Here is a 57,671-nt window from a genome sequence, read left to right on the forward strand (position 1 = left end):
GTTCAGTTGCCTAGCGACGAAGAATATTAATGAAACGCCTGATAGTGCTCAGCCAAGTTCAGACTTAGTGCTGTTTTCCCCACTCCTGTGGGGCCAAGCAGTACTATCAGGCGTTTCATTAATATTCTTCGTCGCTAGGCAACTGAACATCGTCTAATCCGTCAAAGCCTTCGGCATCCAGTTCGTCCATGTCGTATCCTTCGTCGCCATAGAAAGTCTCACCCGTATCCAACGATGTAGAACTTGCAGCAATTGTTTCGAAGTCAACAAACTGAGTAGGAGGGTTTCCTGTGGATTTAGTGCATACGGCTTGCTCGAGGTTTTTTCCAGTAATGATTTCTCGTAGTTCCATAAAGAATGCACGTTCTGTCATATAATCAAATACGTACATCAATTTTTGTCTTTCATCTTCCAAAAAATCGTTCAGGATAGATTCTTCCATTGTATACGAATCTTCGTCCGAACTTGTATCCATTTCCACAAGGGTGATTTCTTGTTCTTTTTCCCAGTCGTCAGAGCAGATAAAGAATGAAGTCATCTCACCGTCTTTATAATCTACCGACTTAATAATTGCCTGATGCAGATCAAGAAAAGTATTATCTGCATCTATTTGAATCTCACGCTTGAAGTCTTCAACTTCATCTGATAAAAGTAAAAAACGGAATATCATTTTAATTTATGCTTATTTATTTCTGCTTCAAAAATAATAATTTTTTACAACATTTCTGCAAAATAAATGCAGGGATAGGAAAGTAGAATTACTTTATAACTTTCATTCATTTTTTATCAAAACTTTCCGCTTGTCCACTATGCTCGGGATTTCGTTTTCATAATGAGTGACATAGATTAGCGACTTGTTTGAATCACAATACCTTTCAAGAATTTCTTTTACTCTTCTTTTGTTAATAATATCCAATCCATGCAGCGGTTCGTCGAGTATAAGGAGATCGGGATTTTTTACGAACACCCGGGCTAACAATATCAGGCGTTGCTCGCCAGAAGACACGTTCAGAAAAGATACATCTTTGAGATGTTCCACTCTGAAAAGCTTCATCCATTCTAGAGCCACAACCTCTTGTCCTGTGTCGCATTTTCTGTATAAACCGATAGTGTCGAAAAAGCCTGACCCGACAACATCGAGACATCTCACATTCTTTAGATAATAAAGATGCATCTCGGGAGATATGTATCCAATCCGCTTTTTTATATCCCAGATGCTTTCTCCTGTACCCCTTTTACGGTCAAATAACGTTATGTTATTCGCATAGGCTTGAGGATTATCACCGCATATCAAGCTCAATAAGGTTGATTTGCCCGCCCCATTGGCTCCAAGCAGAGCCCACTTTTCTCCTCGTTTGATTTCCCAATTCAGATCTTTTAATATTGTTCGTTGTCCGTATCGGATATGAATGTTTTTTAGAATAGCGGCATTCTCATAAGCCTTGATCTCTCCGTCATTAGATGTTTGCTTGAGTGTCTCCAGTCCTTCGATACCGACAGAGGGGAATAATGAAGTTACAAACTCTTTATCTTCCTTAAAAGCCATGCGAGACATCGGTTCGTATATCTGTTTGTCTTTTATCGGCAGAATATGGGTAACCATATCCGGTATATCGTTGGGGTTGGATAAGATCAATACAATCTGTAGATTATCGAGTTCGGATAAACGGGTGAGCAGATCATTCAAAACTTTTCGGGATGACGTATCGAGTCCGATAAACGGGTTGTCGAGTATCAAAATACGAGGTCTCGATAAAAGAGAGCGCACAATCAAAAATTTACGAAGCTCACCACTCGATAGAAGATTAACCTCTTTATTCATCAGATCTTCTATCCTGAACCACTCTACCAATGTATTCAACCACGTTTGATCGGCATTCTGTACCAAATCTTTTGTTAGAGGTACTTCTTGCTCATCTCCCTTATTCCACCGTTGTTGGTAATAGCTGTTCTGTGTATCAATAATGCTGTATATATCCCTAAAGGCAACACTTTTTACGACAGATGATACAGATCGATTTGTCCCGGATTCGCTAGTGCAAACAATCTCACCTTCTTTAAGTGCATATTTCCCCAACAATATATCTACCAAGAGCGTTTTTCCTCCGCCATTTGGACCAATAACCGCCCAGTGTTCGTTTTCTTTAATCGTCCAGTTTACGGGATGATTAAATCTTAAACTATCAATGCGAGGAGTCGCTCCTTTTATTTCAATTATAATCTTTTTCTCCATAAGTAAGAACTAAGTTACAAAGATAATGAAAGTCGTATGTCGGTGCTTACAGTATTCCGGAATAAAGAATTAATATCAAGCATTTTATTCAAAAAAGAGAGGGTATTTATCTCATTTTTTACATTTCATAAATCTTTTCTTAAAATATTTCCTATAGTATAAGAAATATATTAAATTTGTAAATTAATACAAACAAAATAGGTATTTACCTTAACACCAAGTATATCATTATGAAACTAAGACTTCTACTGTCATTTATGCTTTTAGGGCTATTTGTATTCCCTGTAAAAGCTCAAAATGCAACTACCACATCTACGTCGAATGATCCGGCTGTACAATTAATCAGTGATGATCGTGTAACAATATTGAGGGGAGATACTCCGGGACAAACTGTAGTATTGTCGAATGCTGCCACCAATAGGAGAAAGTATTTTGGTTGTCCTGACAGTATACCATCACTGTGCGCACCAGTAAAAGATGCTCCTCCGATAGAGGCGGAGACCAGACCTATCAAAAATCCCGACCCGGTTGTAGCACCTGTGAAAAAAGATCCTTTCTTTTTGCCTAATCCTGTCTTTTTCCGTATAAATAAATATGTGATAGATGCATCCGAATGGTCTAAGGTTGAGTTGGCTGTGGATTATCTGAACGAGCATCCCGGTTCGACTGTTGTTGTAACAGGATATGCAGATAAGAAAACAGGTACTGCTAAAATAAATATGAAGCTGTCAGAACAACGTTCTAATGAGGTGGCAAAAGCTTTGGAAACAAAATATGGTATTGCCAAGAATAGGATATCTGTGAACTGGAAAGGTGATGGATTACAGCCGTTCCAGCTCGAAAATGATAAAAACCGTGCTGTGTTATTCTTGATAAATCCGTAGATAAAATATAAAACATGAAAAATAAGCGGAAACTTAGTTTCCGCTTATTTTTTTATATATTGATCCTGAATAAACCTCAATTGTTTTTCCAGCATAGAAACCCGGGTCATCTCGTATCCTGCTTTCTGTGCCTCTATTATCGGTCGTGTATAGATATAGTCGATTTCTAAAGGACGATGAGCATCAAAATCAAGTTTCATACTTGGTGAATACGGTCTCATTTGTTGCGTCATAACCAGCATCTCATCCGCATAAGATTCTGGTATGGTAAATTTTCTCTTTCCTACGTGATTAGCACCACGTATCACGTCGAGCATCATCTCTTTCAATAGCTGTGCAGTTGACGGATGATCCACCAGAATATCTGTTTCTGTATTTAAGACAACGGTCATGCCATTATACGGGATGTTCCAAACCAGTTTCATCCACCGTGCTAACTCAAGCTCCAGAATATTTGATTCTATTCTTGCTTGTATGAAGTCGGAACATACCTGTTCCAATACTCTTGAATCTCTACAAGAGTAAGATCCCAAATTGAGTTTTCCATAGTCAAAATGGGCTATATGACCATTTCCTATCTTACTGGAGCAAATAAAAGCCAAACCTCCTGCAATTTGTAATTCAGGAAAAGTTTCTTGTAGATCAGCTTCCAGTCCCAATCCATTTTGTATCAATATTACTATTGTGTCTTGATGTAAGAGGGGAGGGAGTAGCTCTTCTAAGAGGTTATTGTTTGTTGATTTCAACGCAACCAAAACAACATCACATGCAGGCATGTCTTTCGTATTGCTATAAGCTGGAACATCCGATAAATGAAAGTTTCCGTTAATGGAATCAACCTTTAGCCCATGTTTCTTTACATAGTCATAATCTGAATGAAGCAAAAAGTGAACTTCATTTCCAGAGTGAGCTAAGCTTCAGCCATAATATCCGCCTATAGCTCCCGTTCCTATTACTGCATATTTTAGAGACATATTTTTTTATTATAAAGATATAATTTTATGCTTCTCCATTTACTGCTATGTCGTATAATTTATTCTTTGTTATATTTACTTTAATGTATAACAAGGAGCTATTATCGCATTCGCTCTTCTCCATCTTTTTTAACCACAGAGTAAAAAGAGTAACACAGAGTTTCTTGTAAGATAACAAAGCCGTCATTATTTTTATCAACTATTTAATAAATAAGTAAATATTATTTGAATCTTTTTATATTCTTATCTGAGGTGACGAAACATCCTGTCTATTTATTGTAATGAGATTCTTCCTTTGTCAGGATGACAAAAAGATGACAATAATTTTTTGTACTTATATCATACAATATTACAAAAAAAGCGACTACCATGAGGCAGTCGCTTTCCATATATTTATAAAGATTATTAGTCTTTAAATTTAGCTGATAAGAATTCGCGGTTAAGACGAGCAATATTGCTAATAGAAATGTTCTTAGGACATTCTACTTCACATGCACCTGTATTGGTACAGTTTCCGAATCCTAGTTCGTCCATTTTAGCCACCATTGCTTTAGCACGGCGAGCTCCTTCTACACGTCCTTGAGGAAGAAGTGCCAACTGGCTCACTTTCGCCGAAAGGAAAAGCATAGCCGAACCGTTCTTACAAGCAGCAACACAAGCTCCACATCCGATACAAGAAGCCGAATCCATTGCTTCATCAGCATCTACTTTAGGGATAGGAATAGCATTAGCATCAGGTATACCTCCGGTATTTACACTTACATATCCACCAGCTTGAATGATTTTATCGAAAGCATTACGATCTACCATCAAGTCGCGAATAACAGGGAATCCTGCCGAACGCCATGGCTCGATAGTGATAGTTTCGCCATCTTTAAATTTACGCATGTGCAACTGGCAAGTTGTAATGTCTTCATCCGGTCCGTGTGGATGTCCGTTTACGTAAAGACTACACATACCGCAAATACCTTCACGACAGTCGTGGTCAAATACTACCGGCTCTTTTCCTTGGTTTATAAGGGTTTCATTCAGAATATCAAGCATCTCAAGAAATGAACTGTCTACTGAAATACCATCAAGTGAATATGTCTCAAAAGCCCCTTTTACTTGTGGGCCTCTTTGACGCCAAACTTTTAATGTTATATTTATTAGTTTTTCCATTGTCGTTTATTTTATGCCTTGTAATTACGTTGTTGTCTTACTATAAACTCATAGTCTAGTGGCTCTTTTACAAGCTCAGGAGCTGAATCTTCGCCCTGATATTTCCAACATGCAACATAAGAGTAATTTTCATCGTCGCGCATCGCTTCCCCTTCAGGAGTTTGGTATTCTTCACGGAAGTGACCACCACACGATTCGTTACGATTCAATCCGTCATAAGCCATTAATAAACCGATTTCGATGAAGTCTGCCAAGCGTAGAGCTTTTTCCAACTCTGTATTCAGGTCATTGGCTTCGCCCGGTATAAGAACATTCGACCAGAATTCTTTTTTGACAGCTTTCAGTTCTTCGATTGCTTTCTCAAGAGATTCTTTTGTACGTGCCATACCTACAAAATCCCACATGATAAGACCCAATTGCTTGTGAATAGAGTCAACAGAACGTTTTCCTTTTATAGCCATAAGTTTAGCTATCTTCTCTTTGATTTCATTTTCTACTTCCGCAAATTCAGGAAGGTCTGTGCTGAAACGAGGTACAGTAATCTGATCGGCAAGATAATTCTGAATAGTATATGGTAATACGAAATAACCATCGGCTAGTCCCTGCATCAATGCTGATGCACCAAGACGGTTTGCTCCGTGATCAGAGAAGTTAGCTTCTCCCAGTGCAAACAACCCTTTGATAGAAGTCATCAATTCATAATCAACCCAGATACCACCCATTGTATAGTGGATAGCCGGATAAATCATCATCGGTGTTTCGTATGGGTTTTCGTCAACGATTTTGTCATACATCTGGAACAAGTTACCGTATTTAGCTTCAACTACGTTGCGGCCAAGACGTTTGATAGCATCGCTAAAGTCAAGATATACGGCAAGACCTGTAGATCCTACTCCATATCCTGCATCACATCTTTCTTTTGCTGCACGAGATGCAACGTCGCGTGGTACAAGGTTACCGAAAGCAGGATAACGTCTTTCCAAATAATAGTCTCTGTCTTCTTCTGCAATCTGAGTAGGTTTCAATTTGCCTGTACGGATTGCTTCGGCATCTTCTTTTTTCTTAGGCACCCATATACGTCCGTCATTACGAAGAGATTCTGACATCAATGTCAATTTCGATTGGAACTCTCCATGAACAGGAATACATGTTGGGTGAATTTGAGCATAACAAGGATTTGCGAAGTATGCTCCCTTTTTGTATGCTTGGATAGCTGCCGATCCGTTAGAACCCATTGCGTTGGTAGAAAGGAAAAATGCATTTCCGTATCCACCTGTTGCTATTACTACAGCATGTGCCGCAAAACGTTCTAGTTTACCTGTTACAAGGTTGCGTGCAATAATACCACGTGCACGGCCATCGATCATAACAACGTCGACCATTTCGTAGCGGGTATAAAGCTTCACGCTTCCCTTTTGCACCTGACGGCTTAGAGCCGAGTATGCACCTAATAACAATTGCTGTCCGGTTTGTCCTTTAGCATAAAAAGTACGAGATACCTGAGCTCCACCGAATGAACGGTTGTCAAGTAAGCCGCCGTATTCGCGAGCAAAAGGAACTCCCTGGGCTACGCATTGGTCGATGATGCTATTCGATACTTCAGCAAGACGATATACATTCGCCTCGCGAGCACGGTAGTCACCACCTTTGATTGTATCATAGAATAGACGGTATACAGAGTCGCCGTCGTTTTGATAATTTTTTGCTGCATTTATACCTCCCTGTGCTGCGATAGAGTGTGCACGGCGAGGAGAGTCTTGGATACAGAAGTTCAGTACATTGAAGCCCATCTCACCAAGTGATGCTGCTGCTGAAGCTCCTGCAAGACCTGTACCCACGATAATAACGTCAAGGCGACGTTTGTTAGCAGGGTTCACCAGTTTCTGGTGGTCTTTATAGTTGGTCCACTTGTCTGCTAATGGCCCATCAGGTATTTTTGAATCTTTTTTTGGATCTAGTATAGTACTCATATCTGTTTTTCTTTTAATCAATTAACAAAAATAATCAGTGCCTAAACAAATGGGCAAAAAGTAGCTCTTGCGTAGAAGTAAATAGTTACAAATGCAAACGCAAGACAAATAATAGTAGCAACTACTTGTCCAATTACTTTCCAGCGATTCATCCATACGCGATTGTTCCATCCGATGGTATGAACAGCACTCCAAAATCCGTGAGATAGGTGAAACCATAATGCTACATACCATACCAAATATGCTACAACAACCCATGCTTGGCTGAAATAGTATTTGATGAAAGCAGCTCCATCTTGTGGAGATACTGTAGTATCGCCTAATTCTACATGATGATGTCCCATTAGTTCGGCAAACATCATTTTATACCAGAACTGGCTGAAATGTAGTACTAGGAATCCAATTACGATTACTCCCAAAACAAACATGTTCTGAGATGCCCATTGCACGTTTTTAGGGCGTACATTTACTGCATAACGATCATTACCGCGAGCTTTGCGATTTTGTAGGGTTAAGATAAGTGCATAAATGAAGTGAACTGCAACGAGGCCTCCTAAGACGGCAGTACCTGCCACAGCATACCAGTTAGCACCAAGAAGGGCACAAATGGTGTTGTAGGCCTCTTCCGAAAACACCGCCGTTACATTCATCGCCGCGTGAAACAGCAAGAATAAGACAAGAGCGATACCTGAGATACTCATGATCAACTTCTTGCCAATAGAAGATTTAAGTAACCAACTCATAAATCAAATCTGTTTTTAGTTATTTAGAATAGTTAATTTTAGATGTATTGATCGTTGACTATGATAGAAAAAAAACATGCGTAATCGCTTTTTTCTATTACCCTGCAAAAGTAGGTTAAATAAAGGTATTTTCAAAGTAAAAGCAAGAGCTTTTTAATCAAAAAGCAAAATCTGTAATTACTATATGAACATATCCGATTTTATTTATTGACCTATATTATACGTATTTAAGGTTGATATAGCATAAAGCTATAGATACACTCTGTTCTTATAAATATAGTCTTTTTATAGAAAGAACCAAAATCTCTGAATTTTCTTTTGTCTGGCTCTTGTCGGTATGTTTTTAGTATTGATAACATTCTAAAAAAGCGGATAAAAGAATGGCATGGTAGCTTATTGTAGAATAATTTTATTTGCGAATGTCTTGAATGCCCGATCCACAGGTGAACTATTTCTTTCGTAATTTGTTTTATTTATAATAATAATGACCTGTTTGGAGACTATAGCATAATTTACGAGATGTAATTCTTGTTAAATTTGTTTAAATAATCTGTATTTTTGCATCTTTCTGGCTTTTTATGCATCTAATAAGTAAATAAGCACAAATAATACCAATAATGAAAACTTCCAGGCCTTTTACAATGTCATACGCATTGATTCCTACTGCTTTATTATTAACATCAGTAGGCATTCTAAATTTTGATTCGGATAAAGTACTTGGATTCGCTTGTTTTGCTGCCTCTCTTATTCTTCTTGTTGTATCTCTGGTACAAATAGTAAAGGATAAAATCAGAGAGTCAAATCAAAAATTTACATAAATAATTGAGCCAACTCGTAAACTTGCTTGGCTGACTTGTCCCACGAATATTTTTTTATTTGTTGCAAGCCCTTTTCTTGTAATTCTTTTCGTAGCGGCTCATCAACCAGCAACTGTTCTATCTTTTGAGTAATATCGTCTACATTGTAAGGATCTACGTATAATGCCGCATCTTGGCTAACCTCGCGTAAGGCAGGTATATCTGAATTGATAGCCGGACAGCCGTATGTCATCGATTCTAGTGGCGGCAAGCCAAAACCTTCGTATAGCGAGGGGTATACAGATAATAAAGCATTCTGATACATGGTCTGTAATTTCTCATCGGGTATATAGCCCGGAAGATGGACATTTTCCCCGATCAGCTTTTGCAGATCAGGCGTATTGAATGCTTTGAACGACATACCTATAATATATAGTTTCACCGACTTGTCTTTTATTTTGTCAAAAGCTTCTACAAGTCGTATAAAGTTTTTGCGGGGATCCATCGATGATACTGCCAGAATATATTTCTCCGCTTCGGGATTGCGTGTGAAACTCAATACTTCCTCCTTACTTGGCTTATTATGAAACGGTACGTTGCTATGTACTACATGTATCTTTTCGGCATTTATACCCAGAGTATCCACTATTTCTTTCTTCGAAAATTCACTTACGGTAAATACTGCATGTGCTTTTTTACCGATGCGAGGCATCATGTAATGATAGAAGCGGTAATAATTTTTAGAGAACCATTCGGGGTAACGCTCATGCGATACGTCGTGGATGGTCATGATTTGATTGCTATAATTTAGTGGGCCACAGCCTGTAAAGCTTATCAGTAATGGGCTGTCAATACGCTTCAGATAGCGGGGTAGGGATATCTGCTCCCAGAGATGTGTGTTGAACGAACCACATTTCACCACCTTGAAACTGAACTTATAATCCGGATGGATTTCATTCGGTACAGCTACATGAAAATCGACACCCATTTCATGAAGTTTGTTACATATCTCGAAAGCATATCGATGTACGCCTGTTGCTTTTTGTGTCAAGTATCTTCCGTTAACTACAAACATATTATGTCAATTTTTAGGTAACCAATCTTTATTTTGTTCTACAAATATATTCACTAAACTATCCAGTTGGTGTATCTTATCATCGATATTGGATGAGTTAAGTTCATATTCCGGATTATAAATATTTTCGAGTACTTTGTCTGTCAATGCCGGAGAGAAGTGTGTAACGTCCGAATAGTTATTCAGATCGGTAATTTCATTCATGTTGAAAAAGAACATCACTCGGGCATTGTTGTATGCCTTTAAAGACTGTTGCAGGTGATATATGAAATCGATGAACTGGTCGTAATACCCACTTTCTTTGGTATGATACCAGTATAGAGCCGAGTATGGAGACAAAACAATTGTATACTGAATATCTTTATGATCGCCTATAGCTATATTTTCCAGTAATGAAGCAAGTTTACTGTGCATGCGTTCCTTCATTCCATCCAGTCGCTGTATTGATACTGTTTGTCCACTTAAGTAAAGATTCTTTACATGATCGGCATTGTAATAGTTCAAATAACTGTTGTTCCCTATTTGATCTATTTCTGTTTTCATCATATACTCTACGGGTATCTGTTCCTTACTTTTCAGATATAGAGGTAGTATCAGGTCGATGGGTAAGAAGCGTATGCATGCTTCATATCCATATAGATATTGTAGCTTATTGATAGGTTTGTCTTCGTATAGGAATCGCGGATAACGGACTTCTTCAAAGCCGAGATTAAACTGCGGAATGTCAAAGTTTATAATGAAAGATCTTACGCTATCTTTTTTGACTAACGAGTATAGATATTTCATTTCTTCGTTGTTCATTCCTCCGCTTGATAGCTTAACAGGCTTAACAGAAGGATTATTCTTTTTGAGAATAGATATATCATAATTCTGCACCATCGATGATCCAAGTACAACAGTATTATAGTCGTAGTTGCGTGCGAGTCCTCCATTTTGCAGCCATGGACTCAGAAAATAGCGTCCATCTTCATTGACTCTGAACTGGAAAAATGGATCAACAATATAAGTAAGACAGCCCACGCCTAGCAGCATTACAATAGAAGCTATTGCAAATACGCTAAGGAATTTTTTGAATGAGTTTTTATTTTCTTTCTTATTCATAGGCTAGAAGTTGAAATAAATAAACGCACCTACCCTCGAAAAGTGAATTACCGATACCGTGAACAGCAAGGCAATAACCATCGCATTTTTTACCGTTGGTTTGAATTCATTGTACTTATCTATACTGTTCTTAGGATATAAAAACACCAATGTAGTCAAAATAGACAGGATAGCCAATACATATATCACAGCCATAGAGTCGGGATATGTTATACTGGTGTTGTAAGCCATGTGGGCTATACCACTAAAGCTGAAACTCTCAGGAACGAACATATTTTTAAGAATGGTCAGCGCTATGTCGAATGTCGGCGAACGGAATAGTACCCATGCTGCATTTACAAACATAAATGTGAAGAATATCCGTATGAGGTTGGGTATCTTCTCCAGATACTTCATGAATAACTTTTCAAATATGCGTACTACTCCGTGTGCAATGCCCCATACGACGAAAGTCCAAGCTGCCCCATGCCAAATACCACTGACAAAAAATACGGCAAACAGATTGATGCATGTACGTGCAATACCTTTGCGATTTCCTCCCAGCGGATAATATATAAGTACGGCCAGAGACCGACCTAATGTGATGTGCCACCGCTTCCAAAACTCAGTTATACTCACAGATTTGTACGGAGAATAGAAGTTGACCGGAAGGTTGATATTCATCATCTTGGCCAATCCTATTGCCATATCGGAATATCCGCTAAAGTCGAAATATATCTGAAACGAATAAGACAGGGCGCTTAGCCACGAGGTTGCAAAACCAAGCTTTTCGGGCGATAGGTATGAGTAAAATACAAAATTGTCGAGCGTATCGGCTATTACTGCTTTCTTGAAAAGACCGATCACAAAGATGAAAAGTCCGGCTGAGAAGTTCTTTGTATTGAAAAAGCGATTTTTTTCATCCAGATACTGGGGTAGTGTATCCTTTAGGAAAACAATAGGTCCCATCACGACATACGGGTAAAAGATGACAAACTGTGTGTAATCTATAAAATTCGGAACACGTTTTTCTTTTTTCCATATATTTATCAGAAATACTATTTGCTGAAATGTAAAAAAGCTTATACCTAAGGGTATTATAATCTGTTTGAGTATAAATTCCGTTCCGAAAATATGGTTTATATTGTCTAAAAAGAAATTGGAATATTTATAATAGCCTAAAAGCACAACATTGAATATAACACCTATGGTAAATACTATTTTACGTGTAGGAGGCTTCGCTATATTCTGCACGCCGGTTGCAACAGAATAGTTGACTATCACGGAAGACATAATCAATGCGATATACCAGAGATGTCCGAATCCCTGAAAAAATATAGCTCCATAAAATATCAGTGATGCTACGATCAAGAATATTTGCTGAAATCTGCGGCTTACATAACGTGCCATCCCGAAGTATAGCAAGAGTACTAGCGGTAGATAAATAAATACAAAACTGTATGTAGAGAATATCATATATTAAGTATTCTGCTGTTCTATATCTTTATAGGTTTTGCCACTATACCAACTTCTCTTCACTAATAATTTACTCAATCCAATCCAAAATTTCATTTTGAACCTGTTCCAGCTTTTGTTACTACTTTTTATATCTGTGAAATAATTGTAGTCGGCAATGATATTAAAATAGCGTTTTTTTTGCTCCATCCCACCTTTCAGATACTCAATATGATGCGTAACTGTTTTTGATTTGGGAAAGACATAAAAACGTCCCTCTTTGATGTTTGGTATATAAGGGTATTTGTATTTCACATAACTGGGAACATGCACCGGCATATTTTCCTTTATCCAGAGATAACCAGCATTTGTATCCTTCAAGAAGTTGGAGATATGGCACTCGGGAAAAAGTTCAAAATCAAAGATCCCCGGGTTCTTTATAATATATTGTGTTTTGATAATTGCAAAATCTGTCGCTAAGGCATAGTATTTGTCATACCAGTCGGCACTGGCCCAAACTGCAAAATCAGATTTGTCAAGCAAGCTTGTATATTTAGAGATAATACGATCACCATACATCCATGTGTCAGCTTCGAGGATAAGTGTGTATTTGCAGTCTGATGGAATATATTTAATACCTTCCATTAGTAATTGCGAATTGCCTCGCCTGTGTCCTGCGTTCTCCTCCAGTATTACGAGCTTGTCGATGAGCGGTAACGAATCGTGAGTGATTTCATAACCATTGTTCTTGCCATTGCTGACAACAATTGTATAATAATCATTTTCTTTCCATGTATCAGATATGATCTGAAGATTATGTTTCAAATCTTCAACTCGATCGTATACACGTATCAGAATTGCTACTTTCATCTAGTTTTATTTAGTATACCAGGTTTCTAATCCCTTTTTTGTAAAGGTGTATGGTTGTATCTGCGCGTCCAATCCTTGTAAAGCTTTAGCTACGGAAAAACGTGTATTGCCCGGACAATAGAAAAACACATATCCTCCACCTCCGGCCCCCGATATTTTGCCTCCTGTGGCTCCTGCGGATATGGCTGTATTGTATAGTTCTTCGAATAGTGGGGTTGAAATTCCGTCCGCCATGTCTCGTTTGTAGGTCCATCCCCGATGTAAAACATCTCCTATTTCGTCCAGATTATTTTTCAGAATAGCTTCCTTTATTTCATAAGACTGTTTTTTTATCTGATGCATTGCTTCTATTGACCTTTCTTGATGATCTTTAACATTCTTTTGTTGCTTTTCGATGATATCTCCCGAATTTCTACTCGAGTTGGTGTAGCAAAGCAACAAGTTGTTAGATAGCTCATTGATTATTTCGTTGCGAATGCGTAGAGGGTTTACAATCACTTTGTCATCTGCATAGAATTCCATAAAGTTAAACCCTCCGAATGCTGCGGCATACTGATCTTGTTTTCCTCCCGCTTGCTTTAGGTCTATCCGCTCTATCTGATATGCCAGATATGCCAGATCATAATCGCCCAAAGGCAAAGAGAGCCATTCGGTATATGCACCCAATATAGCAATGGCTAGGGTAGAGGACGTTCCTAGTCCCGAGCCAAAAGGAACTTCGAGAGCGCAGGTCAGTGTAAAAGATAAAGGCTTTTTTATAAAGTCTTTAATTACCCTGTTGTATATGCCTTTCATCAAGTCGGCTTTATCGTTGGCGATAGGTAGTTCTAGAGCAGAATCGAAAATATATTCCTCATTTGTTTGTGGAATACGGAATACAATTTTGCTGTCGGTGCGAGGTTCAATATTTGCGAATGCATACAGATTTATAGTTGCATTCAATATGCATCCTCCATACAAATCCGAGTATGGAGATACATCGGTTCCTCCACCTGCTAATCCTAATCGGAATGGGGCTTTACTTCTTATTATCATGACTTGATATTTTAAAATATCTTGAGCAGACTATCTGCAAACTTATATAGATTTTTGTAATGTGCGTTAATGTTCTTGTATATTTTATGATCTTCGAGATATTTATCACCGACTAGTATTGTATACATTCCCAGTTTGTTACCGAATTCAATGTCTGACATGCTATTGCCTACCATAATTGATTTTTCGAACTCTGTTTCGGGAAAATCAGCGAGTGCTTTAAATGCCATTCCCACGTTGGGTTTTCTATTTATAGAGTCAGATGTCAGATCGGTACAATAATATATTCGATCTATATGTCCGCCCGAAGCTTCTATCTGAGATAGCATATAGCTATGCACTTCTTCTAAGTCGGATATGCTCATCTTACCACGGGCAACTCCACGCTGATTGGTGACAATGAAAATACGTTCGAATCTAGAAGATAACATTTTGATAGCCTGTAAAGTTTTGTCTATAAATACAAATTCAGATATATTCTTGACATAATCGTTGGGGCGCTCTACATTAATAACGCCATCTCTATCAAGAAATAAATACTTGTATTTGTCTAAATTTTGTTTGTCCATCTTAATTTTACAAGTTCTTAAAATCTTGGTTCGCCTTCGCAAAGTCGGAAGGAATCCCTATGTCGATAAAATAACCATCTTGCACACATCCGTAGAATGGAATATCGTTGATGTGCTTTTCCATCACATCTTTTTCGAAGGAAAATATTTCAGGGAGGCTAAGTGTTGAGAACAGGTTTTTGTTTATTACGTATACTCCTCCATTGATTAATCCCTTTGCACAATGCTGTTTCTCGTTAAAGCGGATGATGCGTCCTTCTTCATTCAGATCGACAGAACCATAACGGTCGAAATCTGTCATAGGTTTCAATGCTAAGGATATCATCGCATTCTTTTCTTTATGAAACTCAGTTAGCAGAGTAGTGTCTACATCAAAGAAGGTATCTCCGTTGAAGATAAAAGCTTTATCTGTTTCCACTTTGTCGAATGCCAACTTGATTGCCCCGCCTGTTCCTAAGGGTGAGTCTTCTACAACATAGGATATCTTGGAAGGGAATGACTTGCAATCGAGCCACTGTAGTACAAATTCCGATTTATAACCCAATGAAAGAATCAGATGATCGAATTGCTGATTTTTTGCATAGTCGAACAAGTAATTCAAAAATGGTTTTTCGGCTACTTCGGCCATGCATTTCGGAACATCACTTACTACTGATTGTAAACGGGTGCCCAGCCCTCCGGCTAATATAATACATTCTTTCATTTTTCTGTTTTTGCTATTACTGCTTCTTTATATCTTATTGCTTATACCTCTTTGCTTATACCTCTTTGCTTCATTTTTATTTTACTCTTCGTATATAGCTTAGGCATATATACGTAATATTTATAGAACATAAAATAGAAGAATATGATGTATAATATGAGATTTAAGTCGATAAGTCCTTTTACATTCAGCGCCAAGGTATATACAAACATCGATATGGCAACCATATTAACACCCCAGTCTTTTGTTAAGCTGAGTTTTATGATATATAGCTGATATACGAAAAATCCCAGAGTACCTATTATTCCCGAGAAGAATAAAAGTCGGCTATATCCCACATCGGTACCAAAAAACGTAGCTGTCCCTTCTCCTATAATCAGTTCTGAGAATTTTGTCGGTATCAAAAACATTTGAGATAATCCACTGGAAGAATTCGTTTCTAATCGTCCGTGTACAAAGAGGTTTGTAAATAATTCGAAAGCCCAGTCAGCAAAGCTCGAAAAGTAAAACATCGCAAAAGTATATCCGGCGACCATGAGGAATGCTGCTGCTATGAAAAAAGTTTTCGCTTGTTTCTTCACGGCCCTGTTGTCCCACAAATATAATACCGCAATAAGAGCAAACCCCACCGCCATACCTACAATCGTTGTACGAGCCATAAACAGACCGATATAAAAAATGAATACGTACAATGTAGCCAGTATAATAAACTCTTTCGTCGTCAGTTTCATTCTCATAAAGAGATAGGAAAGTAAGATAAGGGCAATACCACTGATTGCTCCCGCCCCAAAGAACCCGATGCCATATCCCAACAGGCGTTGCCCTTCGGCTTCCTCCATGATTTCTTCAGTGTACTCTCCGCCTTCCATCTGTAAAGATATGAGGAATTCTTTAACAGGATCGCTTATGTACATCAAAAATGCGCAAAGAGACTGTAATGCGATGGCTCCGATGATGTATAAGAGAACTGTATTGAGGGTAGGTTTTTTATGTATCTTAAATATAAGTAACATAATAATATATGCTGTAAAGAACCAGGCAATCCTACTCTTTACATAGTCGAAGCTAAATCCTTCGTCATCTACTCCATTGTACCATACCGAAGTGTAAAAAATCAGAAATAAAGCAAAAGTGGCAACCATCACATATACAACTTCCCGAAATGGGAAACGATGATAGGCATAGATAGCTAGTCCGATCAAACCCGATAGAGAAATGAAAGATGAGCCTCGTACATCCAAAGCCTGTGGATAAATATAATAGAACGTTACCAATAAAGGAACCAACATTGGTAATACCTGTTTCAATTTAGGCATACACTTTATCTAAATACTAGTTTGTAAATAAGGGACTTTTTATATCTGAGTCTAAAAGTACACTTTGTATAAAAAATAGCCAAATCTCTTGATGTATAATTTCTTTCATCGTACAAAGATGAGGCTTTCATCGTCTTTATTACTTTCAGGCCTAAACGAGAATTTGCACACAGACGTAACCATGTAAGAGAAAGAAGCTTCACCAGATAATTTTCGTCACAGAAGTCTTTGTCTTTATTCAGTTTGAGTAAGGAAACCATAAATGCCTCACACTTGTCAAGATAATCGAAAGATGATTGTAAAGGAACACATTCTGCTACAGAAGTATAGATATTTATAAAGTCATCATCGGTAGGCAAGTCCAAATGTTTGCAATGGATTTTAAACACCTTCTTCTTGTTCTCTGTTTGCAGTTCTTCGTGCAAGGAAGATACCTGTTGCTTATGCACACGATACAGCAACAAAGGCTCACTCAGATTTCCCAACTTTGTTTTGTACATAGCTTCAGACCACAATGCATAGTCTTCGACATGTAAATACTCCGGTTCAAATTTTAATCCCAGTTCGCTAAATACCCTCTTACGAATCATTACCGCCGGATGGCATATTCCCGACCGAAAAAGCATATATCCTCGTAGCTCACGATCGTGTGTCGGGCTGTGGTTCAGATCTTTTTTACTCGGATTTTCTGATCGGAAGGCGTAAAACTGTGTACTTACTATATCATGATCGGTATGTTTCTCCAAGAATGCGACCTCCTTCTCGATGCGAGTAGGCAACGAGATATCGTCAGCATCCATACGTGCTATATAATCGCCTTTGCACAGCAAGATACCTTTGTTCAATGTTTGTATTAACTTGAGATTCTTCTCATTGGTGAAAACACTTATCCGAGAATCTTTCGCTGCCATTGCCTGTAATAATCCCCCTGTTCTGTCTGTAGAACAGTCGTTTATGGCTATGATCTCTAGGTTGCGGTATGTTTGGTTTAGGATCGAGTTGATCGATTCTTCCACATACCGTTCTACATTATAGCAGGGTATTAATACAGAGACTAAAGGTTGGCTCATTTTTTATTTGCTACTATTGTGTTAAAGACAGCGCCATAGCTGTCTACCATTTTCTCTATCGTAAAATTTGCAAGATATGATTGTCTTGCACACTCAGACATACTCTTCTGAATGTTTTCGTCAGATAAAATATATTGTATTTTTTCTTCAAAGATAGAGGCTTTATTCTCTACCGCAAAACCATTCTTCCCGTCCAATACTTCTGTAATACCCCCTACAGCAGATGCAACTACCGGAACTTTGAATGCCAGAGCTTCAAGTATCGACATTGGCAAACCCTCGTAGTTGGATGGTAATATAAAAACATCAGCGTATCTCAAATAAGTAAAAGCAGAATGCATTTCACCCAAACAAAATACATTTGCCGGCAATCCCTCTATTTCCTCTTTGTTACCAATCCACACAAAGGCATATTGAGGCATTTCATGTGCTATATCAAGGAATAAATCGAATTTCTTTTGTTTCGATATTCGTGAAATGCACATGATTGTTTTGGGATAATCTTTTTTTATACTCTCTAATTTTTCAGTCAGAGTATCTTGTTCAATTTTGTTTGTCAGATAGTGATCAGCAACGCCATTGTATATTCTTTCTACGTTTTTATAGATATTTTCTTCCTTCATCATATCCACATCGTATTGACTTACTCCAATGATGCGGAATGCTTTCTTTTTCAACAGTTTTTCGATAACCAAAAATTTTCGGAAAGCCGTTCTTATCGAATCAAATCCATGTACAGTATATACAATTGTTTTACGAGCGAAGACTAATCGCCCTATCGCTCCCATCTTGGAAGAGTGCAGATGCACAACATCGGGTTTGTACTTGAGGCGATAATAGAATAATTTCAATAAAAGCATTATATCTTTTATTGAAACCTCTTTACAATGATTGTTTAGCTTAATGCGAGTGAAATTATCCCCCAAATTACTCCAGGCTTCGCCATTACCTCCATATAAGAGAAAGAGTTCGTGTTCAGAACTGAATTTTTTTACCAGGTCTGCAACTATAGTCTGGGCGCCGCCATATTCAGAAACCGTAATAACCTGGAAGATTTTCATGTAATTATCTTGTAGAATTGTTTGCTCTAACTGTTATCACCATTGATGCAAAGATAACATTTTTTATATCTTTTGTGTTACATATCTCTGTTTTATGACAATAACAAGACTATATCACGAAGCTAATGCTAATCTTTTCCACTTGTAATATCCCATTATAGAGACAACGAAAAAGATAAAAAATAAACAGCCCGACATAATATCATGTTGAGCAAAGAGTAAAATGCTTGAAATTAAATTTGCGGGAATTACCAACAGCCATTGTTCTACCCACTTTCGGGAGATCATCCACAGTGCTACAATGTTGAGGGAGGTAGTGAGAGAGTCTCCGATCGTGATATATATGTTGTTGTCACTAAACGAAACAAGGATACCATAAATAAATATGGCTATAAGAGCTACTCCGATTATTATAGGCACGGTGTAACGTTTGGCGGCGTGAGAGATGATCTCATCTCCTGTTTCTGTATTCCTGTTGCGGAATATCCATACCAGCCAGCCATATATAGATGCCCCGAAGAAATAAATGTATATACCCATGCTGGCATATAGCTGCGTACTATAGAATATATAGATATAAAAAGCTGCCATGACGATACTTGCAGCCCACATCCATACATTGGCTTTGTATTCTAAGTAAAGGAAAATAAGGCCGATAATTGCTCCTACTATACTGACCCAATTGTTCTCTATAAAATATTCAATCATTGTTGTATATAAAATTGTGGGATGTTTTACTGCATCCCACAAAGTAAATCAAAATATATCAAAACCGATATCTTATCTTGCCCATCACGTTAGCACCTGCCTGAGGGAATAACCCTTTATAAACTTGTTCTGTTCCATCTGCAAACTTATATGTATCCACCCATGCATTTGCATTATACATTACATTTGTCAGATTATTTATAAAAAACTGGAAGTCAAATTTCCCTACTTTCTTCGCATCCAAGGTGTATGATGCAGCAAAGTCTGTGATGAAATAGTCTGACAAACGGTTATCAGGGTTTGAGGTATTGTCATAATACATTCTGCCAACGTACTTGTTGATGAAAGAGAAGCTTATATCTTTTTTTTCGAATGGCTTGAATGTAACTGTAAAGCTGCCCACAGTATTTGGTGAAAATGAAATGTCGATAGATTTGAATGTTTCTGAGATCTGCCCTAAGCTATTCCAGTCTGTTTGATTATCATAGTAAGCGTAGTAAACAGTATGATTCTTTATCTTGTTACGGCTCAGAGTTAAGTTTCCGGCTAGCTGTAGCCAATAGTTTGGTGTATAAGACAATGCCAGTTCTATCCCGGTACGATAGCTGTCGGGTACATTTTCTTGCAACTTATAACCAACGTCGTTCAACTTTCCGGTCTGCACCAATTGGTCTTTATAATTCATGTAATAAAGATTGGTACTGAAAGCTATTGTCGCATTAGCATATTTGTAGCCCAGCTCATAGTCATACAACCTTTCGGATTTGATAGGGATTCCTCCTTCTTTGAGAGATTCTTTAAGATCGGCCCGCAAAGGTTCTCTGTTGGATATACCCAACGATCCGTAAATCTCGTTATAATCCGCAAAGCGATAAGATATTCCCCCTTTTGGGTTAATAAAACTGTAGTAGTTTTTGCTTGACAGATTTGTGAGATCATCGTCGATACCTTTCATGCGATAGTCTACATAGCGCTCTTGCACTTCTGCAAATATCGACAGGTTGGTCATCGGTTTGTATTCTGTTTTCAGGAAAACATTCATATCTTGTTTATCGGCATCATTTCTATACCATTCGTAACCAACAGGTATATTCTGGTTGAACTTTACCCAAAGCAATCTTCCATAATGAGTACCATCATAATAGCTGTACATGCTACCTAAGGTGAAGTCAAACTTGTCTTTTTCCCATTTCAGATTTACCCCTCCTACATACAAATGATTCATCATCAGTTTGCGACGTATAAGATCTGATTTCTTGTAAGTAGTACCATCTACAGTCTGATTTTCGAGTCCGAATTCTGAAAATTTACGCCCTGTCTTGTAATTTTCGTAATAGCCATAACCATGATTGTAACTCAAGTTTACATTCAATGTCAATGCGTTTGTTAGATAACGGGTATAGATCAACTGTCCGATATTCGAATAGTAGTTATCCGTCTCGTTATCATAATAGCGTGTATTGCCATTGTCGTCTTTGTATTCTCCTGCCGGGTTGTATCGCCTGTTTATAGCCAGCATGCTCGGATCGATACCTTCCCATGTAATGCCGGTATGCTGTATTCCGTTCATATAAATCAGCCGTATCAGCTGCCTGTCGGAGTAGTGAGATAGGGCGGCATAGATATTCTTATGGTCTACCTTTCCGTTACGGATATACCCGTCACTCTTTACGTAAGAATATCTTGCGTCTAACGACAATCCGCTTTTCATAATGCCTGTACCTGCTGCTCCCGACAATAATAGTGTATTGTATTGTCCGTAGGCTGTAGATATGTCGGCATAGGGTTTGGGTTTTCCTCCCAGCGTTTGCATCGAAATACTAGCCCCGAAAGAGGCCGCACCGTTGGTAGATGTTCCCACTCCGCGTTGCACTTGCATACTTTGCAATGAATTTGACAGATCCGGCAAATTGACCCAGTATACTTCCTGACTTTCAGGATTATTCAGAGGCATCCCATTCAGGGTGATATTAATACGGTTGGCATCAGTTCCACGGATGCGAAACGATGTGTTGCCTACAGCCGTTCCTCCTTCTGTATACGAGACTACAGATGGAAGAGTTTGCATTATAGCCGGAATGTTTTTTGCGGCATTGTCTCCTTTTAGTTGTTTTTCGGTCAAGCTAGAGTATGCTACCGGAGCATCCTGACCTACACGTGTTGCAGACACAACAACTTCATCTAGTTTTACAACTTTCAAACTATCTGCTTTTTGTTGTGCGAAAATCCCCATTCCATTTATCAATATTATGGAAAGAGAGAGAAAGACCTTTTTCATTTAAAATATAAATTTTGCCAGACATACGTAAATATGTCCTGATGTTAAACAAAAAAGGGGTTTTGATAAGATAATTTCCCGAATGTTAAAGATATGCGTGTGCGCAATTGCATATTTCTCTATCCCTCCGCCGGCATTACCCGGATCAGGTTTATGGGTGTGATCTCAGCCCGTTATTTTAAGGCACCCCTAAGATTTCGTTGTCAAAGATAGATATTCTATTTTGATATATAACAAGCAGTCACTTATAAAAGTTTTCTATATCTATTATTCCCGATGTTACAAAACCTCATTTTCATAGTCATATATATAAGATAAAATTATTTAACTTTGTCACTAAATTATTTAATTATGAAATACTATATGAACAAGCTTTGCGTAATCTTATTCACTCTCCTCGTTTTAGTCGGATTTTCATCGTGTGAAACAGATGATTATATATCAAGGACAAATCTCAATTGTGAATTCCAATCATATACTAACAAAACCGGATTTTTCTCCAGTAATGGAGGAGGTAGTTATACTTTCAATGATTTGCCCGGTCTGGGAAATGGCTCTATAATTGGGATGGAATATCAAGGAACCGAATTGGTTATCACCGGAGATTTGCGTTATGGAGATGTTATTCGTGATTTGTATATCGATGTAGAAGGTATGACTCCTTTTCTTTTTTCGCCAAAGATAGATGTGTTGAAAGACTATGAGGTAATGGTATTCGATACCGCTAAAGATCCTGAATTTTATGATTTCATGAATAGCGTTATGCGCAGATTCTATAATCAAGGGGGGATAAATGTTATTGTTGATGGATATCTTACAAATAGGGCAGGTATCCCTATTAATGGTACGAAGATAGAGATATCCCTTAAAAGTTATCTTGATGTAAGATTGCGGGAATGATAATATCTGTATCCGATTATCTCTCCGAGATACAACAGATAGATCAAACCAATCTATCGCTAAGAAATAAATATATCTGCCTCAAACAGATACTGGAAAGAAGCTGCAAGGAAATCACTAAAGGTGAATCTTTGCAGTTTCCTTCTTTATTTTCTCGGCTGGTCTTCATCTCTCAGAAGTATGATTTGCCTAAGCGTATAGAGTGGCGGTTACATACAATTCGTATCAGAAGTTCTTTTCTGCAAAGAGATGAAAATAATCTGATTACGCCCAAGCAATACGACGATGCGAAACAAAGCATAGAGTTATTTTACGGATTCTTACAAGGTGATCATAGTCTCGAAATACCCAAAGAAGCCGAACAGGAGGATAACAAAACCTTACCGCTGGATAGGCTGCGTGTGCAGGTGCTGGACATAGATAGAGAAAATGAGTTGCTGATCTGTCAACCCGAGACTTTACCTCAAGAAACATTAGCTGTAAGATACAATGTTTCTGCTAACGAAATATTCAACCCTACTATCTGTCGCTTGTGGGTTGGTGCTCAGCTAAATTTGCTAGATGTAAAAAAGGACGGACACGGCTGTTACATTCCTGCCTTATTTGTACTTGAGCCCGACTATCTGATCGATGCTTCGGCAATGGCAGAGTGTTTTCAATCGTATGGTAATTCTCACTTGCATTACTTCCGCCGAAAGTTTGAGCCGAATGCGAATTCTCATTATATACTGTTAGGAAATCTGGCAAACTTCTTTCTCGATGAGCTTATCTATGCCGAAAATCCCCGAACACTGAAGTTTGAAGATGTGTTTCTGAAATCTTTCCGTCAGATGCCCTTCGAATATGCATCATGCCAAGACATAAAGGATAATCAGGATTTTCGCAACTTCATGTCGAGAGCAGAAAGCCAGTTTAACAATATTCGGCGAGTAATAATAAACGATATGCCCGCAAATGGCTTTGATACTACCCTGTGTACCTTAGAGCCTTCCTTCTTTTGCGAGAAATACGGTTTTCAAGGACGGCTCGACCTGTTGCAACTCTCCGATGAGGAGGATGGTGCAGACCGTATCATAGAATTAAAGTCGGGAAAGCCGCCTTATCCTCGTGAAGATGTAACAAAGATCGCTTCGAACCACGAAACGCAGACAGCTATCTATCGGCTGATGATACAAAGTGTATTTAACAAAGATGCACGTCATATCTATCCTACGATCTTATATTCGAGTGCTGACAATGCCGGAGAGAATATCCGCTTTGCTGCCAGATACCAACGCTTGGAGAAAGAGATTATCAATACTCGCAATCTGATTGTCGCTACCGAACACGACTTGTATTCGGGTGATGTGCAAACGGTAGAACAAATATTCAAAGAGCTCTTCAGTTTAGATAATTATGGCAGAGTACCTCAGTTCTTTATAGATAAGCTAAAAGAGCTGGAAGACGTTCTTACTAAATCATCTGCATTAGAAAAGATATACGCCTATCGCTACATCAACTTTGTGGCAAGGGAGCTATACTTGCAAAAAACAGGAGATGAGAATTTTGATACAGCAATGAGTGTCTCTGCCCTGTGGAATACAACTTTCTCCGAACGCAAAGAAGCTTTGGATCTGATCTCTGATCTCGAGATTGAAGATATAGACGACAGTGGTCGGGATATGGTGATCCGATTCAATCGATTAGCACCTCAAGATTGTGTAAACTTTCGGGTAGGAGAAATCTGTATCTTATATCCGAAGCAAGATGAGGAAGATACGGTACTCACCAACCAAATACTAAAAGGCACAGTCGTAGAAATATCATCTCATTCTGTCACCCTCCGTTTTAGATACAAGCAGCGAAACAGAGCTTTCTTCTCTCGTTACAGGCTTTGGGCGGTAGAGCACGATAAGCTCGATCATGGGTACAATGCTATGTATAAAAGCCTATTTGCCTTTCTCTCTGCACCTACCCATAAGAAGGAGCTCTTGCTCGGACTTAAAGAGCCTCACACTATCTATGCGAACAACTGTTCCGACAAAGAACTGACTCAAGAGGAGAGGGGCAAAAGCGTTATAAACAAAGCCTTGTCGGCTGATGATTACTTCCTTATCGTAGGACCTCCCGGTACAGGTAAGACGTCCATATTTGCACGGCAACTCATCGAGCGTCTTTATGCAAAAGAAGATAGCAATATCCTTGTTATGGCATATACCAATCGTGCTGTAGATGAGCTGTGTGCTGCTATCTGTGAGGCTTTCTCGGAAGATGACTCTGTGTGCGACCGATATATCCGTATCGGTTCGGAACTATCATGCGGAGAGGCATATCGCCACCGACTGTTGCAGAATATCTCATATAAAGCTACAAACCGCAAAGACCTTTTACAGGCAATCGCCTCAACTCGGATATTTGTAGGAACATTAGCGTCTATCATGGGTAAGCCGGAACTATTCGATCTGAAACATTTTGATGTGGCAATTATCGATGAGGCTTCACAAATATTGGAATCTCAGATAATAGGGCTACTTCCACAGTTTGATAAGTTTATTATGATTGGTGATCACAAGCAGCTGTCTACTATAACATTGCAAGATGAATCCCGATCGAAGGTCGATAGTAGCATTTTAAATGATATTGAGCTTTACGATTGCCGTGAATCTCTTTTCGAACGGCTGTTTCGTATTTGCCAAAAACAAGGATGGATGCATGCCTATGATACACTTACATATCATGGACGTATGCATCAGGATATTGCACGTCTTGTAAATGCTCACTTCTATGACAATATATTAAAGATCGCAACCGAGAGGCAGCAAGCCGACTTGAATTATCCTTCTTTTGATCCGAATGATCCATATCAGACCATGATATCAAACAAGCGGGTTTGCTTTATCCCTGTCAGAGAGATAGATGATGCAAGTGTATCCGATAAAACGAACGATGCCGAAGCCGAAATTGCTGTCTCCTTGTCAATCGCTTTACTGGATATCTACAAGGCTAATAATCTTCTTTTCGACCCTCAAAGAACACTTGGTATTATCACTCCATACCGAAATCAGATAGCCCTGATAAGAAAAAAGTTCGAAGAAACAGGTATAGCCGAATTGTCTGATATTATGATCGATACCGTAGAGCGTTATCAAGGCAGCCAGCGTGATGTGATTATACTTTCCTTCTGTTTCAATAAAGCTTACCAACTCAAAAACTTTTGTAGTATGAACCGAGAGGGAACAGTAGATCGTAAACTCAATGTTGCTCTTACCCGTGCACGTGAGCAGCTCTTTCTGATTGGTAACGATTATATACTGCACCAACATCCGATATATAGGAAGATACTACAACATATTACATGAATTCTCTATAAAAAGGTGACAGATGTCACTTTTTTAATTTTAGGTTTAAGCTGTTTATTGATAGTTGTATACGTCGTGTTTTGAAAGCAAAAGGTGACAAAAGTGACACTATTCTATTGCTTTTTTATGTGTAACCTTTTATATACCTCTGTCTTTCATTAAAGACAAGAATTATGGGTCGATAATATTCGGATACATCCTTTATATAAGATAAATAGAAAGAGATATGATAATAAAAGAAGCTGTTTGAAGAGCAAAATATAGTTTTACTCTTCAAACAGCCTCTTCGCTATTCCTAGATTGCTTTGCTTATATTAGTGCTTTTCTTTCAATGCTTCGAAGATTAAGCCTGCTATCTCTTCTGCCAACTCAGGATTGTCTTTTATCACTTCTTTTGCCGACTCACGTCCTTGTGCCAGTTTGGTCTCATTGTAGCTGTACCACGAACCGCTTTTCTTGATGATACCAAGTTCTGCACCAAGGTCTATGATTTCTCCCGAACGAGAGATACCCTCACCGTACATGATATCGAATTCAGCTTTACGGAAAGGAGGCGCAACTTTATTCTTTGCTACCTTCACGCGTGTCTGGCTACCTCTTACCTCATCTCCGTCTTTCAATTGTCCGATACGGCGAATATCGAGGCGTACAGATGCATAGTATTTCAGGGCGTTACCTCCGGTAGTTGTTTCGGGCGAACCGAACATGACACCGATTTTGTCGCGCAACTGGTTGATAAATATACAGATGGTGTTTGTTTTGTTGATCGCAGCAGTCAGCTTACGTAAAGCCTGCGACATCAAACGAGCCTGCAATCCCATTTTAGAATCGCCCATCTCGCCTTCTAGCTCTGCTTTAGGGGTCAGTGCGGCAACCGAGTCGATAACAATGATATCGATAGCCGAAGAACGAATCAATTGCTCTGCTATTTCGAGAGCCTGCTCACCGCTGTCGGGCTGTGATATATATAGGTTTTCGATGTCAACTCCAAGTTTTTCGGCATAAAAACGATCGAATGCATGTTCAGCATCCACAAAGGCTGCTATACCTCCTGCTTTTTGCGCTTCGGCTATAGCATGTATAGCCAGGGTTGTTTTACCTGACGATTCGGGACCGTATATTTCGATCACCCTGCCGCGAGGATATCCACCTACACCAAGTGCAGCGTTCAGGGCTATAGAACCTGTAGAAACAACAGCTATCTCATCGATTTTATCATCGCCCATCTTCATTATCGAGCCTTTTCCGTAGCTCTTCTCTATCTTGTCCATTGCAGCTTGCAGAGCTTTCAGCTTCTCTGTGTTTGGGGCTGCTTTTTTTTCTTTTTCTTCTGCCATTATTTCTCTTTGATAATTATATAAAACTTTTATTTATTTAGATCTAATATTTGTTGAGCGTGCTCTTTCGTTTTTATTTCCTTCGGAGTTATTATTTGCTCTATAATGCCCGATTCGTTTATCAGGAATGTAGTGCGAAATGTGCCCATGTATTTACGTCCGGCAAGTGTTTTCTCACCCCATACACCGAATTGCTCCACAAGCTTTTTATCTGTATCGGCAATCAGCGGAAAAGGCAATTGTTGCTTTTCTATAAACTTCTGATGCGATTTTTCGTTGTCGACACTAACGCCCAGTATTTGGTAGCCGGCTTTTCTGAGTTGCGAAAAGTTATCTCGCAAACTACAAGCCTCAGCCGTACAGCCCGGGGTATTGTCTTTCGGATAGAAATATAATACAAGCTTACTCCCTTGATAGTCGGATGCTTTTACTTCTTTTCCGTCCTGATCGATTCCTAAAATTTCAGGTATTTTATCTCCAACAGTAAGTGCCATATTTATATTGTTTTATTTTTGTATATAGAATGTCTTTTCGTATTCGCTTTTTTTATCTCTAACATTGTTTCTCAGGTCAATAGCTTCGTTCGATATATCTGTAAACTTAGCCGATGCTTTGTTGTACACTATAGCGTCGGTGTTTGCATCATCGCCGAGTGTTCCCAAATGTTCCAGAGCAATAACCTTGTCTTTTACAGCACTGAGGTATGCCAGTACTGCCAGTTGGTAACTCTCTCCCCCTTTGTATATCGGAGTCTCTTTTACGGTCGTCAGGTATTTATCGATTTCCTCCAGAGTTTCTATTCTGTTTTTCGTGAGGTTAGCATTCGATTTTTTATCCCACACATCTTGCACCAATTTTTCATATCTGGAGTATGCTGCATCACTGTAATTGACAGCATCTAGTAATAAATAATTGTAATGCGTTTTCGAGTCTCCTTTGTTTGTCTTTTCTACAATACGTTTTGTTACCGTCTGGGCATTTACAATTGTAACTGATCCCAGCATTGCCACTGCAATGAATAAATACTTTTTCATACTAAGGTGTGTTTTGTTTAGTTTGTATATTAATATTGAAGGATTATTTCACTTCAAACCATTTGTCATTGGCCGGAGGTATATAATCTTCCATTTTTTTCAGCAAACTGCCAATATTACCATCTATCAACAAAAGATCAAGATATTCATTTTTCAGGAAACCATTTTTGATCATTGTTTTCGACATCGTAATAAGCGGATCATAATATCCGTTGGTATTTAATACTGCTATCGGTTTTTTGTGTAATGCCAATTGAGCCCAAGTAAGCATTTCAAATAATTCGTCCAAGGTTCCGTATCCTCCCGGTAAAGCTATAACTCCATCGCTGATCTCGTTCATTAAGGCTTTGCGCTGGTGCATTGTTTCTACGATATGAATCTCTGTCAGGTTGGTATGCTCCAACTCCTTGCTTTTCAGAAATTCGGGTATAACACCTATTACTTCTCCACCCTCGCTTAGTGCGCCATTGGCTACATATCCCATAAGCCCTACGTGTGCACCTCCATATACGATGCCATAGCCTTTTTGTGCGATTGTTTTTCCGAGTAGGGTTGCTTGTTCTGCAAAGATTTTATCTGAACCTGAGGCCGAGCCGCAGAATATTGATATATATTTCATTATTAATTTATAAAATTAAAAATCCAAAGAAATGTATGGATACATACATTCGCTAAAGAGTTTTCAGCAAAGATGTTTTGTCAATGCAATGTTTTCGTTTCGCTTATCTTATCATAGCAAAGATAATAATATTATTAGATAAAAAATGATATGTAAACCTGATGTTGAAAACTATTTTATCAGAGAATTAGATCAAAGACTGGCATTACTTTCTGCTTATTTTGTAAGTTTACATTTTCTATTTATAAATAGGCTTCTGTTATTTTATAAAGAATATTACTAATGTGCATTAAATTAAAAATGAGGATGAAATATATATTAATCACAATTATAGCCGTATTGTCTTTTTCGGCTTGTCAGACCTCCCGTCAGGTTGGAGCCGGTATTTATGGTTGGCACAATGTAGCCGTAACCGAAGATATGGAAATTTATACAGATACCCTCAATCTGAAACAAGACGGAGCAGTGTCTTACGCCTACGAAAAACGAATATACACATCTACCGAAGCTCGTAAGGCCTATGTGGATAAAATAAGAGACAGGTATGTGGCGATGAAAAAGCCGGAAAAGGCGGAGAAATGGAACGATTTCAGTTATTGTATTTATTATAGTATGTACGATTGTTCAAACAGACGCTTTAGAGTCTTATCTGTAGAAGATTATGACTCGTCAGGTAAACTGATTCAGAAAACAGTCACATCCAAAGATAAACTGAGATGGCTAGAGGTGAATGCCAAAACTGTAGGCGATTACACTTTCTTCTTTGTTTGCGATTACGGAAAGTGATTTAGATGATTGATAATAGGATTTTACCGAATGTGGTTTACTGGTCAGTCCGATTCTTTCTCTCTGATACGAACCAGCCTCATTATAATCTTATTGGGATCATCCTTATCTAAGATGGTTAGGACATCGTCTTTTAGCACAAACGTTTCTGTCCTTTGTTTTCCCATTCTATCCGTAACAGTAATGAGATTGTTGTTGATCGTATAAAAGCCTAGGCATTCTGTTTTGCTGACAAGACCATTCGTTTTTATTTCCAGATACATAGAATCTCGGTCTATCTTCAACTCCGGAGCTACGATGGTATCTCCGTTTACTATAATGGCAGTGTCACGGTTGTGTTCCATTTCTACAGCCCAACGCCCCTCCAATGTAGGTTGAGTGCTGCATGCCATCAAGATAGTTAAGAAGGAAAAACAAAAAAGTAAATGTTTCATCAATATACGGCTTTAGAGGGGTTGAAGGTAGGAAAAAATAATCAGAATCTATATAAAATGGTTTTGCATTATAAACTTTCTTAATTCAAAAATCAGGCTTTATTCATTGTGTTTAACTATACTAAAAAAGGAATATACAAGTTATTTAAAGTAAACAAATGCATTTAATTGATTGTTATCATTATAAATATCTTATATTTGTTAATAATAGAATTATATAACACATAAATTACAGCACATTATGAAGGGATTTATTTTAGGTTTAGCTGTAGGTGCACTAGGTGTATATGCAGCATTGAAACTATCCGATGAGGAAACAAGAGAAGAATTACGCACAAGAGTAAACAGCGCTACGGATAAAGCGAAGTCAGACTTAGACTATGGGTTGGCTGTAGGCAAAAGCAAGGCTTTGCGTGTAGGTGTGAAAGCAAGACAAGAAGTAAGAAAAGGAAAACAAAAAATAAATGAAGTTACTGGCGAAGTGGCAGGAAAACTCGCGAATGAATTGTCGGAAATAGAAGCAAAGGCTAAAGCAAATGCAGCAAAGGCTTAACTCCGTTTGTTTTACAATATAGAGAAAGAGATAATCGTATGGTTATCTCTTTTTTTGTGTAGATGGCTTTACATGTTTCTGTAACATGGGGAAATATTTCATATATTTATATTTCGAACAAAAATTGCACAATGAAGAAAATTGCTATCACCGGGGCTGCCGGAAACTTAGGAGGGCTCTTAGCTCAGGAACTTCAACACAAAGAAAATGTACACCTGAATTTGCTGATACACAAAAAAGATGTAGCCGAGAATCTGAAAGGTAAGAACAATGTATCTGTGTTTCGGGTTGATCTGGCAAGCCCCAAAACATTGGGAGACGCATTAGCCGGAGTTGATGTGGTTGTACATTTTGCAGGGGTTTTGTTTAAGGCTAAACCCGAAAAGTTTTTGCCAACTACAAACACTCTATACTTTAAAAACTTACTCGATGCAGCTATACAGCAGAAGGTGAAACGTATAATATTGATTAGTTTTCCGCATATTGAAGGAGAATGTACTCCCAACAATCCCGCAACAGGGCACTTGAATGGAAATCCTGAATCGATGCATGCCCGTACCCGCCTCGAAGAAGAAAAACTCTTGTTCAGCTATGGTGAGAAATATAGTATAGAGGCTGTTTCTCTGCGGGTAGGAATGGTCTACGGCAAAGGGATACTGATGATAGATGCTGCACAGTGGTTTGCTCGACATTGGCTTTTGGGCGTGTGGCGGAAACCTACATATATTCATCTTATTTCGAAAGTGGATTTTGCAGACGCCACGATTGCCGCAGCATTGAGGCCTGGTATCAACGGAATATATCACATTGGTGACGAAGGAGTGCAAACCTTACAGCAATTCTTGGACGAAATTACTGCTTATAAAGGGAATCACAAGCCTTGGCGTATGCCTGTGTGGATGATAATGGCTGCTGCAAAAGGGTTTGAGCTGTATTCATCTTTGTTTGGCACACAGAGCCCTCTCACAGTAGACTTTGTCAAAATAGGGATGGTTTCATACTACGGTGATACCCGTCGTATGAGAAAAGAATTATTGCCCGAGCTGAAATTTAAGACTTATCGGGATGGGATAGAGCTGTTTTGACGATTGGTTTATCTGATCTCTTTTCCAAAAGGTACAAGAGCCAAATGTATCAGTTTAAAATGCTGTTTTCCAAAAGGAATACCTATTATTGTGATACAGAGAAGAACTCCCCAGAACAAGTGTGTAAGGGCAATCCAGAATCCTCCGATTATGATCCATATAATATTCATCACCAGATTGAGGCAGCCCGGAGCAGAGTCTTTCGATTCAACATGGCTCCCGAATGGCCATATTGCAAGTATTCCCAGCTTGAAAGCTTGTAGTCCGAAGGGAATGCCGATGACGGTCAATAGCATAACAAATCCGGAAATGAAGTATTCGATGGCTATCATAAAGCCTCCGCAAATCAACCATATTATATTCCCTATTGTTTTCATACGTAACTTGTGCTTAAAGGTATTTAAATAAGATAAATAAAATCAGTTGAACAAATATAGCAGGATTTTGTAAAAGCAATAAGAATATTCTGACTTTTTATGGAGCGAATGTCTCGTTAATGAAAAATAATTTGTTTTTTTGTGGTAAACATGGAACGAATGTCTGTTAGATTGATAAGCCTTGTCGGTTTTATTTTTGCTTTCCTATTCTTGGTTAGTTGCAAGCCCTACAATAGCGATGAGGTAAATAACCAGATGATACAAGGAAAATGGCAGCTTGTGGCTGTGGAATCGAAAAGAAACGATTCGGCAAACCTAGACCTGAATCAGCAAGATGTATATTTATACTTTAATGGAAATAAGTGTACGCAGGAAATTGTCGGACTTGTAAAGTCGGACTATACCTTTATAATACATAATTTTACACTGATGTTGTATAAAGATTCTGTATTCGATAATAAGCTTGATATATACACTTTAACTGTCGACTCTTTAGTTTTTAAGCAAGGAGGAGACAGGTCTCTAAAATATAAAAGAACAGGACTGTAAGTTTGCCTGTTCTTCTATAATTTGTGTATGTATGTGTATGATGCTTTCTAGTCTATCCTTCTGAGGAACCTTCTCATTTCATATATTATGTCAGGTCTGGCATCTGTCCTGAATTTGTTGAAGCTAATAAAAGAATCAAATTCTTTATTCGTAGACGAATCCGTTCTTTTTTTCCAGTCCGTAACCCAAAGGAAAGGTGCTGTGGGGACATAATTTCCTAGTGTATCAACAGCATTGTCTACAAAGTAATAAACAATATCGTCAACGATTTTTACGGGATATTTACCTGTGATTTGTACTCCATCATTATCCGGATCACGGAAATCTATATTTACCGATGTCTTTCCATTTCCCTCGTCTTTGAAGGTGTATGTGTTGCCTTTCAGCTTAGCCAGCGTTTCTTTCGAATAAGTAGCGTCGTATACGCCATTAGCCAATAACTGATAATCATATACTTCCCATTTTCCGAGCAGGCTGCTATATTTGCCCTTAACATCTACTTTCTCCATATTGGGATGTATATTAGGCGCTTTTTCTATATTTCTCATCGATCTGCCGTCTTTGATCTTATAGCCATCTACCGTAAAGTGTTTGAATACAGTAAAAGCCTCCTTGTTTTTATAAAATATAGAGATTGTTTCGGTATTTACAAAAGAAGTATCTCTTCCGTTATGTCGTGTAACGTTCATGGTGATCAGACCATCTTTTACATCATAACTACCTTTATCTATAAGTTCATCCAGTACATTTGAGTTTTCGAATGTATAAACGCCTTTCGAGTCTATATAGAATTTGTTTATAAATCCGTCATAATCTACTGATCTGAAATTTGGATATGCCGATTCGGACCCATCTTCTTTGACTTTAATTACTTGTTTCTCCGAGTTATATATTTCCCATGTGCCCAACAAATCATCCTTGGTAAGTTCGGATGGGGGAATTGTTTCGTTATTGGGTCCGGGTTTATCGGGGGTGTCACCGTTGCAGCTGCTTAATCCTATAATAGTACATATTAAGGGAAAAATGAAAAGTAGTTTTTTCGTCATTATCATTTGGAGAACGTTTTGTATAGTTTATGCCTGTTTGCTGTGCAAAGATATAATAATATCTGCAAATGAATGAAATGTATAGCTTTGTTTTTGTTTTATTTAATTGTATTCTATTTTTTTGGCCTCTTTGCTTATAGTAAACGTATTTTTTTGTAAATTATTGTTTGGGAATATTAAAGCCGCTTTATTCGTTCTGCTTTTGCCTTTTCAGTATAAGAGGATAAGAAAAATCGTAATCGGAAACGGATAGTCTCATTATTCCGTTTTTGATGGATCGTATTTGTAACGACAATTTTTTTGGTGTGAGTTTTTTAGTATTGCTGTTTTGTGGGAATTCAAAATAAGTAATGTCTATGCTGTTTTTCTCAATCAAATATTTTCCTGTAATATTGAAAAGAATGACTCCGTCCATCGATTCTCCTAAATGAAAAGTATAATCATCCTTGAATATGTATATATAAGAATATTCCGACTCTGAATATTGCCCCGGCTTGTCTGTTTCTTTTACTTCTACCCATCGTCCGGCAATGTCGCTTTTTGTGTAAGAAACATCCTGTCCAAAAAGGTGAAGAAAAGAGAATGAGAGTAAGCAGAATAGTAGAACCTTTTTCATACTACTTAGGTGTTAAGATATGCAGAAGTGAAAACTTATTTCGCAATATCTGTTATTTCGTCCGAACGGTATACATGAAGCCCTACTGTATTCTGTTGAGCAACTCTATACATGGCTTCAGCTACATCCTTCGCTTTGATAGGACGGTATTTTTTTAATTTGCCTGTAAGAAATATGGAGAATATTTTCATGGCAAAACTCAGTGCTTTTTCTCCAAGCCGAAATTCTTTCCTGTTACCTTCCAATAACGATGGTCTGAATATAGATATAGACTGGAACGGCAATTTCCTTAGCTCTTCTTCGCACTTGCCTTTTATCCGTAAATAGAAGTTGCTCGATTCCGGATTAGCACCAATGGCTGATATTATCGAAAATTGCTTTATTCCATTTACCGCAGCTACCTTTGCAAACTGAAGAGGGTAGGTAAGGTCTACTTTTTTGAATGCTTCTTGGCTTCCGGCTTTTTTGATGGTAGTTCCCAAACAGCAAAACATATCGTTTCCTTCCATGTAATCCTTATACGAGTCTACGTCGTCGAAGTCTACGATATGCTGAACCAGTTTGGGGTGCGATATTTTAGTCTCGCGACGTACAAAACATATCGTTTTATCGTAGATGTCACTATTTAATAGTATTTTCATCAGATGAGACCCCGTCAATCCGGTACTTCCTATCAAAATTGCAGTTTTTGCCATCTCTTTATCCTTTTGCTTTTCTGTTTAATTATTCAAGGTCTACTACAGTAATTCCTGTACCTCCAAATTGTACATGCTCATCCTGAAAATTTCGTACACCTTGAGCCGTACGGAGATAGTCTCGTATCATCTGTCTTAGTGCTCCCGTTCCCGTTCCGTGCAATATTCGTATTCGTGAGACCCCTACGAGTACTGCATCGTCTACAAAATACATGACAGCTTGCAATGCCTCATCGCCACGCATACCTCTCACATCTATATCTTGCTTGAAGTTGAGTTTCTTCTCTCGGAGATCGTCGCTGGCTGCTACGCTGATTGTAGTACTGCGGGTTTCACGTTTTACCTGATTTTTACTTATGTATTCAAGTGTTTCGAGTTTGACGGTCGACTTGATCATGCCAAATGCAACCGTAGCACTTCCTTTTTGTATATCAAGTACTTGTCCGATTGAAGTTTGCCCTTTGATGCGTACATTGTCTCCAATAGCGATTATTTGTTCTTTAATCTCTTTGGGTTGTTCGCTTTTTTTCTTTTTATTTTTTTCTTTCTCTTTTAACTTCTCTATTTTCTTAGCGATCTTATCATCCGAGAAATTTTTTTCGTCTTCTAATGACGATTTGAATTCGTTAAGAGTCAATCGGGCTTGCTTTGTTTTTTCCTTCTCGGCCTGCGATTCTCGAATTGTACGTATCGTATTCTCTATTTTGGCATTGGCCTCCGATAAGACCCGTTCTGCATCGGCTTTAGCCTGACGGAGTATCTCTTTTCGTTGTTTTTCTACACTCAGCAGATCTGTTTCGTATGTTGTGGTAATCTCTTCGAGCCGTTTTTCTTTCTGACGGATGCTTTGGCGTTTAGTTTCCCAATAGCGTTTATCTCTTACAATATCTTGCAGGTATTTGTCCATATTGATGTAGTCACTGCCTACTATTTCAGAAGCATCGGCAATTACATCTTCCGGCAAACCTATTTTTCGGGCTATTTCTATCGCAAAAGAGCTTCCGGGGTTGCCAATAGATAAAGTGAACAGCGGTTGCATCAAGTGGCGATCGTATAGCATTGCCCCATTGATAACACCTTTGTGTTCATTTGCATAATGTTTGAGGTTTTGGTAGTGAGTTGTGATTACACCAAAAGACTCTTTTTCATTAAAGCGCTTAAGCAGAGATTCTGCTATTGCACCGCCTATTTGCGGTTCGGTTCCACCTCCAAATTCATCTATGAGTAAGATTGTCTTTTCATCGCAGTTTCTTACAAAGAACTTCATATTGGTTAGGTGCGAGCTGTATGTGCTCAGATCATTTTCGATAGACTGTTCGTCACCTATATCTATAAATATATTGTTGAATATTCCTACTTTCGAATTTTCTGCTAAAGGTATCGGTATCCCGCATTGTACCATATATTGAAGTAGTCCCACTGTTTTTAGGCAAACGGATTTTCCTCCTGCATTTGGCCCCGAAATAATAAGAATGCGATTGTCTTCCTCTAGCTCTATATCGAGAGGTACAATTTGCTTATTCTGTTTTCTGTGAGAAATAAATAGCAGAGGGTGCTTCGCTCTGTACCATCTTATAATTTGCTTGTCTTCTAAGCTTGGTTTTATAGCATCCAGATCGATGGCAAATGTAGCTTTGGCTCTTATAAAATCGATTGTAGCCAGAAATTCATACGACTGCAATATGTCTGCTACCAGCGGGCGAAGTACATCGGTGAATGACACCAGTATTTTTATAATCTCTCTGCGTTCTTCACTTTCCAGCTCTCTTATGCGGTTGTTGGCTTCTACTACTTCGGCAGGTTCTATAAATACAGTTTTGCCCGAAGCTGACTCATCATGTACAATCCCTTTTATCTTCCGCTTAAATGCCGGTGCTACAGGTATTACAAGACGTCCGTCACGCATGGTGGGAGTTACGTCTTTTTCTACAAGCCCTTCGTTCTGAGCCGTGCGTAAAATTGCATTAAGGCTTCGTGATATACCGCTCGAAACATGTGCTATATCTTTCCGTATGCGGCTTAGCTCAGCGGATGCATTATCCTTTATGCGCCCAAACTTATCCAGAATATTATCAATCTTGCTTATTAGCTGGGGAAATATGGCAACTTCTCCTGCCAATGCATACAAGTATGGGTAAGGGGTATTTTCTTCCTCCTCCTTTTTTAGGAAAAGAACAATGTCCCGTATTGTTTGTAACGATCTTCGTAAATCAAATAAGGCTGCTTCGTCTATCCATGTACCTTCTACTCGTATGTTGCGTAGAGCATGCCTCACGTCAAGAAAATAATTTGTAGGGAAGTTGTCTTCTTCGTTTATGATGCGCATAAATTCCTCGGTTTGAGACAACGATTCTGATATATGTGTATAATCAGAAGAGAAGGCCAGATTGGTAACCTTTTCTTCCCCCAGTGGACTTAAGCATTTTGCTATGAGTAGTTGGCGGATTTTATCAAATCCTATTTTATATTCAAAGTTTTCCGGATAAATCACAGCGCTATTATTAAAATAGAGTGCAAATATAGTGAAATAGATTAACTCATTCTGTATTCAAATTTTATAAAATGGGCTTATTCTTTTTGCAGAATATAAAAATTACTTTACTTTTGTGAAAATTAAAAGGGAGAGCTTTATTACAAACTCCTAGAAGGCTGTGGAATAGTACAAATGCCATCTATGTAAATAAAAAAGAGCTATACATAATTTACTGCTAAATATAAAAAGCCAGTTTTTTAATAAATTTGTTGTAGATTAGTAATGAATTATGCTAATAAGTGTTTCCTTTATATTCTGATCTTTAAAGTACTTTATACAATATATTCCAATGCAAGAGAGGAGTGACGAAGGATTTATTGGGCATTTATTATCCTGCAATGACTCTTATCTTTAAACTAACAAGTGTTTTTATCTCATTATCTGCTTGTGAAAGTAGGTTTGGGGTTTTGTCATTGATTACGCTCCTCTTGAGCATTGGTTTATCTTTTTCCTTTTTTGTTTAATCAGGTGATTTTCATTGCGATGTGACTTGCGGTGATTGTTGCTCTTGCTTGTGTTGGTGAGGCTTGTTTTCTTGTTCGGTAAAGATTCTTTTTTATACTCATTCTAAATAAAGTCATTTTTCCTTCTCTTTTTATATAAAAAATACCCATCTTTGTATCTCTAATTAAGTGAAAGATTTTTAGTATGCTTTTATCTGATTTGAAAACGGGACAGAAAGGTATCATTGTACGCGTAAATGGAAGTGGTGCTTTTCGTAAACGTATTCTCGAAATGGGTTTTATAAAAGGGAAAACCATAAAGGTGATATTAAATGCTCCCCTCAAAGACCCGATTAAATATAAAATAATGGATTATGAGGTTTCGCTCCGAAGAAGTGAAGCCGCTCTAATTGAAGTTATATATCCAGAACCACATAAAGTAAGGGATGAGAATTTGTCACACTCTCTGACGGATGGATCTTTAGATTATTATTCCACCACGGAAGATGTCGTAGCCTCATTGCGAAAACCGAATTCCGATTCGAAAAAAGTAATAAGGGTAGCATTGGTGGGTAATCCTAATGCCGGAAAAACCTCTCTCTTTAATATTGCTTCGGGAGCTCACGAGCATGTAGGCAACTATGGTGGAGTAACAGTCGATTCGAAAGAAGGGAAGTTTAAACATGGAGGCTATACTTTTAAGGTTGTAGACTTGCCCGGAACTTATTCGCTTTCGGCATATACTCCCGAAGAATTGTTTGTAAGACGACATATTGTAGAAGATAAACCCGATGTGGTTATTAATATTGTCGCTGCTTCCAATCTTGAGAGAAACCTGTATTTGACTACCGAACTTATCGATATGGAGGTGTCTACGGTGATCGCTCTTAATATGTATGACGAACTATTAGAAACGGGTAGCGAATTTGATTATCAGAGCCTGTCTCAGATGATCGGTATCCCTATTGTTCCTACAGTTGCTAAAACGGGAGTAGGTATAGGTGATCTGTTCGATGCGGTGATACGTGTCTATGAGGAGAAAGAACCTATCGTTCGACGTGTACATATATATTATGGTAATGTTGTAGAAAATGCAATAAGCAAACTCAATATACTTCTTGAAAAGGAAAAAGAAACACCGTTAATTTTCCCTCGCCGTTATATTTCAACAAAATTGTTGGAAAAAGATAAGGATGTAGACGCCTATGTCGGCTCATTGTCGAATGCTGCGGATATCTATGCTCTGAGAGACAGTGAGGTTAAATATATAGAAGATACCCTAAAAGAAGATACTGAATCTGTTCTGACGAATGCCCGATATGGTTTTGTGGCAGGTGGATTGAAGCAGACACTCAAAGAAAAGCTTTTCGAGTCGGACGTAACCCGGATGATAGATGCCGTGGTTACCAATAAGTATATTGGATTCCCTGTGTTTTTCTTTTTTATGTGGGTGATGTTTGAGTGCACATTCCGTTTGGGTGGATATCCTATGGAGTGGATTGAAAACGGGGTGGCAGTACTCGGTAATTTTATCAGAGGAAATATGGTTGACGGTATGCTTAAAGACTTAATTGTTGATGGTATTATCGGCGGTGTTGGCGGTGTTATTGTTTTTCTTCCTAATATATTGATCCTGTATGCTTTTATTTCCTTTATGGAAGACTCCGGCTATATGGCTCGGGCAGCTTTTATAATGGATAAGGTGATGCATAAAATGGGATTGCACGGAAAATCTTTTATTCCATTGGTTATGGGGTTTGGTTGCAATGTGCCTGCGATACTTGCTACAAGAACTATCGAAAGCCGTAATAGTCGTATGATAACCATGTTGGTAAATCCGTTTATGTCTTGTAGCGCGCGATTGCCTGTGTATTTGTTGTTTGTAGGAGTTTTCTTTAAGTCGTATGCAAGCTTTGCCTTATTTGGCTTGTATTTTACCGGGATTCTATTGGCTGTGATTTCTGCCCGCTTATTTAAGCGTTTTCTTTTTCCGAAGGAAGATACACCATTTGTAATGGAATTACCTCCTTACCGTATGCCTACAATTAAGTCGGTGACTATACATATGTGGGATAAATCTCAGCAGTATTTGCGAAAAATGGGAGGTGTTATTTTGGTTGCATCTATTATCATCTGGTTTTTGGGTTATTTTCCACGAGACAAAGAACGGGAGTTGAAATATGATAATATGATAACTCAGGTTGAGCAGCAAGAAGGGTTGGGTGATGAAGAAAAGAGTGCTCAAATCGAAGAAATAGAAGAGGGCAGAAATACAGAACATCAAGAAGAGTCGTATATTGGTCGTGTAGGTAAAGCTATCGAGCCTGTGATGAGGCCTCTCGGTTTTGATTGGAAGATAAGTGTTAGTCTTCTTTCGGGTATGGCGGCCAAGGAGGTTGTGGTGAGCACTTTAGGTGTATTATATACGGGGAGTTCTGAAGATCAGGAATCGCTGGAGGTTCGTCTTTTAGCAGATAAGCAAGTAGATGGAAGCACAACATTTACTCCGTTGGTAGTTGTCAGTTTGCTGCTTTTTGTGCTGATTTACTTTCCATGTGTCGCAACTATTGCTGCTATAAAAGAAGAATCCGGCTCTTGGAAATGGGGTGTTTTTAGTATTGTTTACACAACTTTACTAGCTTGGCTTATTTCTTTTGTAGTGTATCAACTTGGATGTTTGTTCTGATTTTCTCTTATTTTCTTTCTTTTTTATTTTATTGTTTCTTATTGTAATAATTATAATATGTAAAGGGCGGTTTTGGCTGCCCTTTTCTTTTTTTTGAAAAAGTTATAATTAAATGTTAAATATCTGCTTTTTCAAAAGAATAAAGCGGGTGTTTTTTGAGTGTTTTTTTTGTGTATGGCTTCTGGATGGTTTCAATATGTAATGTATTTAACATTAGTGTTACTTGTATATGTTTGTAAATCTGCATTTAATTATGTTTGTTCTTTCAAAATGACAAAATTTGTATAATTTAATCTAAGATTTGTTTTTTCGTGAAAATTGCCTAATTTTGTATATCAAAAAACAAACTGATGCTAAAAAGTCTGATATTGCATCAAAGTGTTAGCATCGGGATGAAGTTTTAATTTAGAAATTAAAGTAGTGTTTGTATGATGAAAAGAGTGATGTTAATTCTATCCTGCTTATTTATAAGCATAGGATTTATTACAGCACAAACAACTCGCGTAACCGGTGTTGTCGTGGACAATGTAGGAGAGCCAGTTATTAGTGCTTCAGTCGTAGTAAAAGGGACTACCGTTGGTGTTTCGACTGATTTGGATGGTAATTTTTCGATAAATGTACCTGAGGGTAAAAATACATTAGTATTTTCTCTTATCGGAATGAAAACAGTGGAAGTTAAGGTTTCTCAAAATATGAGAGTCGTTATGGAGAACGATGAACATATTTTGGGTGATGTTGTTGTTACGGCATTAGGTATTACAAGAGATAAGAAAGCGTTAGGCTATGCTACTCAAGATGTAAAATCCGACAAGCTGAATATGACGGGTAATACAGACTTAACTAAATCTCTACAGGGTAAGGTTGTAGGTGTAGATTTGAAAAACTCTAGTGGTATGCCTGGAGCATCATCTCAAGTCGTTATCCGTGGAGCTCGTTCTTTTGATGGTGATAATACTCCGCTTTATGTTGTTGATGGTATGCCGATTGCAAGTACATCTTATTACGATACCGGTAATAGTGTTAGTGGTTCAGACGTTGCAAATAGAGCGTTGGATATCGACCCTAATGATATTGAGTCTGTTAATATATTGAGAGGTCAAGCCGCTGCAGCTCTTTACGGACTTCGCGCATCTAACGGTGCTGTGATTATCACAACTAAAAGTGGAAAAGGTAAAACAATTGGTAAAACAAATATAAGCTTAACGCAAACTGTTGCTTTTGATGTTGTATCTCGTACTCCTGATTATCAAACAACTTGGGCTCAAGGGATGAGAGGCGTATATGCTTCGAGCAAGTCAAATGATAATTCTCATGCATCTATGGCATGGGGGCCTAAAATCTCAGATTTACCTAATGACCCTCTTTATGGTGGTAATGGTAAAGGACATGATGGAAAATATCAAGTTCCTCAATTAATAGAGGGCGGATATGCACCTGAAGATGCTTGGGTAACACCTGGAGTTTATGATAACTGGAATGACTATTTCAGAACAGGTGTTCAGTCTACAACATCGGTTCTAGTTAGCCGAGCTGAAAATACTGGGACTTTTGCTGTTGGTATTTCTTATACAGATCAATCTGGTATAGCATTGAAAACAGGTCTAGAGAAATGGAATGCGAAAGCTAATGGAGATAAAAAATTGAATGATCATTTTACAGTAGGTTTTTCTGCTAATTTCTCTAAAAATAGTGTAGATAAATTATCTGGTGCAAATGATGGTTCCTTAGCGGGAGTAATGGGCGCACCTGCCAGTTATAATCTTAAAGGAATGCCTTATCGTACAGCAAGTGATCCGTACAAACAAGTTTATTATCGCAGCTTAACTTTTGATAACCCTTATTGGATACAACATAATAATACGTTTTCGGAAAATACAAATCGTTTCTTTGGAAATTTATTTGGTCAATATGAAACTAAATTAGCTGATGATCATAAGATTACCCTTAAATATCAATTGGGTGCGGATACTTATACCACTCATTATCAAGATGTCTTTGGTTATGGTCATGCTGGTAAAACAGGTACAATAGATAATTATGGTATAACTCAATTTACTTATAACTCTTTGTTTACCGCAGTTTATGATTGGAAAATTTCAAATGATTTAGACTTTAACTTTATAGCGGGGAATGAATTAAATCATACTAATAATAAGTCTTATAGCGAATATGGTGAAAACTTTAATTTTGGTGGTTGGAATCATATTGGGAATGCTAATACAGTTACTGCAAGTGAAGGACAAAGTCAGGAGCGTACAGTGGGCTTTTTTGGAAGTATGTCACTTTCTTATCTGAATATGTTGTATTTTAATGCAACTGCTCGTCAGGATATCGCCTCTACTATGCCTCCCAAAAATAGAACATTTTTCTATCCGTCTGTATCGTTAGGATTTGTGTTTACAGAACTAGAACCTTTCAAGAACCAAAATGTACTTAGCTTTGGAAAAATTAGAGGTTCTTATGCAGAAGTAGGTCAGGCAAGCTCTAGATATATGAATAATTATTACTACCGTCCTACTTATGGCGGTGGATTTTGGCAAGGACAACCTATTGTTTATCCTGTAGATAATGTAAGTGGTTATGCGCAGTATCCTAATTTGTATGACCCTAATCTGAAACCGCAAAATACAAAATCATGGGAAATAGGTTTGCAATTGAATTTCCTTCAAGATAGAATAAGTCTTGATTATACTTTTGCTAACCAAAATACTGTGGATCAGATTTTTCCGGTTCCTCTTCCTGGGTCTACAGGTGCATCATCACTTATAACTAATGGTGGACAGATGAAATCTACTTCTCATGAGCTTATGTTAAATGTAACTCCAATACTCATGAAAGATTTCCGTTGGGATATAAATCTGAATTATTCGAAATTGGATAATAAAGTAGTTTCATTGCGTGAAGGTGTTGAATCTATTATGCTTGGAGGATTTGTAACACCTCAGGTTCGTGCAGGTATAAACTCTACATATCCTGTTATTTATGGAGTTCAATATAAAAAAGATAAAGAAGGACGTATATTAGTGGACGAAGATCCAAATAGTGTTACTTACGGTATGCCGATGGCTGGGGAACCTGGAGTAATAGGAAAGGTTTCTCCTGATTTTATTTTGGGTGGAGGAACAACGTTGACCTATAAGTCTATTTCGTTAGGAGTAGTGTTCGAATGGAAAAATGGTGGTCAAATGTATTCAGGTATGAATGGTTTGATGGATACATATGGTGTTTCTAAGAGAACTGAAGATAGAACTTCTACTTTTATTTTCAAAGGCTATAAAGCAGACGGAACTCCTAATGATATTGTTAGAGGTGGCGCTAATGATAAGAATGCTTATCAAACTTTATATTCTGATGTACTTTCCAATATTGATGAATCATTTATATATGGTAACTCATTTTTAAAATTAAGGGAGATTTCTCTAAGATATGCTCTTCCTAAATCAGTATTCTCGAAAGCTGATGTTGCTCTTTCTGCTTTTGCTCGTAATATTTTGCTTTGGACAGAATTACCGAATGCAGATCCTGAAAGTTCACAAGGTAACAACAATATGATGGGTGCATTTGAACGCTTCTCGTTACCCCAAACTACTAGCTTTGGTTTTAGTGTTAATGTAAATTTCTAAAGATAGATAAGATATGAAAAATAGAAATTTTTTACTTATATTATTGATGTCATTGGGGTTGTTTTCTTGTACCGAAAGTATCATGCAAGATATTAACGAGGACAAAAATCACCCTGCCGATATGGCTTCAAAATTTATAATTACGGATGTAATTAATAATACATCTTTTAGTGTAATAGGCTCTGACTTCTCATTTTACGCTTCAGTATATGTCGAATATAATGTAGGAGTGCATGGCCAAATGTATAATGCTGAGATTAGAATTGGTGAACCAACAAGTGCAACTACCTATAATAATAGCTGGAATAATGTCTATTCTAATTTGTTGAACTTGAAGAAAGTTATAGAGAAATGTTCGCCTGGAGGCTCTGAAGAAAGTGATACAGCAGTTTTAGGGATAGCACAGGTTTTAAGTGCCTATAATTTGGTTACATTAACAGATTTAATGGGTGATGTGCCTTGGACGGAAGCATTACAGCCAGGTGTTATTTGGACTCCAGTTCTAGACAAACAACAAAGTTTGTATGAGGTTATAAATAAATTAATAACTGATGGTATAGCTAACCTTGAAAAAACATCAAGTGTTCCGGTTATTGGAACTCAGGATCCTATTTATAAGGGTGTAGCAAGTAATTGGGTTAAATTTGCTTACGGATTAAAGGCACGTCTAGCAATGCGTTTGTCGAAAGTTAAACCTGATTATGACGCTGTAATTGATGCAGCAAATAAATCTTTTACGGCAAAAGGAGAAGAGGCTTTATTTAAATGTGGAACTATTAAAAATCCATTTAGTATCTTTCTAACAGATAGAAAAGCTATGGGGGCAAGTCAAAGCTTACATGATAAGCTTGTTGCAAAAAATGACCCACGTGATGGAAAGTTCTTTAAACCTTATCCGGGTACAAGTGAATTAATTTTTGCTCCGAATGGTAACCCTAATCAGGTGCAGGGATCATATGGTGTTTCAGCTCTCTCTACATCTACTCCTACAGCTCCAATTTATTTGATGAGTTATCATGAACTTGAATTCCTAAAAGCAGAAGCTTACGCGCGTAAAGAAGATCTTATAAATGCAAAAATTCATTTAAAGAATGCTGTAATTACAGCCTTTACAAATGTTGGAATTGACGCTGAAGATGCAACTGATTATTATACAGCTTCTATTGAACCAAAACTTAAAAATCCGGCAGATGCATTAAAAGAGATTATGATGCAAAAATATCTAGGATTATTTGAAGGCGAATCACTTGAAACTTATAATGATATTAGACGTCTAAAAGCAATGGGAGAAGGTGATTTTATACCATTGGCTAATACAAAAAATTTCCCTCTTAGATTTACTTACGGGGCTGAGGATGTGACGACTAATAAAAATGTTGCAGAAGCTTACGGAGACGGAAGTTATGTCTATACGGAAAATGTATGGTGGGCTGGAGGCTCCCGTTAAATGCGTAATTTAAATTAATTAGATTGATTATGAAAATATATATTTATGCAATAGTGACTGTTTTATTATTAGTTACAAGTTGCAAAGATCATAACGATAATTTAGTAGAGGAAAGAGGTACATATGTTGTACCAGTATTATCTGAGCCTTCCCCTGGTTATTTTACTGATAATCTTGAAAAAAGTTACGTTCAGTTTGATTTATCTTTACCGGAAGGAGAAAAAATTGATAAAGCTGAAATAGAAGTGACCCATGGAGATAAAAGTGCTATCTTAAAAGAGGTTTCTATTCCATCTACTGGAGTAAAAGTTACAGCAACAGAAGTGCTTAATGCCCTGAAAATGCCTGTGAGCGATTATAAATTAGGTGAGACTTTCAATTTGTATATTCTTACAACTAAAGGAGGAGTAGTGACTCGTTCGGTTGCGACATTTCCTATTGCTGTTGTCTGTTACTTTGATCCGGTAATGTTACTAGGTTCATTTGAATTTAAGTCTGACGACTGGGGAGTAGCTGGTAGTGTAACAATGGTTGCTGATGCCAATGACCCATATAAGATTTACATCGAAGGATATCCTCAGGCTGAAGGACTTACAGGAAATGGAAACAGAATAACACTAAATGTTAATCCAAGTAATTTTAGTATAACCGGACCAAAGGTAGTTTTAGCTGATAACCTAGCCGAATGGGATCTAACTTATACCAATTATGCTTATGAACCAGTCTCTGGAAAATATAGTGCTTGTGATGATGCTTATACTGTTACGTTTGCAATATCTGTTGCACAAGGTTCATTTGGAAATAACGTATTTACATTTAAGAGAGGAGCAAAATAACTCTCAATTTGTAAATTGAATTAGCAGCCCTAAAGAAGTATTATGTATAGTACTTTTTTAGGGCTTGTTTTTATTCCGTTAATCTGATGTGAAGAAATTGAATGTCTTCTTCTGTCTTTACATCCTTTTTTATGTCTTTTAACCTCTCTTTAACGTCTTCTTTCTTTTATCTTATGTAACTTTGTTTCCAGAAACGGAGGATAAATATATGTTTCAAGAAATTATTGTTGGTATTATAGGCCTATCTGTTGCCTTGCTTGTATTGTTTAAAATTTACGGATTCTTTTTTTCTAAGAATGAGCAAAAAGGTAGCTGCGGATGTTCTGGTTGTGGCTGTAGTACGAAGCAAAAACAAGTAAAATATTGAGGTTTTATTTGGAGTGAAGGATAAATATTCATATATTTGATATAAAGATTTAAGTCGTGTTGGTCGATTGGGAAGCTCATCAATTAAAAAATGACCGAGACAAGCTTTTGATTCTAATGGCGGGCCACACCTTCGGGTTGCTTAGCGCGGTGGATTACAAAGGGATCGAAGCACTCAAATCCTGTTTTACGGAGTTTCGGTATATCCACCAATACGACTTTCTATACAAAAGGAGTTACTTTCATTAAGTAGCTCCTTTTTGCGTTATAAAACGTTCTTTATTTTTATTTCATATTTTCTTTATGGTATAATTTCTTTTGTTATTTCTATTAATTGTATATTTGTAACCGAATAATATTGATTGTTGTTATTTATATCAAACAAAAATGGACACTTTAGAGAAACTGACCGCTGAAAAATTACTTAGTATTAGGGCTATTAAACTGCAACCTTCAAACCCTTTTACGTGGGCGTCAGGATGGAAATCACCTATTTATTGTGATAATCGTAAGCTGATATCGTATCCTCGCATACGTACTTTTATTAAAACCGAATTATCTCGTCTTATTCTCGAAAATTTTCAGGAGGCTGATGCCATAGCTGGAGTTGCTACCGGAGCCATTGCACCCGGAGTTTTAGTCGCTGATGCATTAGGCTTACCGTTTGTTTACATACGGGCCACGCCTAAAGATCACGGATTGGAGAATCTGATAGAGGGTGAGTTGAAACCAGGGAGTAAAGTTGTAGTAGTAGAGGATCTTATATCTACAGGATCGAGTAGTCTTAAAGCAGTAGAGGCGATTCGTCGCGATAGCTCTGAGGTAATTGGAATGGTTGCTAATTTTACATATGGTTTTCCTGTTGCAACAGAAAATTTCAAAAAAGCTGATGTAAAGCTAATTACTCTTACCGATTACGATGCTGTCCTAAAAGAGGCTTTACGCATAGAATATATCGCCGAGTCTGATCTGGATACATTGCAGGAATGGAGAAAGTCTCCGGCAGATTGGAAATAATCCATAATATATAATGGCTGAATTTGTAAGTGAAGTAAAAACTATTCCGCATTCTGATGCGGATATATATACAGTGCTTTCCGATTTGAACAATCTGGAACTGGCTAAAGATAAGATACCTCAGAATATGGTCAAAGATTTATCTTTTGATCAGGATTCTTGTACCGTAACTGTTGATCCGGTAGGGAAAATACGTTTCGTTGTGGTTGAACGTGACCCCAATAAAACAATAAAATTTCAGGCAGAGCAATTACCTTTTGATGTCACAATGTGGATACAATTAAAATCCTCGGCTGATGACGAAACTAAGATGAAGCTTACTATTAAAGCTGATTTGAATCCTTTCTTGAAGCCTATGGTTTCTAAGCCATTGCAGGCAGGATTAGATAAGGTAGCCGAAAGCCTTTCTGCTTTACCTTATGCTGATATTTTGAATAAAGGAAGAATAGAGGAATAGCCAATGAAACTTTGGGAAAAAAGCGTTCAAGTAAATAAAGATGTAGAGTCTTATACCGTTGGACGAGACAGGGAGTTGGATGTATATCTTGCTCCTTATGATGTTTTAGGCTCTATGGCTCACATCACCATGTTAGAGTCTGTTGGGTTGTTGACAAAAGAAGAATTGGCTGTTTTAATCAAAGAGCTGAAGGTAATATATAAATTGGCAGTTTCCGGCGAATTCGTAATAGAGGATGGTATTGAAGATGTGCATTCTCAGGTAGAACTAATGCTTACCCGAAAGCTGGGAGATGTTGGTAAAAAGATCCATAGTGGTCGTTCCCGTAACGATCAGGTACTGATTGATCTGAAACTTTTTACCCGCGATCAGATTCATTCTCTCGTAAATTCGGTTACGAAACTGGTCGATGTTCTTTTGGTGCAAAGTGAGAAGTATAAAAACATCCTCATGCCCGGCTATACGCACTTGCAGATAGCTATGCCTTCATCTTTTGGACTATGGTTTGGTTCTTATGCCGAAAGTCTTGTAGATGATCTTCAGTTACTCTTGGCTGCATATCGAATATGCAATCGGAATCCACTCGGATCGGCGGCAGGATATGGATCCTCATTTCCCCTGAATCGTCAGATGACAACCGATCTGTTAGGCTTTGACTCCATGAATTATAACGTTGTTTATGCACAGATGGGACGTGGTAAGATGGAGCGTGTAGTCGCTTTTGCTATAGCTAACATTGCAGCAACATTATCTAAATTGTCGTATGATGCATGCTTATACAACAGTCAAAATTTTGGATTTATTAAATTGCCTGACGAATATACTACAGGATCGAGCATAATGCCTCACAAAAAGAATCCTGATGTATTTGAGCTTACACGCGCAAAATGTAATAAGCTGCAAGGCTTACCCAGCAATATAACGTTGATCGCCAATAATCTTCCATCCGGATATTTCAGAGATTTGCAAATAATTAAAGAATTATTTATTCCTTCATTCGAAGAAATGAATGATTGTTTGCATATGGTTGCACAAATGATGGGTGAAGTGAAGATAAACGAACATATACTCGATGACCCTAAATATCTTTTGATATTCAGTGTCGAAGAAGTTAACAGACTGGTTCTTGAGGGAGTTCCTTTCCGTGATGCTTATAAGCAAGTTGGGTTGGAAATAGAAAAAGGGAATTTTAGTCACAATAAAGAAGTACATCATACGCACGAAGGTAGTATTGGTAACCTGTGCAATGGTCGTATTGATATACTCAAGCAGCAGATTGTAGATCAATTCGAATTTGAAAAAGTAATATCTGCTGAGAAAAAATTGCTTGGAGAGAATTAAATTCTTTACCAAATAAGTTTTAATGCATAGCTTAATATTTATATATGAAAGAATCTGAAATAATCCTGGCGAGCTTGTCAGGAGAGGATAAGCCTGGGGTTACTGCAGCCTTAACTGCGGTTTTAGCAGATCACAATGCCAATATACTTGATATAGGGCAGGCTAATATACATCATTCTCTTTCTTTGGCAATTATGTTTGAAGCAACGAATGCCGGAGACGTTATAAAAGATTTGCTTTTTAAAGCTACAGAGTTGGGCGTTATTATCCGATTCTCACCCATCAGTAAGGACAATTATACCCGCTGGGTGAATCTTCAGGGAACAAAGAATAGATATATAGTTACAGTTCTGGGGCGTGTTTTAGACCCTTCTCATATTTCAGCTGTAGCACAAGTAAGTCAGAAGCATAAATTAAATATCGAAAAGATAATACGTCTGACAGGTCGTGTTCCATTGGCTGCTTCGGAGCGTCCAAGCCGTTCATGTATTGAATTGTCGATCAGAGGAACTGTAGATGATGTAGATGCCCTGAAACATGATTTTATGAAACTGGCCGATGATATGGGTATCGATATCGCTTTTCAGGTAGAAAATATGTATCGCCGTATGCGTCGTCTTGTTTGTTTCGATATGGACTCTACATTGATTCAGACTGAAGTTATTGATGAACTTGCCGAACGTGCAGGAGTGGGAGATGAAGTAAAAGCCATTACAGAAGCTGCTATGCGAGGAGAAATCGATTTTAGTGAAAGCTTCAAGAAGCGTGTTAGTTTGTTGAAAGGTTTGGATGAGTCTGTTATGCAGGATATTGCAGAGAATTTGCCTGTAACGGAAGGAATGACACGCCTTATCCGCATATTGAAGAAGAGCGGATGTAAGCTGGCTATATTATCCGGCGGATTTACTTATTTTGGAAATTACTTGAAAGACAAGTATGGTTTCGACTATGTTTATGCAAATGAATTGGAGATTGAAGACGGTAAATTGACTGGCAATTATGTAGGCGATATAGTGGATGGTAAGCGTAAAGCCGAGTTGCTTCGTTTGTTGGCACAGGTAGAAAAGGTTGATATTCGTCAGACGGTAGCTGTCGGAGATGGAGCGAATGACCTTCCTATGCTGAATATTGCAGGGCTAGGTATTGCTTTTCATGCTAAACCAAAAGTGAAAGCAAATGCGAAACAATCCTTATCCAATGTAGGTCTGGATGGTATCTTGTATTTCTTAGGCTATAGAGATTCTATGCTCGAAGGAGAGAAGTAAACAAATACAAAATATAAATTTTAAGGCTGTCTTGTAAAGGATGGCCTATTTTTTTTAGTATTAACACGGATGTTAGTGATATTTTATCTTTATTTGATAAATATTTAATATTCAATTGGTAAAAGTCTAAAAATATATGGATCGTGATTTTTGCACAGAAAAGATATATAGGAACTTTCTTTCCGTATCAAGTATAACTTTTAGATATTTTGGGATTATAATAATATCTGAAAGGAGTTATACCCAATAACCGCGCTATCCAAAATCCACTTTCACAAGCGGAAATTTAAATCTGTAAGGTCGGTAATAAATAAGGAGACTTACTCGGATATTGGGGGTTACAAATGCCCAGAACACCCTAAATAACTCCTTCCTGATATTTCATCATTTTCCTATCTCTATAAACAGGAAAATATATATTTATGCCACATTATTGGCAAAATTCTACTATTGTGTGTTAGCTACACATCTGTAGCCAATACAAATATAGGCAAATATTTGATATTAACGATAGTAGTTATGTTAAAAATACACGAAGGTGTTAATGAAATGGAAAAATGATAGTTTTTGCGTGTTTGTTGTCCTTTTTTAAGGTTGTATATAAAGATAAAAAGCGATAATCCGTCCTGAATTATCGCTTTTAGATATATATTAATTATTTGTACATCTTGTTTCGTAATGATTTTATATCCTCCGAAGTGATATAATCATCATAATCCATGATCTTGTCGATAATTCCGTTCGGTGTCAATTCTATTACACGATTACAGACAGTTTGTATAAATTCGTGGTCGTGCGACGCCATCAATACATTCCCTTTGAACTGAATGAGTGTATTATTGAAAGCCTGTATCGATTCCAAATCCAAATGGTTGGTGGGTGAGTCGAGAACAAGGCAGTTTGCGCTCTTTAGCATCATCCGTGCTATCATACAGCGCATCTTTTCGCCCCCTGAGAGTACTTTTGTGTTTTTTAGTACTTCTTCACCCGAAAATAACATTCTGCCTAAAAATCCTTTTATATAGATCTCACTTGTGTCATCAGAGAATTGTGATAGCCAGTCAATCAGATTCAGATCTTCTTTAAAATAATCACTGTTATCCAATGGTAGATAAGCGTTCGTAATAGTTTGTCCCCAGCTGAATGTTCCAGCATCAGGCTTAGCGTACTCATTTATTATCTCAAAGAATGCAGTCATCGCGCGCGGATCTTTCGAAAGGAATATAACTTTATCTTCTTTTTCTATGTTGAAGCTGACATTGTTGAATAATACTTTCCCTTCTATCGATTTGCTCAGCCCGTTTACTTCCAATATCTTATTTCCGGGCTCACGATCGGGAGTGAAGATGATTCCCGGGTATTTGCGAGACGATGGCTTAATTTCTTCAATATTAAGCTTCTCAAGCATCTTCTTACGGCTGGTAGTTTGCTTCGACTTGGCTACATTGGCACTGAATCGACGAATAAATTCTTCCAGTTCTTTTTTCTTTTCTTCAGCTTTTTTATTCTGTTGCTGTTGCTGACGCAAAGCTAATTGGCTCGATTCGTACCAGAAGCTATAGTTACCCGCAAACATAGTTACTTTACCAAAGTCTATATCCACAGTATGTGTACATACAGAGTCTAAGAAGTGACGGTCGTGCGATACAATCAATATTGTATTCTCTGCATTGGCCAGATAATTTTCCAACCACATCACAGTTTCAATATCAAGGTCGTTGGTAGGCTCATCGAGAAGCAGGTTGTCAGGATTGCCAAACAAGGCACGTGCTAGCAAAATACGCACTTTTTGCTTACCGCTCATATCGCCCATCATCTGATAGTGCAAATCCTCGCTTACGCCAAGTCCGCTAAGTAGCATTGCTGCGTCATTCTCTGCATTCCATCCCTCAAGTTCGGCAAATCGTTCTTCAAGTTCTGAAGCTCTGATACCATCTGCATCCGAAAAATCTTCTTTGGCATACAGAGTATCTTTTTCTTGCATAATATTCCATAGCGTACTGTGCCCTTGCAGAACGGTGTTCATTACCGTTTGATCATCAAACGCAAAGTGATCTTGAGACAATACAGAGAGGCGCTCGCCCGGTCCTAAAGAAAATGTTCCGGTTGTAGCATCTTTTTCGCCACTAAGTATTTTGAGAAGTGTAGATTTCCCTGCGCCATTAGCGCCGATTATACCATAGCAATTGCCACTTGTAAATTTAAGATTCACGTCTTGGAAAAGTACTCTTTTTCCAAACTGAATCCCTAGATTAGAAACTGTTATCATTATTATTCAATTACAGATTATATACGATATAGGATAATATCTCATTACCCAAATGCGGGCACAAAGGTACAAATTATTGGCTGATAATCAAAGCATACCAACCTTTAGGAATAAAATTATATTATAATTTAGACTAAAGACAGTCTCACTCTTCGTTTACAAAGAAATAGCTTTTATTGCTTGTTTCTTATCTATTACATTCTTACAAAGTTCTGATTGTTACAGAATGTCTTATTTCAGGAACGATTTGAAAAATACGTCTTTGTATTCCATCCCAAGCTTCGATTGTGATTTTATTATCCGATTTGTTATTGATGTATTTTTCGAAGCCATACAGATAAGAAAATTGCGTAAAATAATCGGGTTTTGTAAATTCTTTCGCAATGTCATTATAGTATCCTGCGCTCCAGAACATACAGTCGGAAAAACCTTCCGAGTTGGTAAAGCGAGTAGTTTGATCTCTGAATACCATTGTATCATCTATAAAATAACGATATCCGGCAGACAGGACATCTTTGTTGCGTTCAAACTTTCTGTTGTTTACCTTTTCTATAATATAACCCGGACGTATACCGGCAATATAAGCAGGGGAATTAAAATCTACATCTTTGATATGTCCCAGATCATCTGCATCATAATAAATCCCTGTATAATTATATTTGTTTGTTTCTACAATATAATTAGCTTCTCTTTTGTTTTGAGTATATGGAAACTGTTTGAGCATCAAAGGTGTATGAAGCTTCACATAGTCTTCGAGCGAATACTGAGCAGAAAGATAATCTTTGATATTACAATCCCATATTTGAGTTAGCTTAGAATTATCTATGTATTTACGATCATAGAAGCTGAATCCATATTCCACTACGTATTGAGCCGAAGAACCTACTTTAGGATCATTGGAATCAAATATAGGTAGAAGTACCAATTGTTTTTTGTCGCAGTCGTATCGTAATGATGCAGGGTTATAATTGGGGTTATTCAACCCGGTGTATCTGTTGTTGGGCGAGTAGCTGTAATATGCCTGTACTACTATATCCGGATCGGAAGTATCTCTAACCAGACCTTTCGACTGTAATTCTTTTTCTAATAAGGTTGTAATCTGCTTGTCTATAGCCGGAACATTTTTTCCTGCATCATAAAAGTCGTACGTGTGATAATCTGTGAAATCTACATCAGAGTTTGTCTGTACATGTAGCGGTAGCGTAAATATCTGATGATTTGTGTTTTCAAGGCTGTAAAAAGAGTATACCTCAGACAATTGTTTTTCACTTACCGAATTAGTCGCAATACATTTACGCATAAGCGGATACTCCTTGAAATAAGTATTCATATTGCGAATTGTAAATTTTACTTCGGGATCATATTTGTTGTCAAACAGCCAGTTTGCGATGGTCTGATTGTCTCTCAGATATGTGGCCTGCCCATTGATCTCCATTATTATATCATCGATTTTTATTCCTGATTTTTCGGCAGGAGAGTTGGGCTCTACTCCCGTAATAACCAATTCACCATAACCCCAGTTTTGGTTTCTGCTAACTTCGAATGTTATGCCGTAATAGCAGTTTTTTTCATAGTCTTGGGCTTTTGCGTAAAAGGGAGTTATAAATAAAAGAAGAATAATATAAAGTACTTTGTTCATTTTGGGATCAGATTGAAAAATTAGAGCACAAAGATAGAACTAATAGATTAAATGCATGTTATCTCTTGCAGAAAAAAGACAATTCTAAGATTTTCTCTATGCGGGGTAAACTTGTTTTTTGTTATTTTGCCAATTTATCTATAATTGCCAGCATCTGATTGTAATTCTTGTCTATTGATTCCAGTAATTTGTATTGCGCACGGGTACGTACTAAATTATGCGTGTCATATTTAACCTTATAATAATTGTCTCCGTCTATGTAATCCATCAGAAAACGAAGTGCTTGTTCGAATGTGATATATTTCGCGGAGAAAGCAAGGTTCTCTATTTCGGTTGGAGTAAGAAATACTTTTGTCTCGGAGAGGTAGCCTTTGGTGTAACCTTCAAAAATATCCATTTTAAGATACACATTGTCGAGATTTTCATCATCTTCTTTACCTGCATTTGCATAAGAACGAATAGCGTCACCATAATCATTGAGGCAGATGCTGTTAAGCACCGTATCGAGATCAATTACAGAGAGTACATTCTCTTGTTTGTCGAACAAGATATTGCTTATTTTAGTGTCGTTGTGAGTCACACGCATCGGTAGTTCCCCTGTCTCTGCTTTTGTCCAGAAGTGCAACATCTCTTTTCTGCGGCTCTCTATCCAATCTATTTCCTGCTGTACCTGCGATTTTCTGCCTACCGGATCTTTAGCCAACACATCATCCCACTGGCTGAAACGTATGCGCATATTATGAAATCCGGGTAGTATATCCGCGAGAGGCTCTTTCATATCAGCCAGCATAGCTTGAAATTTTCCAATACCTTTCCCTCCCTGTGCTGCCAACTCGGGCGAATCGGCAAATTGATATGTTATCGTATCTTCTATAAATAAGCAAGCTGCCCAATATTCATTTTCTTCGTCTTTGTAATATAGCTTCCCATCGGTTGTTGGTGTAACGGTAAGTGCTTCACGAAGCGGGTCGCCACCCTGTTCTTTTATCTTATGCTTTAGGTGTATGGTTACCTTATAGATATTTTCCATCATGGATGGAATGTCTTTGAATATATTTTTATTCTTGCGTTGGAGAATATAATTTGGACTGTTTCCTTCTGTTTCTACAAAGAAAGTATCGTTGATAAGTCCCTCTCCCATAGGGCGAATTTCTTTTACTACTCCCTCAAACGCAAACTTGTTACCAATGTTTTTTAGTGCTTCTTTCATGCTATTAAATGATATAAATAAAATTGGTTGATTTTTCTCACAAACACAAAAATAACGAAATCTTCCTAATTCGAATCTTGTATTGAGAAGAATACCGAAAGATGACAAAAAGTAGAAATCTATAAATAGACTCTAAATAAATACGTAACTTTATACCGCGAAAAAATTATATAATAAATTAAAGGAAATAAATCATGTTTTCAGGAATAGTAGAAGAAGCAGCAACAGTAGTATCGTTACGTAAAGAAGCCGAAAACCTGCACCTTACAATGAAATGTTCATTTACTCACGAATTGAAGATAGACCAGAGTGTGGCGCATAACGGGGTGTGCCTTACAGTGGTAAATCTGGAGGGAGATACATATACCGTAACAGCTATAAAGGAAACATTGGAGCGCTCAAATCTTGGACTGCTGACGGTAGGAGATAAAGTAAATCTGGAACGCAGTATGCTGATGAACGGACGCCTCGATGGCCATATTGTACAGGGACATGTAGATCAGACAGCAAAATGTGTTGAAATACGTGAAGCAGATGGTAGCTGGTACTTTAAGTTTGAATATGAATTTGACCGAGAAATGGCAAAAAAAGGATATCTTACTGTTGATAAAGGTTCTGTTACTGTTAACGGTGTCAGTCTTACTGTGGTTGATCCTACAAATAATACATTTGAGGTTGCTATTATTCCTTATACTTACGAGCATACAAACTTTCATCAATTTAAAGTAGGTAGTGTAGTTAATCTCGAATTTGATATTATAGGTAAATACATCAGCCGCATCACTCAACTTTGATAAATGAACAAGGAAGAATTCTACGAACTGGTAAAGCATCGCCAAAGTACACGAGCTTTTGATACTACACGTACAGTAGATAGAGACATCATAGCCCGCATACTCGATGCCGGACGTTTAGCACCTTCGGCATGCAATGCACAGCCATGGCATTTTATAGTAGTAGACGAGCCCGAATTGAAGAACAAGGTGGCAGATGCCGCCTCTGCGCGTCTGTTGGGGATGAATCATTTTACAAAGCAGGCTCCTGTTCATATCGTAGTAGTGGAAGAAAAAGTAAACCTGAGTTCGGGTATTGGTGGTATTGTAAAAGACAAACATTTTGCATTTCTGGATATAGGTATAGCTACCGCACATATTTGCCTTGCAGCAGAAGCCGAAGGATTAGGAAGTT

The 57,671-nt window shown here is 37.8% G+C and carries 48 protein-coding genes, 1 pseudogene and 1 riboswitch (1 of these 50 running past the window's edge); of the genes and pseudogenes, 18 read left to right on the forward strand and 31 right to left on the reverse strand.

Going from position 1 to position 57,671, the window contains the following annotated elements:
* Positions 1 to 118 precede the first annotated feature (118 nt).
* Both LDB17_RS11620 and LDB17_RS11625 read right to left on the reverse strand, forming a co-directional pair.
* A complete protein-coding gene (locus LDB17_RS11620; protein ID WP_252636998.1) occupies positions 119 to 670 on the reverse strand; it encodes a plasmid pRiA4b ORF-3 family protein in 552 nt (183 codons plus the stop codon).
* Between the two features lie 102 nt (positions 671 to 772).
* Positions 773 to 2,233: an ATP-binding cassette domain-containing protein gene (locus tag LDB17_RS11625; protein WP_252636997.1), complete on the reverse strand. Its 1,461-nt coding sequence runs from the start codon at positions 2,231 to 2,233 to the stop codon at positions 773 to 775.
* Between the two features lie 230 nt (positions 2,234 to 2,463).
* Between LDB17_RS11625 and LDB17_RS11630 the strand changes: the two genes are divergently transcribed.
* Positions 2,464 to 3,117, forward strand: coding sequence for an OmpA family protein (locus LDB17_RS11630; RefSeq protein WP_252636996.1), 654 nt, complete (start codon positions 2,464 to 2,466; stop codon positions 3,115 to 3,117).
* A gap of 44 nt (positions 3,118 to 3,161) precedes the next feature.
* Here the strand turns inward: LDB17_RS11630 and LDB17_RS11635 are convergent.
* The 4 genes and pseudogenes from LDB17_RS11635 to LDB17_RS11650 all read right to left on the reverse strand — a co-directional run.
* Positions 3,162 to 4,019: pseudogene (locus LDB17_RS11635) on the reverse strand (2-dehydropantoate 2-reductase); the annotation flags it as partial.
* Between the two features lie 477 nt (positions 4,020 to 4,496).
* Entirely contained in the window at positions 4,497 to 5,252 is a 756-nt protein-coding gene (locus tag LDB17_RS11640; protein WP_252636994.1) for a succinate dehydrogenase/fumarate reductase iron-sulfur subunit, read from the reverse strand.
* Positions 5,253 to 5,263: 11 nt separating this feature from the next.
* Positions 5,264 to 7,222 carry a fumarate reductase/succinate dehydrogenase flavoprotein subunit gene (locus tag LDB17_RS11645; RefSeq protein WP_252636993.1) on the reverse strand — a complete coding sequence of 653 codons (1,959 nt, stop codon included), beginning with the start codon at positions 7,220 to 7,222 and terminating at the stop codon, positions 5,264 to 5,266.
* 41 nt (positions 7,223 to 7,263) lie between these two features.
* On the reverse strand, positions 7,264 to 7,965 hold the full coding sequence (locus LDB17_RS11650; protein ID WP_252636991.1) for a succinate dehydrogenase cytochrome b subunit: 702 nt from the start codon (positions 7,963 to 7,965) through the stop codon (positions 7,264 to 7,266).
* A 617-nt stretch (positions 7,966 to 8,582) separates the two neighbouring features.
* Here LDB17_RS11650 and LDB17_RS11655 point away from each other — a divergent pair.
* Entirely contained in the window at positions 8,583 to 8,783 is a 201-nt protein-coding gene (locus tag LDB17_RS11655) for a hypothetical protein (RefSeq protein WP_006843210.1), read from the forward strand.
* Here the strand turns inward: LDB17_RS11655 and LDB17_RS11660 are convergent.
* The 12 genes from LDB17_RS11660 to LDB17_RS11715 form a co-directional block, all read right to left on the reverse strand.
* Positions 8,776 to 9,837 (reverse strand): glycosyltransferase family 1 protein, encoded by a 1,062-nt coding sequence (locus LDB17_RS11660; RefSeq protein ID WP_252636989.1) that lies wholly within the window; start codon positions 9,835 to 9,837, stop codon positions 8,776 to 8,778. The genes LDB17_RS11655 and LDB17_RS11660 overlap by 8 nt on opposite strands.
* A 6-nt stretch (positions 9,838 to 9,843) precedes the next feature.
* Entirely contained in the window at positions 9,844 to 10,938 is a 1,095-nt protein-coding gene (locus LDB17_RS11665) for a hypothetical protein (protein WP_252636988.1), read from the reverse strand.
* A gap of 3 nt (positions 10,939 to 10,941) precedes the next feature.
* Positions 10,942 to 12,393: an MBOAT family protein gene (locus tag LDB17_RS11670; RefSeq protein ID WP_252636986.1), complete on the reverse strand. Its 1,452-nt coding sequence runs from the start codon at positions 12,391 to 12,393 to the stop codon at positions 10,942 to 10,944.
* Positions 12,394 to 12,396: 3 nt separating this feature from the next.
* The gene (locus LDB17_RS11675; RefSeq protein ID WP_252636984.1) at positions 12,397 to 13,242 is read right to left on the reverse strand and encodes a hypothetical protein; all 846 of its coding nucleotides are present in this window, start codon (positions 13,240 to 13,242) and stop codon (positions 12,397 to 12,399) included.
* 6 nt (positions 13,243 to 13,248) lie between these two features.
* On the reverse strand, positions 13,249 to 14,277 hold the full coding sequence (locus LDB17_RS11680; RefSeq protein ID WP_252636983.1) for a dehydrogenase: 1,029 nt from the start codon (positions 14,275 to 14,277) through the stop codon (positions 13,249 to 13,251).
* Between the two features lie 11 nt (positions 14,278 to 14,288).
* On the reverse strand, positions 14,289 to 14,846 hold the full coding sequence (locus tag LDB17_RS11685) for an HAD-IIIA family hydrolase (protein ID WP_252636981.1): 558 nt from the start codon (positions 14,844 to 14,846) through the stop codon (positions 14,289 to 14,291).
* Between the two features lie 7 nt (positions 14,847 to 14,853).
* Positions 14,854 to 15,549 (reverse strand): nucleotidyltransferase family protein, encoded by a 696-nt coding sequence (locus LDB17_RS11690; RefSeq protein ID WP_252636979.1) that lies wholly within the window; start codon positions 15,547 to 15,549, stop codon positions 14,854 to 14,856.
* 41 nt (positions 15,550 to 15,590) lie between these two features.
* Positions 15,591 to 16,865: a hypothetical protein gene (locus tag LDB17_RS11695; protein ID WP_252636978.1), complete on the reverse strand. Its 1,275-nt coding sequence runs from the start codon at positions 16,863 to 16,865 to the stop codon at positions 15,591 to 15,593.
* 5 nt (positions 16,866 to 16,870) lie between these two features.
* Positions 16,871 to 17,935, reverse strand: a complete 1,065-nt coding sequence (locus tag LDB17_RS11700) for a glycosyltransferase family 2 protein (RefSeq protein ID WP_252636975.1) — start codon at positions 17,933 to 17,935, stop codon at positions 16,871 to 16,873.
* Complete coding sequence (locus LDB17_RS11705; RefSeq protein ID WP_252636974.1) at positions 17,932 to 18,996, reverse strand: glycosyltransferase; 1,065 nt, start codon at positions 18,994 to 18,996, stop codon at positions 17,932 to 17,934. Before LDB17_RS11705 ends, LDB17_RS11700 begins: the two co-directional genes overlap by 4 nt.
* Before the next feature lie 114 nt (positions 18,997 to 19,110).
* Positions 19,111 to 19,704 carry a nicotinamide riboside transporter PnuC gene (pnuC, locus tag LDB17_RS11710; RefSeq protein WP_252636973.1) on the reverse strand — a complete coding sequence of 198 codons (594 nt, stop codon included), beginning with the start codon at positions 19,702 to 19,704 and terminating at the stop codon, positions 19,111 to 19,113.
* A 58-nt stretch (positions 19,705 to 19,762) separates the two neighbouring features.
* The gene (locus LDB17_RS11715; protein ID WP_252636972.1) at positions 19,763 to 21,982 is read right to left on the reverse strand and encodes a TonB-dependent receptor; all 2,220 of its coding nucleotides are present in this window, start codon (positions 21,980 to 21,982) and stop codon (positions 19,763 to 19,765) included.
* A 105-nt stretch (positions 21,983 to 22,087) separates the two neighbouring features.
* Positions 22,088 to 22,183, reverse strand: a riboswitch (TPP riboswitch).
* Between the two features lie 150 nt (positions 22,184 to 22,333).
* Between LDB17_RS11715 and LDB17_RS11720 the strand changes: the two genes are divergently transcribed.
* Together LDB17_RS11720 and LDB17_RS11725 are read left to right on the forward strand one after the other, a co-directional pair.
* On the forward strand, positions 22,334 to 22,882 hold the full coding sequence (locus LDB17_RS11720) for a hypothetical protein (protein ID WP_252636971.1): 549 nt from the start codon (positions 22,334 to 22,336) through the stop codon (positions 22,880 to 22,882).
* The gene (locus LDB17_RS11725; protein WP_252636970.1) at positions 22,879 to 26,220 is read left to right on the forward strand and encodes an AAA domain-containing protein; all 3,342 of its coding nucleotides are present in this window, start codon (positions 22,879 to 22,881) and stop codon (positions 26,218 to 26,220) included. Before LDB17_RS11720 ends, LDB17_RS11725 begins: the two co-directional genes overlap by 4 nt.
* A 314-nt stretch (positions 26,221 to 26,534) precedes the next feature.
* On the opposite strand, the gene recA is transcribed toward LDB17_RS11725, so the two are convergent.
* Genes recA through LDB17_RS11745 form a run of 4 tightly spaced genes read right to left on the reverse strand, consistent with a single transcriptional unit; the run spans position 26,535 to position 29,210 of the window.
* Positions 26,535 to 27,557 carry a recombinase RecA gene (gene recA / locus LDB17_RS11730; protein WP_135104902.1) on the reverse strand — a complete coding sequence of 341 codons (1,023 nt, stop codon included), beginning with the start codon at positions 27,555 to 27,557 and terminating at the stop codon, positions 26,535 to 26,537.
* 29 nt (positions 27,558 to 27,586) lie between these two features.
* Positions 27,587 to 28,051, reverse strand: a complete 465-nt coding sequence (gene bcp, locus LDB17_RS11735; protein ID WP_135104903.1) for a thioredoxin-dependent thiol peroxidase — start codon at positions 28,049 to 28,051, stop codon at positions 27,587 to 27,589.
* Positions 28,052 to 28,063: 12 nt separating this feature from the next.
* On the reverse strand, positions 28,064 to 28,591 hold the full coding sequence (locus LDB17_RS11740) for a hypothetical protein (protein WP_252636969.1): 528 nt from the start codon (positions 28,589 to 28,591) through the stop codon (positions 28,064 to 28,066).
* 43 nt (positions 28,592 to 28,634) lie between these two features.
* The gene (locus tag LDB17_RS11745) at positions 28,635 to 29,210 is read right to left on the reverse strand and encodes a TIGR00730 family Rossman fold protein (protein ID WP_252636968.1); all 576 of its coding nucleotides are present in this window, start codon (positions 29,208 to 29,210) and stop codon (positions 28,635 to 28,637) included.
* A 306-nt stretch (positions 29,211 to 29,516) separates the two neighbouring features.
* On the opposite strand from LDB17_RS11745, the gene LDB17_RS11750 reads away from it, so the two are divergent.
* Entirely contained in the window at positions 29,517 to 29,996 is a 480-nt protein-coding gene (locus tag LDB17_RS11750; RefSeq protein WP_252636967.1) for a surface-adhesin E family protein, read from the forward strand.
* Positions 29,997 to 30,040: 44 nt separating this feature from the next.
* Here the strand turns inward: LDB17_RS11750 and LDB17_RS11755 are convergent, their stop codons facing one another.
* The gene (locus LDB17_RS11755) at positions 30,041 to 30,430 is read right to left on the reverse strand and encodes a hypothetical protein (RefSeq protein ID WP_252636965.1); all 390 of its coding nucleotides are present in this window, start codon (positions 30,428 to 30,430) and stop codon (positions 30,041 to 30,043) included.
* Between the two features lie 241 nt (positions 30,431 to 30,671).
* Here LDB17_RS11755 and LDB17_RS11760 point away from each other — a divergent pair, with 241 nt between their 5' ends.
* Positions 30,672 to 30,983, forward strand: coding sequence for a hypothetical protein (locus LDB17_RS11760; protein WP_252636963.1), 312 nt, complete (start codon positions 30,672 to 30,674; stop codon positions 30,981 to 30,983).
* 131 nt (positions 30,984 to 31,114) lie between these two features.
* Positions 31,115 to 32,068, forward strand: coding sequence for an NAD(P)-dependent oxidoreductase (locus tag LDB17_RS11765; protein WP_252636961.1), 954 nt, complete (start codon positions 31,115 to 31,117; stop codon positions 32,066 to 32,068).
* Positions 32,069 to 32,076: 8 nt separating this feature from the next.
* Here LDB17_RS11765 and LDB17_RS11770 read toward each other — a convergent pair whose 3' ends face one another.
* Positions 32,077 to 32,445, reverse strand: coding sequence for a YccF domain-containing protein (locus tag LDB17_RS11770; protein WP_252636959.1), 369 nt, complete (start codon positions 32,443 to 32,445; stop codon positions 32,077 to 32,079).
* Positions 32,446 to 32,604: 159 nt separating this feature from the next.
* Here LDB17_RS11770 and LDB17_RS11775 point away from each other — a divergent pair, with 159 nt between their 5' ends.
* Entirely contained in the window at positions 32,605 to 32,994 is a 390-nt protein-coding gene (locus LDB17_RS11775) for a lipocalin family protein (protein WP_252636957.1), read from the forward strand.
* A gap of 47 nt (positions 32,995 to 33,041) precedes the next feature.
* Here the strand turns inward: LDB17_RS11775 and LDB17_RS11780 are convergent, their stop codons facing one another.
* The 4 genes from LDB17_RS11780 to LDB17_RS11795 all read right to left on the reverse strand — a co-directional run bounded on the left by LDB17_RS11780 (position 33,042) and on the right by LDB17_RS11795 (position 37,842).
* Entirely contained in the window at positions 33,042 to 34,040 is a 999-nt protein-coding gene (locus LDB17_RS11780) for a hypothetical protein (RefSeq protein ID WP_393925036.1), read from the reverse strand.
* Positions 34,041 to 34,227: 187 nt separating this feature from the next.
* Complete coding sequence (locus tag LDB17_RS11785; protein WP_252636953.1) at positions 34,228 to 34,656, reverse strand: lipocalin family protein; 429 nt, start codon at positions 34,654 to 34,656, stop codon at positions 34,228 to 34,230.
* A gap of 35 nt (positions 34,657 to 34,691) precedes the next feature.
* Positions 34,692 to 35,351, reverse strand: a complete 660-nt coding sequence (locus LDB17_RS11790; RefSeq protein WP_252636951.1) for an oxidoreductase — start codon at positions 35,349 to 35,351, stop codon at positions 34,692 to 34,694.
* 28 nt (positions 35,352 to 35,379) lie between these two features.
* The gene (locus LDB17_RS11795; RefSeq protein WP_252636950.1) at positions 35,380 to 37,842 is read right to left on the reverse strand and encodes an endonuclease MutS2; all 2,463 of its coding nucleotides are present in this window, start codon (positions 37,840 to 37,842) and stop codon (positions 35,380 to 35,382) included.
* A 690-nt stretch (positions 37,843 to 38,532) separates the two neighbouring features.
* On the opposite strand from LDB17_RS11795, the gene feoB reads away from it, so the two are divergent.
* The 8 genes from feoB to serB all read left to right on the forward strand — a co-directional run bounded on the left by feoB (position 38,533) and on the right by serB (position 51,365).
* Positions 38,533 to 41,013: a ferrous iron transport protein B gene (gene feoB, locus LDB17_RS11800; protein ID WP_252636948.1), complete on the forward strand. Its 2,481-nt coding sequence runs from the start codon at positions 38,533 to 38,535 to the stop codon at positions 41,011 to 41,013.
* A gap of 428 nt (positions 41,014 to 41,441) precedes the next feature.
* Positions 41,442 to 44,636, forward strand: coding sequence for a SusC/RagA family TonB-linked outer membrane protein (locus LDB17_RS11805; RefSeq protein ID WP_252636946.1), 3,195 nt, complete (start codon positions 41,442 to 41,444; stop codon positions 44,634 to 44,636).
* Between the two features lie 13 nt (positions 44,637 to 44,649).
* Entirely contained in the window at positions 44,650 to 46,083 is a 1,434-nt protein-coding gene (locus LDB17_RS11810) for a SusD/RagB family nutrient-binding outer membrane lipoprotein (RefSeq protein WP_252636944.1), read from the forward strand.
* 29 nt (positions 46,084 to 46,112) lie between these two features.
* Positions 46,113 to 46,919, forward strand: coding sequence for a hypothetical protein (locus tag LDB17_RS11815; protein ID WP_135104920.1), 807 nt, complete (start codon positions 46,113 to 46,115; stop codon positions 46,917 to 46,919).
* A 753-nt stretch (positions 46,920 to 47,672) separates the two neighbouring features.
* Positions 47,673 to 48,302: an orotate phosphoribosyltransferase gene (pyrE, locus tag LDB17_RS11820; RefSeq protein WP_006843174.1), complete on the forward strand. Its 630-nt coding sequence runs from the start codon at positions 47,673 to 47,675 to the stop codon at positions 48,300 to 48,302.
* 13 nt (positions 48,303 to 48,315) lie between these two features.
* Complete coding sequence (locus LDB17_RS11825) at positions 48,316 to 48,759, forward strand: SRPBCC family protein (protein ID WP_135104921.1); 444 nt, start codon at positions 48,316 to 48,318, stop codon at positions 48,757 to 48,759.
* A 3-nt stretch (positions 48,760 to 48,762) separates the two neighbouring features.
* Complete coding sequence (argH, locus tag LDB17_RS11830) at positions 48,763 to 50,100, forward strand: argininosuccinate lyase (protein WP_252636942.1); 1,338 nt, start codon at positions 48,763 to 48,765, stop codon at positions 50,098 to 50,100.
* Positions 50,101 to 50,144: 44 nt separating this feature from the next.
* Positions 50,145 to 51,365 (forward strand): phosphoserine phosphatase SerB, encoded by a 1,221-nt coding sequence (gene serB / locus LDB17_RS11835; protein ID WP_252636940.1) that lies wholly within the window; start codon positions 50,145 to 50,147, stop codon positions 51,363 to 51,365.
* 655 nt (positions 51,366 to 52,020) lie between these two features.
* On the opposite strand, the gene LDB17_RS11840 is transcribed toward serB, so the two are convergent.
* From LDB17_RS11840 to LDB17_RS11850, 3 genes are all read right to left on the reverse strand, one after another.
* On the reverse strand, positions 52,021 to 53,634 hold the full coding sequence (locus tag LDB17_RS11840; protein ID WP_252636938.1) for an ABC-F family ATP-binding cassette domain-containing protein: 1,614 nt from the start codon (positions 53,632 to 53,634) through the stop codon (positions 52,021 to 52,023).
* Positions 53,635 to 53,836: 202 nt separating this feature from the next.
* Positions 53,837 to 55,273, reverse strand: a complete 1,437-nt coding sequence (locus LDB17_RS11845; protein WP_252636936.1) for a PDZ domain-containing protein — start codon at positions 55,271 to 55,273, stop codon at positions 53,837 to 53,839.
* A 121-nt stretch (positions 55,274 to 55,394) separates the two neighbouring features.
* Complete coding sequence (locus LDB17_RS11850) at positions 55,395 to 56,483, reverse strand: phosphotransferase enzyme family protein (protein ID WP_252636934.1); 1,089 nt, start codon at positions 56,481 to 56,483, stop codon at positions 55,395 to 55,397.
* Between the two features lie 194 nt (positions 56,484 to 56,677).
* On the opposite strand from LDB17_RS11850, the gene LDB17_RS11855 reads away from it, so the two are divergent.
* Together LDB17_RS11855 and LDB17_RS11860 are read left to right on the forward strand one after the other, a co-directional pair.
* Positions 56,678 to 57,277, forward strand: a complete 600-nt coding sequence (locus LDB17_RS11855; RefSeq protein WP_252636932.1) for a riboflavin synthase — start codon at positions 56,678 to 56,680, stop codon at positions 57,275 to 57,277.
* Positions 57,278 to 57,280: 3 nt separating this feature from the next.
* A protein-coding gene (locus LDB17_RS11860; RefSeq protein ID WP_252636931.1) for a nitroreductase family protein crosses the window boundary here: on the forward strand, positions 57,281 to 57,671 show its 5' portion. Its footprint extends 164 nt past the window's final position; only the first 391 of its 555 coding nucleotides appear in the window; its start codon is at positions 57,281 to 57,283; its stop codon lies off the right edge, out of view.

It is taken from the genome of Dysgonomonas sp. Shenzhen-Wh21 (assembly GCF_043392705.1).
GTDB lineage: Bacteria > Bacteroidota > Bacteroidia > Bacteroidales > Dysgonomonadaceae > Dysgonomonas.

Coding starts and splice junctions, on each gene's coding strand:
- LDB17_RS11755 (WP_252636965.1), bottom strand. CDS start 30,430: ATGAAACATTTACTTTTTTGTTTTTCCTTCTTAACTATCTTGATGGCA.
- LDB17_RS11620 (WP_252636998.1), bottom strand. CDS start 670: ATGATATTCCGTTTTTTACTTTTATCAGATGAAGTTGAAGACTTCAAG.
- LDB17_RS11790 (WP_252636951.1), bottom strand. CDS start 35,351: ATGGCAAAAACTGCAATTTTGATAGGAAGTACCGGATTGACGGGGTCT.
- LDB17_RS11670 (WP_252636986.1), bottom strand. CDS start 12,393: ATGATATTCTCTACATACAGTTTTGTATTTATTTATCTACCGCTAGTA.
- LDB17_RS11760 (WP_252636963.1), top strand. CDS start 30,672: ATGAAGGGATTTATTTTAGGTTTAGCTGTAGGTGCACTAGGTGTATAT.
- recA (WP_135104902.1), bottom strand. CDS start 27,557: ATGGCAGAAGAAAAAGAAAAAAAAGCAGCCCCAAACACAGAGAAGCTG.
- argH (WP_252636942.1), top strand. CDS start 48,763: ATGAAACTTTGGGAAAAAAGCGTTCAAGTAAATAAAGATGTAGAGTCT.
- LDB17_RS11825 (WP_135104921.1), top strand. CDS start 48,316: ATGGCTGAATTTGTAAGTGAAGTAAAAACTATTCCGCATTCTGATGCG.
- LDB17_RS11780 (WP_393925036.1), bottom strand. CDS start 34,040: ATGACGAAAAAACTACTTTTCATTTTTCCCTTAATATGTACTATTATA.
- LDB17_RS11675 (WP_252636984.1), bottom strand. CDS start 13,242: ATGAAAGTAGCAATTCTGATACGTGTATACGATCGAGTTGAAGATTTG.
- bcp (WP_135104903.1), bottom strand. CDS start 28,051: ATGGCACTTACTGTTGGAGATAAAATACCTGAAATTTTAGGAATCGAT.
- LDB17_RS11625 (WP_252636997.1), bottom strand. CDS start 2,233: ATGGAGAAAAAGATTATAATTGAAATAAAAGGAGCGACTCCTCGCATT.
- LDB17_RS11845 (WP_252636936.1), bottom strand. CDS start 55,273: ATGAACAAAGTACTTTATATTATTCTTCTTTTATTTATAACTCCCTTT.
- LDB17_RS11815 (WP_135104920.1), top strand. CDS start 46,113: ATGAAAATATATATTTATGCAATAGTGACTGTTTTATTATTAGTTACA.
- LDB17_RS11740 (WP_252636969.1), bottom strand. CDS start 28,591: ATGAAAAAGTATTTATTCATTGCAGTGGCAATGCTGGGATCAGTTACA.
- LDB17_RS11770 (WP_252636959.1), bottom strand. CDS start 32,445: ATGAAAACAATAGGGAATATAATATGGTTGATTTGCGGAGGCTTTATG.
- LDB17_RS11745 (WP_252636968.1), bottom strand. CDS start 29,210: ATGAAATATATATCAATATTCTGCGGCTCGGCCTCAGGTTCAGATAAA.
- LDB17_RS11660 (WP_252636989.1), bottom strand. CDS start 9,837: ATGTTTGTAGTTAACGGAAGATACTTGACACAAAAAGCAACAGGCGTA.
- LDB17_RS11785 (WP_252636953.1), bottom strand. CDS start 34,656: ATGAAAAAGGTTCTACTATTCTGCTTACTCTCATTCTCTTTTCTTCAC.
- LDB17_RS11775 (WP_252636957.1), top strand. CDS start 32,605: ATGTCTGTTAGATTGATAAGCCTTGTCGGTTTTATTTTTGCTTTCCTA.
- LDB17_RS11855 (WP_252636932.1), top strand. CDS start 56,678: ATGTTTTCAGGAATAGTAGAAGAAGCAGCAACAGTAGTATCGTTACGT.
- LDB17_RS11650 (WP_252636991.1), bottom strand. CDS start 7,965: ATGAGTTGGTTACTTAAATCTTCTATTGGCAAGAAGTTGATCATGAGT.
- serB (WP_252636940.1), top strand. CDS start 50,145: ATGAAAGAATCTGAAATAATCCTGGCGAGCTTGTCAGGAGAGGATAAG.
- LDB17_RS11640 (WP_252636994.1), bottom strand. CDS start 5,252: ATGGAAAAACTAATAAATATAACATTAAAAGTTTGGCGTCAAAGAGGC.
- pnuC (WP_252636973.1), bottom strand. CDS start 19,704: ATGATTGAATATTTTATAGAGAACAATTGGGTCAGTATAGTAGGAGCA.
- LDB17_RS11750 (WP_252636967.1), top strand. CDS start 29,517: ATGAAATATATATTAATCACAATTATAGCCGTATTGTCTTTTTCGGCT.
- LDB17_RS11850 (WP_252636934.1), bottom strand. CDS start 56,483: ATGAAAGAAGCACTAAAAAACATTGGTAACAAGTTTGCGTTTGAGGGA.
- LDB17_RS11695 (WP_252636978.1), bottom strand. CDS start 16,865: ATGCCTAAATTGAAACAGGTATTACCAATGTTGGTTCCTTTATTGGTA.
- LDB17_RS11715 (WP_252636972.1), bottom strand. CDS start 21,982: ATGAAAAAGGTCTTTCTCTCTCTTTCCATAATATTGATAAATGGAATG.
- LDB17_RS11665 (WP_252636988.1), bottom strand. CDS start 10,938: ATGAATAAGAAAGAAAATAAAAACTCATTCAAAAAATTCCTTAGCGTA.
- LDB17_RS11840 (WP_252636938.1), bottom strand. CDS start 53,634: ATGATAACAGTTTCTAATCTAGGGATTCAGTTTGGAAAAAGAGTACTT.
- LDB17_RS11700 (WP_252636975.1), bottom strand. CDS start 17,935: ATGAGCCAACCTTTAGTCTCTGTATTAATACCCTGCTATAATGTAGAA.
- LDB17_RS11810 (WP_252636944.1), top strand. CDS start 44,650: ATGAAAAATAGAAATTTTTTACTTATATTATTGATGTCATTGGGGTTG.
- LDB17_RS11805 (WP_252636946.1), top strand. CDS start 41,442: ATGATGAAAAGAGTGATGTTAATTCTATCCTGCTTATTTATAAGCATA.
- LDB17_RS11765 (WP_252636961.1), top strand. CDS start 31,115: ATGAAGAAAATTGCTATCACCGGGGCTGCCGGAAACTTAGGAGGGCTC.
- LDB17_RS11725 (WP_252636970.1), top strand. CDS start 22,879: ATGATAATATCTGTATCCGATTATCTCTCCGAGATACAACAGATAGAT.
- LDB17_RS11690 (WP_252636979.1), bottom strand. CDS start 15,549: ATGAAAGAATGTATTATATTAGCCGGAGGGCTGGGCACCCGTTTACAA.
- LDB17_RS11720 (WP_252636971.1), top strand. CDS start 22,334: ATGAAATACTATATGAACAAGCTTTGCGTAATCTTATTCACTCTCCTC.
- LDB17_RS11645 (WP_252636993.1), bottom strand. CDS start 7,222: ATGAGTACTATACTAGATCCAAAAAAAGATTCAAAAATACCTGATGGG.
- LDB17_RS11655 (WP_006843210.1), top strand. CDS start 8,583: ATGAAAACTTCCAGGCCTTTTACAATGTCATACGCATTGATTCCTACT.
- LDB17_RS11630 (WP_252636996.1), top strand. CDS start 2,464: ATGAAACTAAGACTTCTACTGTCATTTATGCTTTTAGGGCTATTTGTA.
- LDB17_RS11680 (WP_252636983.1), bottom strand. CDS start 14,277: ATGATAATAAGAAGTAAAGCCCCATTCCGATTAGGATTAGCAGGTGGA.
- feoB (WP_252636948.1), top strand. CDS start 38,533: ATGCTTTTATCTGATTTGAAAACGGGACAGAAAGGTATCATTGTACGC.
- LDB17_RS11705 (WP_252636974.1), bottom strand. CDS start 18,996: ATGAAAATCTTCCAGGTTATTACGGTTTCTGAATATGGCGGCGCCCAG.
- pyrE (WP_006843174.1), top strand. CDS start 47,673: ATGGACACTTTAGAGAAACTGACCGCTGAAAAATTACTTAGTATTAGG.
- LDB17_RS11685 (WP_252636981.1), bottom strand. CDS start 14,846: ATGGACAAACAAAATTTAGACAAATACAAGTATTTATTTCTTGATAGA.